Origin of the sequence: Cupriavidus sp. H18C1, from assembly GCF_049311595.1 — a bacterium.
GTDB classification, from domain to species: Bacteria; Pseudomonadota; Gammaproteobacteria; order Burkholderiales; family Burkholderiaceae; genus Cupriavidus; species Cupriavidus cauae.
On record NZ_CP186008.1, the window covers coordinates 1,382,786 to 1,440,456 of the forward strand.

Consider the following 57,671-nt stretch of genomic DNA (forward strand, 5'->3'; position numbering starts at 1 on the left):
CAGCTCGTGCACGTTGAAGACGATCGGATCGCCCGCCTGCAGATAGCCCATCTGCCGCGCCTCCAGCGCCGAGGCCGAGACCTTGGCCATCGCCGCGTTCTGGAAGCGCTGCGTCAGGAACTGCAGATAGTTGGTGCTGCCCGCGGCCTGTGCGGCGCGCGCGGCCGCCAGCGCGGCCTCCTTCAGTCCGCCGCCGGCCGGCACCAGGCCCACCCCGACCTCGACCAGGCCCACATAGGTCTCCAGCGCCGCCACGCGCCGCGCCGAATGCAGCATCAGCTCGCAGCCGCCGCCCAGCGCGATGCCGGACGCCGCCGACACCACCGGCACCGCGGCGTACTTGACGCGCATCATGCCGTCCTGGAATTTCTTCACGAACGGTTCGACGCCCTTGGCCCCGCCCATCATGAAGGCCGGCATCGCCGCCTCGAGATTCGCGCCCGCCGAGAACGGGCCGCCCGGCGCGCCCAGCTGCAGCGAGGTCGGCTGCCACACCACCAGGCCCTTGTAGGCGCTCTCGGCCAGGTCGATCGCGCGGATCAGCCCGTCGATGGTGTCCGGCCCGATCGTGTTCATCTTGCTGTTGAACGAGATCACCAGCACGTCGTCCTGGCCCTCGCAGACCCAGATCCGCACCGCGTCGTTCTGCTCGACGGTGCGGCCGGCCTTGCGCGGATCGACCGCGTCGCTGCCCTTGAGCGCCGCGCGGAAGGCCTGGCGGCGATAGACCGGCAGCGCGCTGCGGCCGACGAACGACTGCGTGGCCGGCGACCACGAGCCCTGCGCCGAATGCACGCCCTGGTTGTCCGCCACCGGGCCGGCGAAGACCCACTCGGGCAGCGGCGCCTTCGACAGCGCCTTGCCGGCCTCGATGTCTTCCTTGACCCATTGCGCGACCTGCTGCCAGCCCGCGGCCTGCCAGTCCTCGAACGGACCGGAGTTCCAGCCGAAGCCCCAGCGGATCGCCAGGTCGACGTCGGCCGCCGAGCCGGCGATCTGCTCGAGGTAGACGGCGATGTAGTGGAACACGTCGCGGAAGATCGCCCACAGGAACTGCGCCTGCGGATTGCCCGACTCGCGCAGCAGCTTGATGCGCTCGGCCGGCTCCTTCTTCAGCATGCGCGCGACGATCTCGTCGGCCTTGCCGCCGGCGTCGACGTACTGGCCGGTCTTCGCGTCCAGCACCTTGATCTGCTTGCCTTCCTTGCGGTAGAAGCCGGCGCCGGTCTTCTGGCCCAGCGCGCCGGCATCGACCAGCGACTTGAGCACCGCGGGCGTCTGGTACACCGGCGCGAAGGGATCGTCCCGCAGGTTGTCCTGCATGGTCTTGATCACGTGGGCCATGGTGTCCAGGCCCACCACGTCGGCGGTGCGGAAGGTCGCCGACTTGGCGCGGCCCAGCTTGCTGCCGGTCAGGTCGTCGACCACGTCGAACGGAATGCCGTACTTCTCGGCCTCGGCGAACACCGCCAGAATCGAGAAGATGCCGACGCGGTTGGCGATGAAGTTCGGCGTGTCCTTGGCGCGGACCACGCCCTTGCCCAGGGTCGTTGTCAGGAAGGCTTCCAGGCGGTCCAGGATGGCCGGCTGCGTCGCCGCGGTCGGGATCAGCTCGACCAGATGCATGTAGCGCGGCGGATTGAAGAAGTGCACGCCGCAGAAGCGCGCCTTCAGCTCGGCGTCGAAGCCGTCGGACAGCGCGGTGATCGACAGGCCGGAGGTGTTGGTGGCGAAGATCGCGTCGGCGCCCAGATGCGGGGCGACCTTCCGGTACAGGTCGTGCTTCCAGTCCATGCGCTCGGCGATCGCCTCGATCACCAGGTCGCATTCCTTCAGCAGCGCGAGGTCGTCCTCGTAGTTCGCGGCGCGGATCAGGCCGGCGTCGTCCTTCAGGCCGAGCGGCGCGGGCGACAGCTTCTTCAGGTTCTCGATGGCCCGCAGCACGATGCCGTTCTTCGGGCCTTCCTTGGCCGGCAGATCGAACAGCATCACCGGCACGCGGGCATTGACGAGGTGGGCCGCGATCTGCGCGCCCATGACGCCGGCACCCAGCACGGCGACTTTCTTGACGATGAAATTGGACATGCGCGCTCCTCGGAGGTGAGCGTTGAAATGATGGATGTCCTCGGTTGCCTTCCCTCCCCCGCCTGCGGGAGAGGGAAAACCGGGAGGATGGTCTCGGTGTCTCGGCGTTGCCTCAGAACAGCTCGGCGTCCAGCGCCATCAGCGTGCTCGCGCCGGCGCGCGCCATGCGGATCTGCGCGGCGGTCTCCGGCAGCAGCTTGGCGAAATAGAAGCGCGCGGTGGCCAGCTTGGCGGTGTAGAACTTGTCGCCACTGTCCTGCTTCTCCAGCGCGATCTTGGCCATGCGGGCCCAGAAGTAGGCGAACACCAGATGGCCGACCACGCGCAGGTACGGCACCGCGGCGGCGCCGACCTCGTCGGGATTGGCCATCGCCTTCATGCCGATCTCCATCGTCAGCTTCTGCACCTTGTCGCCCAGGTCCGCCAGCGGATTGACGAACTCCTGCATCGCCTCGTTGGTGCCCTCGGCCTCGACGAACTCCTGCACGATCTTGCCGAAGGCCTTCATCTTCGCGCCCATGTCCCCGAGGATCTTGCGGCCCAGCAGGTCCAGCGCCTGGATCGTGTTGGTGCCCTCGTAGATCATGTTGATGCGGGCATCGCGCACGTACTGCTCCATGCCCCATTCGGAGATATAGCCGTGGCCGCCGAACACCTGCATGCCCTCGTTGGTGGCGATGAAGGCGTTGTCGGTCAGGAAGGCCTTGATCACCGGCGTCAGCAGCGCGACCAGGTCGCCGGCCTGCTTGCGCACGGCCTCGTCCGGGTGCGACAGCTCGCGGTCGATCTGCAGCGCGGTCCAGTAGCTGAAGGCGCGGCCGCCTTCGGCGAAGGCCTTCTGCGTCAGCAGCATGCGGCGCACGTCGGGATGCACGATGATCGGATCGGCCGGCTTGTCTGGTGCCTTCGGGCCCGTCAGCGAACGCATCTGCAGCCGCTCCTTCGCGTAGGCCACCGAGTTCTGGTAGGCGACCTCGGTCAGGCCCAGGCCCTGCATGCCGACGCCAAGACGCGCGGCGTTCATCATCACGAACATCGCGTTCAGGCCCTTGTTGGGCTCGCCGACCAGCCAGCCGCGCGCGCCGTCCAGGTTCATCACGCAGGTGGCGTTGCCGTGGATGCCCATCTTGTGCTCGATCGAACCGCAGACGATGCCGTTGCGCTCGCCCGGATTGCCGTCGGCATCGGGAATGAACTTCGGCACCACGAACAGCGAGATGCCCTTGGTGCCCTGCGGCGCGTCAGGCAGGCGCGCCAGCACCAGATGGATGATGTTGGCCGACAGGTCGTGCTCGCCCGCCGAGATGAAGATCTTGGTGCCGGTCAGGCTGTACGAGCCGTCGTCCAGCGGTTCGGCTTTGGTGCGCAGGATGCCGAGGTCGGTGCCGCAGTGCGGCTCGGTCAGGCACATGGTGCCGGTCCACTCGCCGGACACCAGCTTGGGCAGGTAGCGCTGCTGCAGCTCGGGCGTGCCGTGCGCGTGCAGCGCCTCGTAGGCGCCGTGCGACAGGCCAGGGTACATCGTCCAGGCCTGGTTCGCCGAGTTCAGCATCTCGAACAGCGCGTTGTTGACCAGGATCGGCAGGCCCTGGCCGCCGAATTCGGGATCGCACGCCAGCGCCGGCCAGCCGGCCTCGACGTACTGCCGGTAGGCTTCCTTGAAGCCCGCCGGCGCGGTCACGACGCCGTCGCCGTGGTGGGTGCAGCCCTCGCGGTCACCGCTCTGGTTCAACGGGAAAATGACTTCCGAGCAAAACTTGCCGGCTTCCTCGATGACCTGGTTGATGGTGTCCGCATCGACGTCGGCGTGCGGCGGCATCGCCTTGAGCTCGGCCTCGACGCCGAGCAGTTCGTGCAGCACGAATTGCATGTCGCGCAGCGGAGCGGTGTACTGGCCCATCAAGATCTCCTTGGAGTTGGCGAAGCCGCCGCGCCGCTGGTGCTGTCAAGCACGCCATGCCCGCGGCGGCATCAGGTACGGTAGGACTGAATCAGCTTGTTGAGCGCGACCATGGCAAGCTCGGCGCTGTCGGGCAGGCGCAGGAAGCGGGCATCGTGATGCAGCCCCAGCTCGAGGCTGTACATCTCGAACAGCATCAGGCGCGGATCGCAGTCCGCGCGCAGATGGCCTTCTTCCTTGGCCTGTTCGATCGCGCGTGTCAGCGCGGCCCGCCAGATCGTGACGCTCTTGATCAGCTCGTCGCGCACCGGGCTTTCCGCGCGGTCATCGTATTCGACCGCCCCGCTGATGTAGATGCAACCGGTGGTGACTTCCTGGATCCGTTTTTCCATCCAGCGCCGCACCATCGACCACAGGCGCGGCAGACCGCGCGGCTCGTTCAGCGAGGGATAGAAGACCTCCTGCTCGAACCGGCGGTGATACTCGCGCACCACCTCCACCTGCAGGTCTTCGCGCGAACCGAAATGCGCGAACACGCCGCTCTTGCTCATTTGCATGCGTTCCGCGAGCAGACCGATGGTCAAACCTTCGAGTCCGTCGCGGGACGACAATTCCAGTGCGGCGTCGAGAATCGCCACGCGCGTCATCTCCCCCTTGCGCATCGGGGTGGGAGAAGCGTTGGCGGCGGATTCGAGACGGGCTGACTGGTGTCGCATGATTTTTCTCCGTACTTTTTGCGGCATCGGTTCGCGATGCCGCGCTTGGCCCTGGCCGGTGATGTCGATCGCCGCGGCGCGCCGGACAAGGCGGCGCCGGGTGGCGAATGCACGCAGTCTAAGCCAAAAAAGAACGGTCGTTCAGATTATTCTGGCCGCGCCTGCCGCTATCAAGTTTTTAATTAGACCTTCGTTTCTAAACCGAACTGCGCCCAACTGCGGTGCAACATCCGCCGGTCGGCGTCGGTGGCGAGGCCGATGTGCGGATGCGCGCCGCATTTTGCCGCAAGGCAGCACCGGCATGCCACGTTCAGTAGCGGCCGGCCGCGCCGGCCACCATGACGCCGAAGCGCAACAGCATGTAGGCGGTCCAGTCCAGGCAGCGGCGCAGGCGGCCGCGGCGGGCATGATCCTCCGGCACGACCGGCGCGCTGCGCAGCGCGATCGCGCGTTCGAGTTCGCGGCGCAGCTCGGCGGCGAAGGCCTCGTCGTAGACCGCCACATTGGCCTCGCGCGCCAGCAGCAGGCTGAACGGATCCATGTTGCTGGAGCCGACCGTCGCCCAGCTGTCGTCGATCACCGCGACCTTGGCGTGCAGGAAGCTCTCGGCGTACTCGTGGATCTCGACGCCGGCCTCGAGCAGCGTGGCGTACAGCGCGTGGGTCGCGTAATGCTGCAGCCTGTACTCGACCATCCCCTGCAGCAGCAGCCGCACGCGCACGCCGCGGCGGCGGCAGGCCAGCAGCGCGCGCCGCATCTTGGCGCCCGGCAGGAAGTAGGCGTTGGCGATGATGACGTCGTGCCGCGCCGCGCCCAGCGCCTGCAGATAGGCCCGCTCGATGGTGCGGCGATTGCGCAGGTTGTCGCGCAGCAACAGCGCCGCGCGCACGCCGCCGCCCTCGACCGGCGCGGACACCGGGGCCTGCGCAAGCGGAAATTCGCCCGCGAGGCCCGACAAGCCGCCCGCGATCCCGCCGCCTTGCATCTCGCCGCGCAGCGCGAGCCGCCACCACAGCCGCTCGGCGGTCAGCGCGATCTGGCCGGCCAGCGGGCCGGTGACGCGCACCGCGAAGTCGTAGCGCGGACCGAGCTGGGCCTCGTCGAAGGGGCCGTGATTGTGGTCGTCGATGATGTTGATGCCGCCGACGAAGGCGATGCGCCGGTCGATCACCGCGAGCTTGCGGTGCAGCCGGCGCAGATGCCGGCGCGCCAGGCGAAAGCCCCGCAGCGGCCGGTACACGGTCAGCCGGACGCCGCCCTGCTGCAGCCGCTCGACCAGCGGCGCCGGCATGTCGCCGGCGCCGAAGCCGTCGACCAGCAGATGGACGCGCACGCCGCGCTCGACCGCGCGCAGCAGCGCGTCGGCAACCGCCTGGCCGACCTCGTCGTCGGCATAGATATAGGTCTCCAGCGAGACCGACAGCACCGCCTGGTCGATCGCCGCGATCAGCGCCGGGAAATATTCGCCGCCGCCGCGCAGCAGCTCGACGCGGTTGCCGCCCACCGGCCGGCCGGGCCCGGTACGCAGCAGGCGGGCGTCGTGTCGCCCTTCCGCGCCCGCGGCCGCCGTGGCGGCCGGGGTGCCTTCCGCCGCATGCGCGGCGGTCCTGGAAGACCGGGTGGATTCTCTTGGGCTCTCGGACAAGGGCATGGCGGCATTATCGGTCACCTCGCGGCGGAAACGCCACCCGGTGGGCATTGGCGCCGGGTGTCGGGCCGGACCTCGAGCGAGACCTTGGGCCAGACTTCGGGCCGGACCTCCGACCGGAAGCGGGGCCGGACCTCGGGCCACACCTTGGGCCGGACCTCCGAGCGGAAGCCGGGCCGGACCTCGGGCCTGGGGGGGACGGACGCGCGCCGACTCTGCTATCGTCGCGCTTTATTCCCGACTTCATTCCCGACCTTGTTCGCGACGCTGTTGCTGACATCGTCCCACCGCCGTCCCCGCGCACTGAGCCGCCCACTGAGCCGCACTGCGCTGCGCATTGAACTGATTCGATCGTGAAGGTATTCGGTATCGCCGGCACTTCCGGCAGCGGCAAGACCACCTTGCTGGACCAGTTGATTCCCCGCTTCGTCGCGTCCGGGCTGCGCGTGGCCGGCGTCAAACACACCCATCACGGATTCGACCCGGATACCCCCGGCAAGGATTCGTGGCGGATGCGCGAGGCGGGCTGCGCCAATGTGGTGCTGGTCGGCGCGCGCCATCTGACGCTGATGCGCCGCTACGACGAGGGCGCGCCGCCGCCCGAACTGGCCGACGCGCTGGCGGTGCTGCCCCCTCGATACCGATCTGGTGCTGGTCGAGGGATACAAGCACAGCGACGTGCCCAAGCTCGAGGTCTATCGTCCCGGCCACGGCCGGGCGCCGCTGTGGCCGGACGTGCCGGGCATCGTCGGCGTCGCCACCGATGCGCCGGACGAAGTGGCCGCGCTGACCCGGCTCCCGGTGCTCGACCTGAACCGGATCGACGCCATCGAGGCCTTCGTGCGGGAACGGGCGGGGCTGTAGTAGCCGAAGCGGACGCCTTGGCGCGGCCTCGCCGCCGGGCCGGCGGCCTGGGCGGCTATCCGGCCGCGCCCGCCGTCTCGTCGCTGTGCCGCGGATTGGCCTCGGGCACCTGCGGCCGCGCCAGTTCGGCGACCAGCGGCACATGGTCGGAGCGCTGTGCCCAGTCGCGCCCGGTCAGCACGCGGGCGCGCTCGATCTCGAAGCCGCGCACGTAGATCCGGTCAAGCTGCCACCACGGCATATGGCTCGGAAAGGTATGCAGCCGCGAGCCGCGCGCATGCGAGGCCTCCAGCGCGCCCAGCGTATTGCAGATCAGCGCGTCGAGCCGATGGTTCCAGTCGTTGAAGTCGCCGGCGATCACCAGCGGGGCGTCCGCCGGCACCACGTTGCGCACCCGTTCGACCAGCGCCTCGGCCTGGCGCGCGCGGCTGCGCGCGAACAGGCCGAAATGCACGCAGATCAGATGGGCCTCGATGCCGTGGACATCCGCCACCGCATGCAGCAGCCCGCGCTGCTCGAAGCGGTGGTCGGAGATATCGAGGTTCTCCGACATCAGGATCGGATGGCGCGACAGGATCGCGTTGCCATGGTGGCCATGGTCGTAGACCGCGTTGCGGCCATAGACCGAGTGCGGATAGGCGTCGGTCGCCAGGTAGTTCAGCTGCGTGTAGTCGGAATCGAACAGGGAGGCGGCCACCAGGCGGTCGTTGCGGTCCTGCACTTCCTGCAGGAAGACGATGTCGGCGTCGACGGTCTGCAGCCCGTCGCGGACATGCTGGATGCGCGGACGGCGCGCGAAGCCGGTCAGCCCCTTGTGGATGTTGTAGGTGACCACGCGCAACTTCATCGCGGCCCTCCGGCCTGGCCGGCGCCCGCGGCCTCCACGGCGCCCACGGCGCCCACGGCCCCCGCCGCGCACGCAGTCGCCCCGGCCGCCGCCCGCCAGGCCAGCTGGCGTATCGCTTCGGCGTTGCTCGACGAGAAGCAGCGCGCGGCCGCCTGCTCCCACGGCAGCCAGACCGATTGCAGATGCTCGCGCGGCGCAAGCGTGACCGGCAGCGGCCGCTCGACGCACAGGCCGAACCAGTGCTCGACATTGCGCGTGACCCCCGGGCGCATAGCGATGGCGCCATTCGGGGTAGATCTCGTATTCGATGTGGTGGCCCCAGTCCTGCAGGCGGTGCTCGCTCGCGACGATGCCGGTTTCCTCGGCCACCTCGCGGGCGGCGGTCAATGCCAGGGGTTCGTCGGGGGGTATCGAGGCTGCCTGTGACCGATTGCCAGAAGCCGGGACGGTCGGCGCGCTCCAGCAGCAGGACCTGCAGATCGGTCGTATGGATCACGACCAGCACGGATTCGGGAATCTTGTAGGGCATGGGATCGGACGGGAACAGGCTGACAAGCTTAACGCAGTTGCCCGCCGGCGCCACCGGCGTTAGTCCGACAAGCCCGGAAGCCATGGGGATGATGTGATGGCGTGGGCACTGAGGACGCGCTGCGACCCGGCCATCCTGGACCCGGGATGTTCTCCTCTCCCCCCGGGGAGAGAGGGTTGGGGAGAGGGGTGGTTCCAATGCCCCGCGGCATGACCACCCGCCGCTGCCGCCCCCCGCCCTCGTCCGCTTGCGGGAGAGAGGAGAAAATCCGTGGTCAGGCCCGCTCTTCCCGGGCGCCCGCTTCGCGCACCCAGCTGTCGAACACCTCCGGCGAGTCGCCGTGGCCCCAGGCGGCGCGCAGCTGCTGCATCAGCGGCGCCAGCGATTCGGTGTAGCGCGCGGCGGCGGCGTGCGCCTCGGTCGCCAGCGCTTCGGCGGCCTGGTTGGCGCGCGCCTGCATCTCGGTGCGCGCCTGCGCGACTTCCCTTCTCGCGCTGGCCCAGTGCGTGGTACTTCTGGATCAGGAAGCGCTGGTAGTCGCCGCCCTCGCCATGCGGGGCCTGCGCGGCCTGCGCGTTCACCTGCTCGAAGCGCAGCACGATGCTGGCGGTCTCCTGCTCGATCTGCGCGGCCTCGGCCACCAGCGCCTGTGCCGCGTCCTGCAGCGCCAGCGCGTCGCGGCGGCGGGCCTGCAGTTGCGCGGCCATCGTCTCGAAAGTCCGCTGCGCGGCCAGATAGGCCTGCACCACCGGCTGCGGCGCGACCACCAGCAGCGGATCGGCGCCGCTGCCGCGGCGGCCGGTCAGCAGGGCGTCCTCGGGCAGGCGCAGGTTGCCGACTTCCTCCAGCCAGCGCCCGCGCGCCATCACCGCGGCAACCGTATCGAGCGCCACGCGCCGCAGCGCCTCGGCGCGCTGCATCTGCACCGCGCCGCCTTCGGCCGCCGCGCTGCCCACCTGCGCGGCGTGCGCGATATCGGGGACGCAGGCGGCCACCGTGGTCGCCACCGATTCCGACATCGCCTGCGCGGACTTGCGCACCGCCCGGCGCAGCTCGAAGCGCGCCAGCAGCATCATCACCAGCCCGGCGACCAGCCAGGTCAGGATCGTCTCCGCATGCTGCAGCAGGAATTGGCGGATCAGTTCGATATCCAGTGTCACCTTTGTTCTCCCCTTGTCAGGCGCGGCTGCCCGCGGCAGCCCGATGGATGACCTCGCGGGGTGGCCGATCGTTCCCATGGGAAACAATTGGAAACCTCGATCGCCCTCCCCAGCCTACACAAACGAAAAACGGCCGCGCTCGCGCACGGCCGTCGTCTCTCGCTACCTCGCCAGCGGCATCACGCCGAAGCCTTCGGCTCGGGCGTGCGCAGGCGGATATGCAGCTCGCGCAGCTGCTTCTCATCGACCGAGCTCGGCGCCTGCGTCAGCAGGTCCTGCGCGCGCTGCGTCTTCGGGAAGGCGATCACGTCGCGGATCGAATCGGCGCCGGCCATCATCGTGACGATGCGGTCCAGGCCGAAGGCGATGCCGCCATGCGGGGGCGCGCCGTACTGCAGCGCGTCCAGCAGGTAGCCGAACTTGACGCGAGCCTCTTCCTCGTTGATCTTCAGCGCGCGGAACACCTTGCTCTGCACGTCCTCGCGATAGATACGCACCGAGCCGCCGCCGATTTCCCAGCCGTTGAGCACCATGTCGTAGGCCTTGGCGATGCACTTGCCCGGATCGGTGGCCAGGTACTCCAGGTGCTCGTCCTTGGGGCTGGTGAACGGGTGGTGCATCGCGACCCAGCGGGCGTCTTCCTCGTCGTACTCGAACATCGGGAAGTCCACCACCCACAGCGGCTTCCACGCGTCCTCGAACAGGCCGTTGGCCTTGCCGAATTCCGAGTGGCCGATCTTCAGGCGCAGCGCGCCCATCGCGTCGTTGACGACCTTGGCCTTGTCGGCGCCGAAGAACAGGATGTCGCCATCCTGCGCGCCCGAGCGCTTCAGGATCTCGGCGATGGCCGCGTCATGCAGGTTCTTGACGATCGGCGACTGCAGGCCGTCGCGGCCCTTGGCCACTTCGTTGACCTTGATCCAGGCCAGGCCCTTGGCGCCGTAGATGGCGACGAACTGCGTATAGGCATCGATCTCGCCGCGCGAGATCTGGCCACCGCCGGGCACGCGCAGCGCGACCACGCGGCCGTTGTCGCTGTTGGCCGGGCCCGAGAACACCTTGAAGTCGACGTCCTTCATGACCTCGGTCAGCTCGGTGAACTCGAGCTTGACGCGCAGGTCCGGCTTGTCCGAGCCGAAGCGGGCCATCGCCTCGCGGAATTCCATCACCGGGAAGCGGTCGTCCAGCGCCACGCCGATGGTGTTCTTGAACACCGTGCGGATCATGTTCTCGAACAGGTCGCGGATGTCCTGCTCGGTCAGGAACGAGGTCTCGCAGTCGATCTGCGTGAATTCGGGCTGGCGGTCGGCGCGCAGGTCCTCGTCGCGGAAGCACTTGGTGATCTGGTAGTAGCGATCGAAGCCCGACACCATCAGCATCTGCTTGAACAGCTGCGGCGACTGCGGCAGCGCGAAGAAGTGGCCCGGGTTGACCCGCGACGGCACCAGGTAGTCGCGCGCGCCCTCGGGCGTGCTCTTGCCCAGCATCGGCGTCTCGATGTCGATGAAGCCCTGCTCGTCCAGGTACTTGCGCACTTCCATCGCGACCTTGTAGCGCAGGCGCAGGTTGTACTGCATCTGCGGGCGGCGCAGGTCCAGCACGCGATGCGTCAGGCGGGTGGTCTCCGACAGGTTGTCGTCGTCGAGCTGGAACGGGGGCGTGACCGACGGGTTCAGCACGGTCAGCTCATGGCACAGCACCTCGATCTTGCCCGAGGTCAGGTTGGCGTTCTCGGTGCCGGCCGGGCGCGCGCGCACCTTGCCGGTCACGCGGATGCAGAACTCGTTGCGGATGTCCTCGGCGACCTTGAACATTTCGGGGCGGTCCGGATCGCAGACGACCTGCACCAGGCCCTCGCGATCGCGCAGGTCGATGAAGATCACGCCGCCGTGGTCGCGGCGCCGTTGCACCCAGCCGGTCAGGGCCACTTCCTGGCCGGTCAGTTGTTCGGTCACGAGACCGCAGTAGTGAGTTCGCATGGAGGACATAGGAGAAATTCCCGGTAAGGCGCGGCCGCGCTCGAGCGGCCCGCGGTCAATTGGAGTGCGATGGGTCGGCGGCGGAGGCGCCGGCGGCAGCGGCGGGGGCGCGGCTCGGCGCGGCCTTGCGCGGCAACTCGGCCGGCGCGACCACACCCATCGACACGATGTACTTCAGGGCGGCATCGACGGTCATGTCGAGCTCGATGGTGTCCGCCTTGGGCATCATCAGGAAGAAGCCCGAGGTCGGATTCGGCGTGGTCGGCACGTAGACGCTGACGTACTCGCCCTGCAGGTGGTTCTGCACGTCGCCGCCAGGCCGGCCGGTCAGGAAGGCGATGGTCCACGAGCCCTCGCGCGGGTACTGCACCAGCAACGCCTTGCGGAAGGCGTTGCCGGACGAGGACAGCAGCGTGTCCGAGACCTGCTTGACGCTGGAATAGATCGGGCCCACCACCGGGATATGGTGCAGCAGCGCTTCCCACCAGCGCACCAGGCGCTGGCCGATGAAGTTGTGCGCCAGCACGCCGACCAGCAGGATGAACAGCAGCGTCAGGATCGCGCCCAGGCCGGGCACGCGCATGCCGAACAGCTGGCGGTCGAACTGCCAGGCCTCGGGCAGCAGCGCGAGGCTCTGGTCCATCGTGCCGATGATCAGGCTGAGCACCCACAGCGTGATGCCCAGCGGCACCAGCACCAGCAGGCCGGTCAGAAACCAGGTCTTCAGTGCGGAAGTCTTCTTGTTGGTTGCCACGTTCCTTCCTGGTTCAGTGGCAGGCGCAGGCGCTGCCGCAGCCGCCGGCCGCGGGCGCCGCGCTGGCGGACGCCGACGACTCGGCCGGCTTGCCCGCGCCGGCGTCGCCGGTGCTGCCCGCGCCCGAGCTGGCGCCGGTGCTGGCGCCGTTGTTGGTGTTGCCGCCGCGGAAGTCGGTCACATACCAGCCCGAACCCTTGAGCTGGAAACCGGCCGCGGTCAGCTGCTTCTTGAAGGCCCCCGCCGTATTGCAGGATGGGCAGTCGGTGAGCGGGGCATCGCTCATTTTCTGCAGCACATCGCGCCCATGGCCGCAAGGCGTCGCAACGGTAGGCATAGATCGGCATCGTGGCTCTCCGGGAGATCCGAAATGGGTCAACAAAAAATCGAAGGGAAATCAACGCGCGCGGCCGGCGCGGCGTTCCAGGCTGTCGCCCGCCACCGTCCGGCCATGCAAAGCCTTGAATTATAAACCGTTTGGGCGCCGTTGCCGCCGGAAAAGCGGCCCGGCTCGGGCCCAGACCGGCCGATTGGGGGGGATCCGACCGGATCGGCGTCGGATCGGCGTCGGATCGGCGTCGGATCGGCGCCGGCTTGGGGGCGCGTCGGCGCCGGATCCGGGCCGCGATTCGCCGCGCGGCAGCCCTTCGGGGCCGCAATCACGCGATATGCACTTCCTTGACCGGCGGGCGGTCGCCGATCCATTGCGGCAGCAGCGAGCCAACCAGCATGCCGCCCAGCGAGAACAGCAGGCCGACCATCTGCGGCGGCACCGCGGCCTCGGAGAACAGGATCTCGCAGACCAGCCACGAGCTCAGGCCCAGCAGGATCGCGGCGAGGCCGCCCTGGCGCGTGGCGCGCTTCCAGAACAGGCCGAAGGCCAGCGGCACGAACGACGACACCAGCGTGACCTTGTAGGCATTCTCGACCATGTGGAAGATCGACAGGTGCGAGTTCAGCGCGAACAGCGTGACCAGCGTCGTGAACACCAGCACGACCGCCTGCATCACCCGCAGAAAGCGCCTGTCGTCCAGATGGCGGAAGTACGGCCGCAGGATGTTCTCGGCGAAGGTCACCGACGGCGCCAGCAGCGTGGCCGACGCGCAGCTCTTGATCGCCGACAGCAGCGCGCCGAAGAACATCACCTGGGCGAACAGCGGCGCGTGGTCCAGGATCAGCGTCGGCAGGATCAGCTGCGAATCGGTATCGATATAGCGCTGCACCATCGCCGGATCGATCAGCGTGGCCGAGTACGCCAGGAACATCGGAATGAAGGCGAAGCAGAAGTACAGCACGCCGCCCAGCACCGAGGCGCGGCCGGCGATCTGCTCGGTGCGCGACGAGGTGACCCGCTGGAACACGTCCTGCTGCGGGATCGAGCCGAGCATCATCGTAAACAGCGCGGCGGCAAAGCCGATGATCTGGATCAGGTCCAGCTCCGGCAGGAATTCGAGCTTGCCCGCCGCGGCCGCGTGCGACACCACCGCCGACACGCCGCCGGCCTGGCCGCTGACCTCGTAGCCGATATACAGCATGCCGATCACGATGATGATCATCTGGATGAAGTCGGTGATCGCCACCGACCACATGCCGCCGAACAGCGTGTAGACCAGCACGCTGGCGGCGCCGATCATCATGCCGGCCTCCTGCGACAGCGCGCCGTCCGACACCGTATAGAACACCAGCCCCAGCGCCTTGATCTGCGCCGCCACCCAGCCGAGATAGGACACCACGATGCACAGCGTGGTCAGGACCTCGGCCAGGCGCCCATAACGGTTGTGGTAGTAGTCGCCGATCGTCAGCAGGTTCATCCGGTACAGCGGACGGGCGAAGAACAGGCCGACCAGGATCAGGCACAGCGACGAGCCGAACGGGTCGGACACGACGCCGGACAGCCCTTCCTTCAGGAATACCGCGGGGGATGCCGAGCACGGTCTCGGAGCCGAACCAGGTCGCGAACACGGTCGCGGTGACCACGTAGAACGGCAGGCTGCGGCCGGCCACGGCGAAATCGGTCGTGTTGCGCACGCGCAGCGCGGCCCACAGGCCGATGCCGACCGAGATTACCCAGTAGATGATGACAAACCAGATCAGCATGCTGCTGCCCTATCCCAAAGAGCCCAGGGGCCAAGAAACCGAATGGCGGACGGCGGCAAGGTGCGCGCGTCCGCAGTCCAATTCATCGGTCGGGGCCGCGTGGGTGGCGGATCGGGTGCCCTGGGAGGAGCACTGGCCTGCGGTCGTAGCCGAATCAAGACGCGGATTATAGCGATGCAAGCGACGATACAAGCCCGTTGTGCCAAAAAAATTGGCAGCCGGGCGGGGCATCGGCACGCACCGGGTCGGCGGCCGATATAGGCCAAGCCGTCGGCCAACGGCGGGTCAACGGCGGGCCACCATCGGGTCAACATCGGGCCAGCCGGCAGCCAGGCCAACCCCGGCCGACCCCGGCCAAACCCTCAACCGAACCAGTCCGCCAGCTGCGTCATCACCAGCGCGATGGTCACGGCGCCGCCCAGCAGCAGGCCGATCGCCAGCATCCGGTTGGTGCGGCGCTGCTCGACCACCAGCGCGGCCAGCAGGCGGTCCTGCTGGCTGTTGTTGACGAGCGCGCGGCGCTCCAGGAACTGGTGCGCCAGGCGCGGAAAGTCGGGCAGCATCTTGGCCCACTGCGGCGCCTCGACCTGGATGCGCTCCCACGCGCCGCGCCAGCCGACCTGCTCGTGCATCCAGCGCTCCAGGTAGGGCTTGGCGGTCTTCCACAGGTCCAGGTCCGGGTCCAGCTGGCGACCCAGCCCTTCGATGTTGAGCAGCGTCTTCTGCAGCAGCACCAGCTGCGGCTGGATCTCGACGTTGAAGCGGCGCGAGGTCTGGAACAGCCGCATCAGCACCATGCCCAGCGAGATCTCCTTCAGCGGCTTGTCGAAGTACGGCTCGCAGCAGGCGCGCACCGCGCTCTCGAGCTCCTCGACCCGGGTCTGCGGCGGCACCCAGCCCGATTCCACGTGCAGCAGCGCGACGCGGTGGTAGTCGCGGCGGAAGAAGGCGATGAAGTTCTGCGCCAGGTAGTTCTTGTCGAACTCGGACAGCGCGCCGACGATGCCGAAGTCCAGCGCGATATAGCGGCCGAAGGTCTCTGGCTGCACCGACACCAGGATGTTGCCCGGGTGCATGTCGGCGTGGAAGAAGCCGTCGCGGAACACCTGCGTGAAGAAGATCTCGACGCCCTCCTCCGCCAGCCGGTGCAGATCGACCCCGGCGGCCTTCAGCGATTCGGTGCGCGAGATCGGGATGCCGTGCATCCGCTCCATCACGAACACCTCGCTGCTGCAGAAGTCCCAGAACACTTCGGGCACGAGCAGCAGTTCGGTGTCCTGGAAGTTGCGGCGCAGCTGGCTGGCGTTGGCCGCCTCGATCATCAGGTCCAGCTCGTCGTGCAGGTACTTGTCGAACTCGGCGACCACCTCGCGCGGCTTGAGCCGCTTGCCGTCGGCCGAGACCCGCTCGATCCAGATCGCGACGTCGCGCATCAGCGCCAGGTCGCTGTCGATCACCGGCAGCATGCCGGGGCGCAGCACCTTGACCGCGACCTCGCGGCCGCGATGCGCTCCGGCCTTCAGCGTGGCGAAGTGCACCTGCGCGATCGACGCGCTGGCGACCGGCTGGTATTCGAAGGTCTCGAACAGCTGGGTCAGCGGCCGGCCCAGCGAGCGTTCGATGATGGCGACCGCGACGGCCGGATCGAACGGCGGCACCTGGTCCTGCAGCAGCGCCAGTTCATCGGCGATGTCGGCCGGCAGCAGGTCGCGCCGGGTCGACAGCACCTGGCCGAACTTGACGAAGATCGGCCCCAGCCGCGTCAGCGCCAGCCGCAGCCGCACGCCGCGCGGCACGGTATCGAGCCGGCGGCCGATGGTGATGACCCTGACCAGCAGGCGGATATGCCGGTTCTGGAAACCGGACAGCACCAGCTCGTCCAGGCCGTAATAGAAGATGACAAAGGCGATCTTGCAGAGGCGCAGGAAACGGGTCATGCAGGTCTTGTTGGTAAGCCGGCCGGATCGGGGCGCGCTGTTGCGCGTCCTTGCCGCCGGCGGGCGGGATTCTTGTCAGCGATTCCGCGGTGCCGCGGCAGCGCGGTTGGCCCGGTCAGCGATGCGCGGACGGCAGCCGGGCCGGGCCGCTGCCCGCGCCGGTACCGGCGCCAGTGCCGGCGTCCGTACGCGGGCCAGCGCCGGCGCCGCGCTCCAACCGCTCCAGCCGCTTCTCCAGTCGGGCCAGATCGTCGCGCAACACCGCTACATCGGCGCGGAAATCGTCCAGCGCGGCATGGCGGACCAGCGTCGGCTGTTCGTCCAGCAGGTATTCGGTCACGTTCTCCACCAGCGCCCGCCCGACCCGCAGCGCGCCGGCATGGGCCTGCTGCGCGCCGTCCACCAGCCGCTGCGCGACGCTGTCGCCGACGGTGCCGCCCATCACGGCACGCAAGGCCCGCGCCAGATCCTCCGCGGCATCCCAGCGCAGGCTGCGCGCCAGCGTCGATACGGTATTGGCCAGCTCGGCATCGCCCTCCAGGCGCACATGGCGCATCGCGGCGGCCTGCCCGCCGGCGGCGACGTCGGCCACCACCAGCGGCCATTGCTGCAGCGGCACGGTGATGGTCACCGCGGGCGGCGGCGCGTCGGCGGCGGCCAGCGCCACCAGGCCCTGCGCGTCGATCCGCAGGGCCATCGCGAAGGCGGCGGCATCGAAGCCGATCACGCGGCCGGCATAGGGCGTCAGCAGCTTGCGCGCCCACGGTTCCTGTTCCAGCAGATGATTGAGCGCGGCGACGATGGGGCCGGCCAGCGCGGAGGGAAGAGTGTTCATGGCGTGATGGGGCGGACCACGCCGGCCAGGCCGGCGCCAATGAAAAAGGCCCACGCGCGTTGGCGCGTGGGCCTCCATTCTAAGCCAGCGCCGGGCACATCACGCCGTGCCCGGGGGATTGGTTCAACCAGCGGTTCAACCGGTGGCTCAGCCGCGGACTCAGCCGCGGACTCAGGATTCCTGCTGGATCCCGGCCAGCACCCAGCCGCCGGCGCCGCTGGCCGGCTTGGCCAGGTTCCACACCTCGGCGAACGGCTGGGCTGCCTCGCCCTCGTTCTCGCGGATCATGCCGCTGAAGCGCACGCTCGCCACATGCTGGTTGTCGGTGGACTCGATGCCGAGCAGCGTCGCGTCCAGCGTCACCACGTCGGTGTGGTTGCCCTGCGCGCCGCGATCGCCCAGGTCCATCTTGATCTCGGCAAACATTTCCGGCGTGGTGAACTCGCGGATGTCGTCGAGATTGCCGGCATCCCAGGCGGCCTGCAGGCGCACGAAGTAGACCTTGGCGTTGCGCAGGAAGGCTTCGGTATCGAAGTCCGCCGGCACGCCCCAGGGCTGCACGCCCTGCGACTGTGCCGCCGCGGCCGGTTGCAGTGTCGCCTGGCCCGGCTGCGCCGAGGGCTGCAGCACGGGCTCGCGCATCATCGGCTCCTGGCCGCGGTCGAAGGCGCCGCGGTTCAGGTCGGTACGGCCGCCGGCCGAACCCGCCGAACCGGCGGCACCGGCGTAGGCCGGCTGCGGGCGCTTGGCGCCGCCGCGGAACTTGCGGATCAGCCAGATCGCGACCATGGCGAGCAGCGCGATCAGGATCACGTTGGACAGGAAGTTCAGCGCGGCGCCGCCCAGTCCGAAGTGCGACAGCAGCCAGCCGATACCCAGGCCGGCGGCGAGGCCGCCCAGCATGCCGCCCCAATTGCGGCGGGGCGCGGCGGCCGTCGCGGCACCGGCACCGGCGGTGGCCGGCGCGGCCTGCTGGGCCGGCTGCTGAGCCTGCTGCTGGGTCGGCGTCTGCTGCGGCGCCTGCTGGCGCTGCTGGGTCACATTGGACGACTGCTTGCCGAAGCTGCGGGAGCCGCCCATGCGCTTGGCTTCCGCATCGAACACCATCCCGAAGGCCAGCATGCCGGCCAGCGACCCCGCCAGGAATTTTCCGCGAATCGTGGACATGATTTGTTTATCCCCTTTTTATTGCGCCGCAACCGGCGCTGATTCAGTACTTACGGCCGACGTGCAAGGCGACCACGCCTGCCGTCAGGTTGAAGTATTCGACGTTCTCGAGGCCCGCTTGTTCCATCAACCGCACAAGCGAGCCCTGGTCGGGGTGCATGCGGATCGACTCTGCCAAATACCGGTAGCTGTGGGCGTCGCCGGCGACGCGCTGACCAAGCCACGGCAGCACCTTGAACGAATAGACATCGTACGCCTTTTCCAGCGGCTTCCAGACCTTGGAGAATTCCAGCACCATGACCTTGCCGCCGGGCTTGGTCACGCGCCGCATCTCGGCCAGCGCCCGGTCCTTGTGGGTCATGTTGCGCAGGCCGAAGGCCACGGTGACCAGGTCGAAATGGTTGTCCGGGAACGGGATCCGCTCGGCGTCGCACAGGCAGGTGGGAATCACGATGCCGTCGTTCAGCAGCCGGTCGCGGCCGACGCGCAGCATCGATTCGTTGATGTCGGTCAGCCAGACCTCGCCGGTCGGGCCGGCCTGGCGGGCGAAGGCCTTGGCCAGGTCGCCGGTACCGCCGGCGATGTCGAGCACCTTGTGGCCTGGCCGCACGCCGGCCTGGGCAATCGTGAACAGCTTCCACAGCCGGTGCATGCCGCCCGACATCAGGTCGTTCATCAGGTCGTACTTCGACGCGACCGAATGGAACACGCCGGCAACCTTGCCGGCCTTCTCGGTCTCGTCGACCTTCTCGAACCCGAAGTGGGTTTCGCTCATCGCTGGCTCCAGAAATCCAGGGGGGAGTCGGTGGGAACCGGCCGGCTCAGTGGTGGCCGCAGCCGTGGCCGTGCGCCGCGGCGGGCGGCATCGGCGTGTCGCGATCGGCGCCGGCGGCCTCGAGCCGCCGCAGGTAGTCCTGCCACAGCGCCTCCTGCTCGGCGCCGAGGCGGTACAGCAGATCCCAGGAATAGATGCCGCTGTCGTGGCCGTCGGAGAAGCGGATCAGGATCGCGTAGTTGCCGACCGGCTCGACCGCGGTCACGTTGACGTCGCGCTTGCCGGTCTGCAGCACTTCCTGGCCCGGGCCGTGGCCCTGCACCTCGGCGGACGGCGAATAGACCCGCAGGTATTCGAACGGCAGCCGGAAGCTGGCGCCATTGTCGAAGCCGATTTCCAGCACGCGCGATTGCGTATGGACCGTCAGCGCGGTGGGGTGCGGGGTATCTTTTTCCAGTCCTGCCATGATTGTCGGCGCCAGCCGTGTTGGCGCGAACCCGGGCCCCGGGTCGGGACTCACGCCGAGTTCACGCTTCTTGTACGACCCGATAGCTTACCGCACGCGACCCGCCTTGCCCATCTTCCAGCGCCGGACGGGGCACGCCGGCCTCGGCCTGCCGGCCATCGAGGGCCCCGGCATCGGCCTGCAAGGTCTCGCGCTCCGGCAGATAGCGCAGCCGTCGATTGTGGAACGCCGCGACCGTGCTGCGGTGCGCGATGCTGACGATCGCGGCGCCGGGCAGCGCGTCGACCATCAGCTGGTACATGGCCCGCTCGGTCTCCTCGTCCAGCGCGCTGGTCGCCTCGTCGAGGAACAGGAAATCGGGCTTGCACAGCAGCGCGCGCGCAAACGCCAGCCGCTGCTGCTCGCCGGGCGACAGCCGCAGCGCCCAGTTGTCGAACACGTCCAGCTGGTTGGCCAGCGCGCCGAGCTGGGCCTGGCGCAGCGCGTCGCGCAGCGCCTCGGCCGGATGCGCGTCGCCGGCCTGCGGATAGGCCAGCGCGTCGGCCAGCGTGCCGATCGGCAGATAGCTGCGCTGGGGCAGGAACAGCGTGCGCGACGCCGCGGGCATCGCCACCGAACCGCTGCCATATGGCCAGATCCCGGCCAGCGCGCGGAACAGCACGCTCTTGCCGCAGCCCGACGGGCCGGTCACCAGCCAGCGCTCGCCGCGCTGGATCGTCAGCGAGAATGCCGACACCAGCGGCCGCTTGACCACCGGCAGGCCCGGGCCGGACAGGACCGGAAGGGCCAGCGCCAGCGCGTCGATCTCGATGCGGTCGCGCCCGCCCGCGTGCGCGTCGCCGACGTTGACCTGGATGTCGTGCTCGCCGTCGTGCAGGCGCTCCTGCCGCTGGGCCTCGCGAATCGCCTGCTGGAAATCGATCAGGCGGTTCGACGCGGCCTTCCAGCCGACCAGCGTCGCGTAGTTGTCGACGAACCACGACAGCGCGCCCTGGACCTGGCCGAAGGCGGTCGACATCTGCATCAGGCCGCCCAGCGTCATCTTGCCGGCAAAGTAGCGCGGCGCGGCCACCAGGATCGGGAAGATGATGGCGAACTGGCCGTAGCCCGAGCTGATGAAGGTCAGCCGCCGCGTATAGAACATCAGCTGGTTCCAGTTGATGCGGACCTGTTCGAAGCGCGCGCGCAGCCCGGCCTGCTCGGTGGGCTCGCCGCGATAGAGCGCGACCGGCTCCGCGTTTTCGCGCAGCCGCACCAGCGAGAAACGGAAGTTCGCCTCGTATTGCTCCTGCTGGAAGTTCAGGCCGATCAGCGGGCGGCCGATCCAGTGCGTCAGCAGCGAGCCCACTACCGCGTAGCCGCCGGCGAACCAGACCATATAGCCGGGGATCGTCATTGTCGTGCCGCCCAGCGCGAAGCTGATCGGCCCGGACACCGCCCACAGGATGCCGACGAAGGACACCAGCGTGACCACCGAATTGAGCAGGCCGAGCGACAGCGACAGCGCGCCGTCGGTAAACAGCCGCAGGTCGTCGGCCAGCCGCTGGTCGGGGTTGTCGGTGGCGTGGGTCTGCTCGATGCGGTAATAGGCCTGCCAGGCCAGCCACTTGCCGAGGAACTGGTTGGTCATCCAGGTCCGCCAGCGCATCTGCAGCATCATCGTGTAGTACTGGCGGAAGATCGCGGCGACGATGAAGCAGGCCGCGATCATGCTGAACCGCAGCAGCAGCTCCTTGAACGAGGCGTAGTCGCGCTGCTCCAGCGCGTTGTAGAACACGCGGTTCCACTCGTTGAGCAGCACGTTGATGTAGACGATGCCCAGGTTCAGCGCGACCAGCAGCAGCAACAGCCCGAGCCCGGCCTTGCGGTCCTCGGATTTCCAGTAGGGCTTGATCAGCGCCCAGGTCGCGCGAAAGCGCAGGCGGCTCTGGATCTGCAGCTCGCGGGCCGGAACGGCCGGACCGGGCACGGTAGCGGTGGTGGGCGTGGACATGAAGTCGGCTCGGCGAAGGGAAAAGCGGGAGCGGCGGAATTGGCGGAAACGGCGTCATCCGCCTATCCAGCCGGAACAGGCATCAGACGGCGCCCGCCCCGGCCGGGTTCCGCGCCCGCGGGGCAGACATCCCTATTGAGCGCATTGGCGGCGCGTCGGGTTGACGGCCGGGTTGACGGCCGGGTTGACGGCCGGGTTGACGACCGGAGCGACCGGAGCGCGATGCGGGATCGGCGTCAGTCGGGATCGGCGTCAGTCGGCGCGCAACGCGGCCAGCGCCGCGCGCAAGGCCGGCAGCCGCGCCTGCAGCGCCTCGACGCGCCCGGCGTCGCGCTCGCGCTGCGGCGCGGCCCAGACCGCCTCTGGGAAGTGGGTGTCCCAGCGATAGCGCGGGATGATGTGCCAGTGCAGGTGCGGCACCATGTTGCCGAAGGCGGCCAGGTTGACCTTGTCGGGCGCCATCGCGTCGCGCACGGTGCGTTCGACGCGGGCCACCAGCCGCATCAGCCAGGCCTGATCCGCCTCGGACAGATCGGTCTGCTCGGCCACGTGGTCCTGCCAGACCACGCGGCAGAAGCCGGGAAAGCGCTCGTGCTCGACCAGGATCACGCGGGCACGCCGGCCCGGGTCCTGCCAGGCCAGCTCGCCGCCCTCGCCTTCGCAAAGCGGGCAGCCCGCGACGCGGGCCGCGCCCTGCTCGGCCGCGCTCATGGCCGGGTCCTCACACCAGGACCCGCTCGATGCCGCCCGCGTTGGCCGCGGCGACGTAGTCGGGCATCCAGTTCTCGCCCAGCAGATGGCGCGCCATCTCGACCACGATGTAGTCGGCCTGCACCGAGGCGTCCTCGTTGTAGCGCGACAGGCCCTGCAGGCACGACGGGCAGCTGGTCAGGATCTTGACGTCGCCGTCGAAGCCGTCGGCGCGCAGCTTGCCGGCGCCCTTGCGCATTTCCTCTTCCTTGCGGAAGCGGACCTGCGTCGACACGTCCGGACGGGTGACCGCCAGCGTGCCCGACTCCCCGCAGCAGCGCTCGTTCTTCTCGATGTTGCCGGCCTCGCCGTTGCCGCCCATCAGCTGGTTGACCAGCCGGGTCGGGTCCATCGTCTTGATCGGCGTGTGGCAGGGGTCGTGGTACATGTAGCGCGACCCGGTCACGCCCTCGAGCTTGACGCCCTTTTCCAGCAGGTATTCGTGGATATCGATGATGCGGCAGCCCGGGAAGATCTTCTCGAATTCATAGCCGGCGAGCTGGTCGTAGCAGGTGCCGCAGCTGACCACCACCGTCTTGATGTCGAGGTAGTTCAGCGTATTGGCGACCCGGTGGAACAGCACGCGGTTGTCGGTGACGATCTTCTCGGCCTTGTCGAACTGGCCGGTGCCGCGCTGCGGATAGCCGCAGCACAGATAGCCCGGCGGCAGCACGGTCTGCACGCCGACGTGCCACAGCATCGCCTGCGTGGCCAGACCCACCTGCGAGAACAGCCGCTCCGAGCCGCAGCCCGGGAAGTAGAACACCGCCTCGCTCTCGACCGAGGTGGCCTTCGGATTGCGGATGATCGGCACGATCTCGTTGTCTTCGATATCGAGCAGCGCCCGCGCTGTCTTCTTGGGCAGGTTGCCCGGCATCTTCTTGTTGACGAAGTGGATCACCTGCTCGCGCACCGGCGGCTTGCCGACCGTCGCGGGCGGATGCGCGGTCTGCTTGCGCGCCAGCGTCTTCATCAGCTCGTTGCCGGCGCGCTGGGCCTTGTAGCCCCAGTCCATCATGACCTTGCGGGTCATGTTGATGGTCTGCGGATTGGTCGCGTTCAGGAAGAACATCGCCGCCGCGGTGCCGGGGTTGAACTTCTTCTGCCCCATCTTGCGCAGCAGGTTGCGCATGTTCATCGACACGTCGCCGAAGTCGATCTTGACCGGGCACGGCGTCACGCACTTGTGGCAGACCGTGCAGTGGTCGGCCACGTCCGAGAACTCGTCCCAGTGCTTGATCGACACGCCGCGGCGGGTCTGCTCCTCGTACAGGAAGGCCTCGATCAGCAGCGAGGTGGCCAGGATCTTGTTGCGCGGGCTGTACAGCAGGTTGGCGCGCGGCACGTGCGTGGCGCACACCGGCTTGCACTTGCCGCAGCGCAGGCAGTCCTTGACGCTGTCGGCGATCGCGCCGATGTCGCTCTGCTGCATGATCAGCGACTCGTGCCCCATCAGGCCGAACGACGGCGTATAGGCATTGCGCAGGTCGGCGCCCGGCAGCAGCTTGCCCTTGTTGAAGCGGCCCTGCGGATCGACGCGCTGCTTGTACTGGCGGAAGTCGCCGATCTCTTCCTCGGTCAGGAATTCGAGCTTGGTGATGCCGATGCCGTGCTCGCCGGAAATCACGCCGTCGAGCGAGCGCGCCAGCGCCATGATGCGGGCGACCGCCTTGTGGGCGTCCTGCAGCATGTCGTAGTCGTCGGAGTTGACCGGGATGTTGGTGTGCACGTTGCCGTCGCCGGCGTGCATGTGCAGCGCGACGAAGACGCGGCCGCGCAGCACCTGCTTGTGGATCTTCTGCGCCTCGTCGAGGATCGGCTTGAACTCGCCGCCGTTGAAGATCTTGCGCAGCTCGGCGCGCAGCTCGTTCTTCCACGATACGCGGATGGTGCGGTCCTGCAGCAGGTGGAACACCGCGGCATCCGGCTGCTGCGCCAGGCGCGCCTCGAAAGCCTGGCCCAGCAGGCCCAGGCCATGACCGATCAGCGCGGCGCGCGCCTGCGTCAGCGGCGTGTCGAGGTTGTCGCGCAGGTACATCCAGCGCGCGCGCACGTCGCGCAGCAGCGTCAGCGCCTGCTGCACGCGGTCCTCCAGCAGTTCGGCGCTGGGGATTTCGTTGGCGTCGTCGCTGCGGCCCAGCGGCAGGTTGCCGCGCGCGAAGAAGCTCTCCAGCTCGTCGGCGAGCTTGAGCTTGTTCTTGATCGACAGCTCGATATTGATGCGCTCGATGCCGTCGGTGTATTCGCCCATCCGGTTCAGCGGAATCACCACGTCTTCGTTGATCTTGAAGGCGTTGGTGTGGCGGGCGATGGCGGCGGTGCGCGAACGGTCGAGCCAGAACTTCTTGCGCGCCTCGGGGCTGATCGCGACGAAGCCCTCGCCGCTCTTGCCGTTGGCCATGCGGATGACTTCCGAGGTGGCGCGCGCGACCGCGTTCTCGTCGTCGCCGACGATGTCGCCGATCAGCACCATCTTCGGGAAGGCGTTGCGCTTGCTCTTGGTGGCGTAGCCGACCGCGCGCAGATAGCGCTCGTCCAGATGCTCGAGGCCGGCGAGGATCGCGCCGCCCGGCGTCTTCGATTCGATATCGAGGAAGTCCTTGATCTCGACGATGCTCGGGATCGCGTCGCGCGCCTGGCCGAAGAACTCCAGGCAGACCGTGCGGATATGGCGCGGCATCCGATGCAGGATCCAGCGCGCGCTGGTGATGATGCCGTCGCAGCCTTCCTTCTGCACGCCCGGCAGGCCGGCCAGGAACTTGTCGGTGACGTCCTTGCCCAGCCCTTCCTTGCGGAACTTGCGGCCCTCGATCGCCAGCGTCTCGCTGCGCAGCAGCTTCTCGCCCGGGGGCGCGATTGCCGTCGAACCACTTGAGCTCGAAGGTGGCCACCGGCACGTCGTGGATCTTGCCCAGGTTGTGGTCCAGGCGCGTGACCTCGAGCCAGTTGCCCTCCGGATCCACCATGCGCCACCAGGCCAGGTTGTCCAGCGCGGTGCCCCACAGCACGGCCTTCTTGCCGCCGGCGTTCATCGCGACGTTGCCGCCGATGCACGAGGCGTCGATCGAGGTCGGGTCGACCGCGAAGACGAGGCCCGCCTTGTCGGCCGCATCGGCGACGCGGCGCGTCACCACGCCGGCGCCGGAGAAGATCGTCGCGACCTTGCCCTGCACGCCCGGCAGGTCGGTCTCCTCGACCGGACCCAGCTGTTCGAGCTTTTCCGTATTGATCACCGCCGACAGCGGCGTCAGCGGCACGGCGCCGCCGGTATAGCCGGTGCCGCCTCCGCGCGGAATGATGGTCAGGCCCAGTTCGAAGCAGCCCTTGACCAGCCCGGCGATCTCTTCCTCGCTGTCGGGGGGTCAGCACCACGAACGGATATTCGACGCGCCAGTCGGTGGCGTCGGTCACGTGCGACACGCGCGAGAGCCCGTCGAACTTGATGTTGTCTTTCTGCGTGACGCGGCCCAGCACGCGCAGCGCGCTTGCGCAGGTCGTAGGCGTCGGTGAACTCGCGCTTGAATTCCTCGATGGCCTGCCGGGCGAAGGTGACCAGCTGCTCGACCCGGTGCGAGCGGTCCTCGGCGGCCGGCTCGGCATGCTCGGCCCGATCGGCGGCGCGGCGCTTCTCGATCTCGGCGAGCCGGTGGTGCAGCGCGGAGATCAGCATCTCGCGGCGCTTCGGGTTCTCCAGCAGGTCGTCCTGCAGATACGGATTGCGGCGGACCACCCAGATGTCGCCCAGCACCTCGTAGAGCATCCGCGCCGAACGGCCGGTGCGGCGCTCGCCCCGCAGCTCGTCCAGGATCCGCCAGGCCTCCTCGCCCAGCAGGCGGATCACGATCTCGCGGTCGGAAAAGGAGGTGTAGTTATAGGGGGATCTCGCGCAGGCGCGGAGGGGCGTCCTGCGCGGCGAGCTTGGCGTCGAGCACGAGTGGGGCATTCATGGGCGGGACCGCGGCATGCGGCGCACGGGGACGGTGCGCCTGTCGTCAACTAAAGCGCGATTGTACTGCAACGCCCCGTTTTGCCGCGGCGCAGCAATTCCATACCCGCGCTGGGGCGATGGGCAAGCCGGGCCGCCGCCCGGCGGTGGCCCGGTTCTAGAACCACGCCCGCATGGTGTCGCCCACCCGCTGCCAGAAACTGTCCGGAATCCACAGCAGCGCGCTGGTCATCGCCAGATAGCGCAGCAGCTTGCCGATCGCCATGTAACCCAGGCTCGGCCAGAACGGCAGGCGCAGCCAACCGGCCAATGTGCATAAAGGATCACCAAGCATCGGCAGCCACGACAGCAGCAGCGTCTTCGGGCCGAGCCGCCGCATCCAGCGGAAGTAGCGCGCGTCCAGCGGCGGCTTGCGCGGCTTGCGCGGATGCTTGCGGTGCTCGGCATGCTCGCGCTCGTGCTCGCGGTGCTGGCGCCGCAAGTGGTAGCGCACCAGCGCCAGCTTGGCGGCATAGCCCAGCCACCAGTCGATCGCGCCCCCGAGCGTGTTGCCGGCGGTGGCCACCAGCAGCGCGGGCCAGTACATGTCCGGATTGAGCTTGATATAGCCGAATACCGCGGGCTCCGAGCCGACCGGCAGCAGCGTCGCCGACAGCAGGCTGACGAGAAAGATCGCGCTCAGTCCCACCTTGGGCAGCGCGGCGGTGTCAAACAGCCAGTCGATCAGGCCTTCCATCGATGAATGCGGTGGTTCGGTGCAGGGTTCGAAGAGGGGTACGGTGGCCGTCGGCGACAAGGTCATGCCGGACCTGCCCCGCCCACGCGGCCGGCCATTCTAGCAAGCGCCGAACGGGGCAACCCGCATGGCACACCCCAGGGATTTGTGATTTACTGTTAGAGCCTTTTCGGCCCGAACGTTCACCGGCCGATGGGCCGCGACGGATCGCCCGTCGCCCGGATTGACCGCTGCATCGTTAGCTGCATCGTTGCTGTAACACTCGCTGCACCACCATCACGAAATAGCCGCGTTCCAACAAGCGGCAGCACCGCGCCGTAGCCTGTTCCGGGCAGTCATCGCGCATTTTCGGGATACACGCGGGATGTCCGGGGCCGGCCATGTGCGTCCACCCACATGGAGACCAGCATGGCGATTCCGATCCGCCTGACCGTCAACGGCAAGACCGTCGACGCCCAGGTCGAACCCCACACCCTTCTCGTCCAATTCCTGCGTGAACAGCTGCGCCTGACCGGCACCCATGTCGGCTGCGACACCGCGCAATGCGGCGCCTGCACCGTGCATCTGGACGGGCGGGCGGTGAAGTCGTGCAACCTGCTGGCGGTGCAGGCGGACGGTAGCCAGGTGACCACCATCGAGGGGCTGGCCCCCGACGGCGAACTGCATCCGATGCAGGCCGCCTTCCGCGACTGCCACGGCCTGCAATGCGGCTTCTGCACGCCCGGCATGGTGATGAGCGCGACCGCGCTGGTGCAGGAGCACCCGAACGCGGACGCCGCGACGATCCGCGCGCATCTGGACGGCAACCTGTGCCGCTGCACCGGCTATCACAACATCGTACGCGCGGTGCAGCAGGGCCAGGCCGCGATGGCCGGCGCCGCTGCATCGGCCAACGCATCGGCCACGGCATCGGCCACGGCATCGGCCACGGCATCGGCCACGGCATCGGCCACGGCATCGGCCACGGCATCGGCCAACGCAGCGGCCACCGCAGCTGCCGAGTAAGGAGGAGCCCGCCATGAACGCACCCGAAACGCCACGGCTGGTCGGCGCCTCCGTCAAGCGCAAGGAAGACTACCGCTACCTGACCGGCATCGGCCAGTACACCGACGACATCGTGCAGCCGCAGCAGAGCTACGGCTATTTCGTCCGCTCCCCCTACGCGCATGCGCGCATCCGTTCGATCGACACGCGCGAGGCGATGGCCTCGCCCGGCGTGATCGGCGTCTTCACCGGCGAGGACATGGCGGCCGACAAGGTCGGCGGCCTGCCCTGCGGCTGGCTGATCCACAGCATCGACGGCTCGCCGATGAAGGAGCCCCCGCATCCGGTGCTGGCCCAGGGCAAGGTCCGCCATGTCGGCGACCAGGTCGCGCTGGTGGTGGCCGAGACGCTGCAACAGGCGCGCGACGCCGCCGAGAAGATCGAGGTCGATTACGAGGAGCTGCCGGCGGTGGTGCGCACCGCCGACGCGACCTCGGCCAGCGCGCTGGTGCACGACGACGTGCCGGCCAACACCTGCTACGTCTGGGGCCACGGCGACCGCGCCGCCACCGATGCGGCGTTTGCCAAGGCCGCGCACGTGACCACGCTGGAGATCGTCAACAACCGGCTGGTGCCGAACGCGATCGAGCCGCGCGCGGTCAACGCCAGCTACAACCGCATGGACGACAGCTATACGCTGTACGTCGCCAGCCAGAACCCGCACGTCGAGCGGCTGCTGATGGGCGCCTTCGTGCTGGGCCTGCCGGAATCGCGGCTGCGCGTGATCGCGCCCGACGTGGGCGGCGGCTTCGGCTCGAAGATCTTCCTGTATCCGGAGGACGTCGCGCTGACCTGGGCCTCGAAGAAGGTCAGGCGGCCGATCAAGTGGACCGCCGAGCGTTCGGAGTCCTTCCTGACCGACGCCCACGGCCGCGACCATGTCACGCGCGCCGAGCTGGCGCTCGATGCCGACGGCAAGTTCCTGGCGATGCGGGTCCACACGACCGCCAACATGGGCGCCTACCTGTCGACCTTCGCCTCCAGCGTGCCGACCATCCTGTACGCGACGCTGCTGGCCGGCCAGTACGCGACCCCGGCGATCTACGCAGAGGTCACCGCGGTGTTCACCAATACCGCGCCGGTCGACGCCTATCGCGGCGCGGGCCGGCCCGAGGCGACCTATGTGGTCGAGCGCCTGGTCGAAACCGCGGCGCGCGAGCTCGGCATCGATCCGGCCGAACTGCGCCGCCGCAATTTCATCCGCAGCTTCCCCTATGCCACGCCGGTTGGCCTGACCTACGACACCGGCGACTACGAGCCCTGCCTGCAGCGCGCGCAGGAACTGGCCGACGTGGCCGGCTTCCCGGCGCGCCGCGACGAAGCCCAGCGCCGGGGCAAGCTGCGCGGTCTCGGCTATTCCTGCTACATCGAGGCATGCGGGCTGGCGCCGTCGAATATCGCCGGGGCGCTCGGCGCCCGCGCGGGCCTGTTCGAGGTCGGCGAGATCCGCGTCCATCCGACCGGCACCGTGACCGTCTTCACCGGCTCGCACAGCCACGGGCAGGGCCACGAGACCACCTTCGCGCAGGTGGTGGCCGACCGGCTCGGCATTACGCTCGACGCGGTCGAGGTGGTGCACGGCGACACCGGCCGCGTGCCGTTCGGCATGGGGACCTACGGCTCGCGGTCGCTGGCGGTGGGCGGCTCGGCCATCGTCAAGGCGCTCGACAAGATCGAGGCCAAGGCCAAGCAGATCGCCGCGCACCTGCTCGAAGCGTCGGCCGACGACATCGAGTTCAGCAACGGCGTGTTCCGCGTGGCCGGCACCGACCGCAGCAAGACCTTCGGCGAGGTCGCGCTGTCGGCCTATGTGCCGCACAACTACCCGCTCGACCGGCTGGAGCCGGGCCTGAACGAGAACGCGTTCTACGACCCGACCAACTTCACCTATCCGTCGGGCGCCTATGTCTGCGAGGTCGAGGTCGATCCGGACACCGGCGAGGCCCAGGTGGTCAAGTTCACCGCGGTCGACGACTTCGGCAACATCATCAATCCGATGATCGTCGAGGGGCAGGTGCACGGCGGCATCGGCCAGGGGCTGGGGCAGGCGATGCTCGAGCAGTGCGTCTACGACGGTGACAGCGGCCAGCTGCTGACCGGCTCGTACATGGACTACGCGATGCCGCGCGCGGGCGATCTGCCCGACTTCACCGTCGAGACCGCGCAGGGCACGCCGTGCACGCACAACCCGCTGGGCGTCAAGGGCTGCGGCGAGGCCGGCGCGATCGGCTCGCCGCCGGCCTTCATCAACGCGCTGATCGACGCGCTGTCGCCGCTGGGCGTGCGCGACCTGCAGATGCCCGCCACCCCGCACCGGGTCTGGCAGGCGATCCACGCGGCCAGGCAGGGCGGCGGCGCGCAGGGGGCTGGCGTCGGCCAGACCGCGAACCAGGCCGCGAACCAGGCCGCGAACCAGACCACCGGCCAGACCGCCACCGCGGCCCGGACCATCTGACGCGCGAGGAGACTTCCATGTACGCATTCGAGTTCCAACGCGCGACCGATGCCCAGGCCGCGGCCGCGCTGCTGCGCAGCGACCCCGACGCGAAGATCGTGGCGGGCGGGCAGAGCCTGATCGCCGCGATGAAGCTGCGGCTGGCCGCGCCCTCGACGCTGGTCGATATCAACCGCATTCCCGGCATCCGCGACATCCGCGTCGAGGGCGACACGCTGGTGATCGGCGCCGGCGCGCGGCACGCCGATGTCGGGGCGCACCCCGAGGTCAAACGCCGGCTGCCGGCGCTGGCCGCGCTGGCCGGCGGCATCGGCGACCGCCAGGTGCGCGCGCTCGGCACGCTGGGCGGCTCGATCGCCAACAACGATCCGGCCGCCTGCTATCCGGCAGCGGTGCTCGGCCTGAACGCCACCGTGGTGACCGACCGGCGCAGCATCGCCGCCGACGATTTCTTCGTCGGCATGTACGAGACCGCGCTCGAGCCGGACGAGCTGATCACCGCGGTGCGCTTCCCCCTGTCCGCGGCAGGCGGCCTACGTCAAGTTCCGCAACCCGGCCTCGCGCTTTGCGCTGGTCGGCGTGATGGTGGCGCGTGGCGTCGGCGGCGGCGCTGCGAACGGCAGCGGCGGTGGCAACGGTGGTAGCGGTGGCAACGGTGGTAGCGGTGGCAACGGCGGCGACGTGCGCGTTGCCGTGACCGGCGCGGCCGACGCGGTGTTCCGCTGCGAGCCGCTGGAGCGGGCGCTGTCGGCCGACTTCAGCGCGGCGGCCGCCCGCGCGGTGACGATCCCGGCCGAGGGCCTGAACGACGACCTGCATGGGTCCGCCGAGTACCGGGCGCATCTGATTCCGGTGCTGGCGGCGCGCGCGGTCGAGCAGGCGCTGGGGCAGTCGTCCACGCCATCGCCCTGAAGCGGGGCGGCGGGCCGTGAAGCGGAGCGGCGGGCCGTGAAGCACAGCGGCTCGTCGTCCGTCGTCCCGCCGCAGTCTTCCCCCTGCGAACCTGATTTCGTTGATCAGCGCGCCGCCCGCCTGCCAGCCATAGCCATCGCCAGCCATCGCCCGACCTCGCCTTCATGCTGCCCGATTCGATCGACCAGACCCTGACGCTGCTCCAGCGCGAGCAATATTTCGCCGACCGCGAGACCGCGACCGTGCTGTTCCTCGCGCTGAAGATGCAGCGCCCGTTGTTCCTGGAAGGCGAACCCGGCGTCGGCAAGACCGCGCTGGCGCAGGCGATCGCCGCGGGCCTTGGCACCAGGCTGTTGCGCCTGCAGTGCTACGAAGGGCTCGACGCCGCCAGCGCGCTGTACGAATGGGACTATCCGCGCCAGATCATGGCGCTGCGGCTGGCCGAGGCGCGCGGCGAGCGGCCCGAGGCGCAATCGCTGTACCGCGACGAATACCTGCTCAAGCGCCCGCTGCTGGAGGCGCTGCTGCCCGACCCGGCCGCGCCCGACGCCCCGCGCGTGCTGCTGATCGACGAGATCGACCGCGCCGACGAACCGTTCGAGGCCTTCCTGCTCGAGGTGCTGTCCGAATACCAGGTCTCGATCCCGGAGATCGGCCGCATCGCCGCGCAACGCCCGCCGCTGATCGTGATCACGTCGAACCGCACGCGCGAGGTGCACGACGCGCTCAAGCGCCGCTGCCTCTATCGCTGGATCGGCTATCCCGAGCGCCAGCGCGAACTCGACATCGTCGCCGCCCGCGCGCCCGAGGCCGCGGCCGCCTTGCAGACACAGGCGATCGACTTCGTGCACCGGCTGCGCGGCATCGATCTGTTCAAGGCGCCCGGCATCGCCGAGGCGATCGACTGGTGCCGCGCGCTGGCCGCGCTGGGCGTGACGGAGCTCGATCCCGATTCGGTGCGCGACACGCTCGGGGTCCTGCTCAAGTACCAGGACGATCTCGCGCGCGTCGACGGGCCGACGGTAGCCGAACTGCTGGCCGGCACGCCGACGGAGCCGGCCGGGGGAGCGCTGAATGACGCCGCGCCAGCCAGCCGACGCCACTTCGCCGGTGCCTCGCCCGGCGAGGGCACCGGAGGCGCCGATCGCGCCGATCGCGCCGGCCACGCCGGACCCGCCTGAACAGCCGATCACGCCGGTCGCGCCGGCGGCGCTGCCGGTGCCGCCGCCCCGGCCCGTGCTGGCCCGCAATATCACCCATTTCGTCCGGCTGCTGCGCGCGGCCGGCCTGCCGCTGTCGCCGGCGCAGGCCGTCGACGCACTGCAGGCGCTGCGGCATGTCGACCTGGGCCGGCGCGACGAGGTGCGCGCCACGCTGGCGGCGCTGATGCTGTCCGGCCCCGATCAACGCCCGCTGTTCGACGCCGCCTTCGACCTGTTCTGGCGCGACCCCGACTGGGAGGGCAAGCTGCGCGCGCTGCTGCTGCCGCGCGTCGAGGCCGGCGCGCCGCCGCCCCGCCGCAGCAACCGTCTCGCCGATGCGCTGGCCGCGCGCGAGCCGCCCGCCGCGCAACCCGCACCGGTGCCCTCGCCGGCCGAAGAGCGCATCGGCGCGGTGCTGACCTTCTCGGCGCAGGAGCGGCTGGCGCAGCGCGACTTCGACACGCTGTCGGCCGACGAATGGCGCGCGCTGCAGCACCTGATCCGTTCGCGCCGCACGCATCTGGCCACCGAGCGCACGCGCCGGCTGCGCGCCGCGACCCACGGCACCCATGCCGACCTGCGCGCCAGCGCGCGCCTGGCGGTGCGCCAGCACGGCGAATGGATGCGCTGGAAGTACCGCCGCCACGCCGAGCGCCGCCCGCCGCTCGTGCTGCTGCTCGATATCTCGGGATCGATGAGCCAGTATTCGCGCGCGGTGCTGTACTTCTGCCATGCCTTGATGCAATCGCGCGAGCGGCTGTCGGTGTTCCTGTTCGGCACGCGGCTGACCAATATCAGCCGAGCGCTGCGCGAGCGCGATCCCGACGACGCGGTCGAGGCCATCTCGCAGCAGGTGCGCGACTGGGCCGGCGGCACGCGCATCGGCGCCGCGCTGGCGACCTTCAACCGCCAGTGGGCGCGCCGCACGCTGGGCGGCCGCGCCACCGTGCTGCTGGTCACCGACGGCCTCGATCACGAACGGATCGACCTGCTTGGCGACGAGATGGCACGGCTGCGGCGTTTCGCCCATCGCATCGTCTGGCTGAACCCGCTGCTGCGCTACGCGGGCTTCACGCCGCAGGCGCGCGGCGTGCAGGCGATCCTGCCGCATGTCGACGCGCTGCGCCCCGCCCACAATCTGGCGAGCCTGTTTGCGCTGGAGTCGCTGCTGGCGGCACCACCTTCCGCACCACATTCCGCACCGAATTCCGCACCGCATGCCGCACCGCCTGCCGCGGCCCGCAAGCGCCCCGGTCCGGCCACGGCCTGGCGAGCCGCCAACGACAAGGAGAACCCCGCACCATGGAAATGACCCAAACCCACCGGCTGCCGGTGCCGCAGCAGGTCGCCTGGGAGGCGTTGAACGACACGGCCCTGCTCCAGCATTGCATTCCGGGATGTGAGAGTATCGAGCCCGATGGCGACAACGCCTATCTGCTCAGCATGACGGCCGCGGTCGGCCCGGTGAAGGCGAAGTTCAAGGGCCGGATGGCGCTGCAGGACATCCAGGCGCCGGACAGCTATACGATCGCGTTCGACGGCCAGGGCGGCGCGGCCGGCTTCGGCAAGGGCACCGCGAAGGTGCGGCTGGACCCCGACGGCGACGAGACCGTGCTGTCGTACACGGTGCAGGCGCAGGTCGGCGGCAAGATCGCGCAGATCGGCTCGCGGCTGGTCGACGGCGCCGCGCGCAAGATGGCGGACACCTTCTTCACGCGCTTTTCGGAGGCGGTCAGCGGCGGCCAGCAGCCGGCCGACGGACAGGCGGGCGAAGGCGCGGGCGGTGAACCTTTGGCGGGCGAATCGAACCAAGCCACTGCCGCCGGCGAACCGGCTGACAATCAGGCAGGCGAACAAACCAAACGGAAGCGATCATGGACAGCGTGGATCTCGAAGTCCTGAAAAGCAGCGTGCGCTGGACCGCCGAGGGCCACCGCACGCTGCTGGTCACGGTGGTCAGGACCTGGGGCTCGTCGCCCCGCCCCGAGGGCGCGATGCTGGCGGTGCGCGACGACGGGCTGGTGGTCGGCTCGGTGTCGGGCGGCTGCATCGAGGACGACATCATCGACAGGGTGCGGCGCGAGGGCATCGCGGCCCGCGCGCCCGAGGCGATCAAGTACGGCATCAGCGCCGAGGAGGCGCACCGCTTCGGCCTGCCCTGCGGCGGCACGATCGAGCTGGTGGCCGAGCCGGTGAGCGCCGACAGCGGGCTGGCCGAGCTGCTCGACGCGGTCGAGAACGGCAGGCTGGTGACCCGCACGCTCGACATGCAGACCGGCAAGGCCACGCTGGGGCCTGCCGAGGCCACCGACGGCCTGACCTTCGACGGCCGCACGCTGGCCACGATCCACGGGCCGCGCTACCGGATGCTGGTGATCGGCGCCGGCCAGCTGTCGAAGTACCTGTGCCAGATCGCGGTCGGCCTCGGCTTCCAGGTCACCGTCTGCGATCCGCGCGAGGAATACACCGAGACCTGGGACATTCCCGGCGTCACCATGGTGCGCACCATGCCCGACGACACCGTGATCGAGATGAAGCTGGACGAGCGCTGCGCGGTGATCGCGCTGACGCACGACCCCAAGCTCGACGATCTCGCGTTGATGGAGGCGCTGCGCACGCGCGCCTTCTATGTCGGCGCGCTGGGCTCGCGCCGCAACAACCAGGCGCGGCGCGAGCGCTTGAAGGAATTCGATCTGAACGACGCGCAGCTGGCGCGGCTGCACGGGCCGGTCGGCATCTATATCGGCAGCCGCACGCCGCCCGAGATCGCGATCTCGATCCTGGCCGAGGTGGTGGCGGCGAAGAACCATGTGTCGCTGCCCGACATCCTGCAGGTCGAGGGGGGCCAAGGCCGCGCGCGAGCTGGCCGCCAACGAGGCGAGCGCATGCAGTCCGGGCCGCTGATCGATTCCGATCTGCCGGCCGGCATCCTGCTGGCCGCCGGCTACGGCCGCCGCTTCGACGCGAGCGGCACACGCAACAAGCTGCTGCAGACGCTGCCGGACGGACGCACGGTGGCCTGGCACAGCGCCCGCACGCTGGCCACCGCGCTGCCCGGCGCGATCGCCGTGGTGCGGCCGGGACAGCCGGAACTGGAGCGGGAACTGAGCGAGGGTGGCTGCAAGGTGGTGGCCGCGGCGCGCGCCGAGGCCGGCATGGGTGCCGCGCTGGCGGCGGCGGTCGCGGCCCGCGAACAGGCGGCCGGCTGGCTGGTGGCGCTGGCCGACATGCCGTGGCTGCCGGTCGAACTGGTGCGGGCGGTGGCGCTGAGCATCGTCACGCCGGAGGCCAGCGCCGAAGCGATTGCCGCGCCGTGGCGCGAAGGCCGGCGCGGCCACCCGGTGGCGTTCGGCCGCGCCTGGCGCGACGCGCTGCTGCGGCTGGACGGCGACGAGGGCGCGCGGGCGCTGCTGCAGGGCCGGGCGGTGACACGGATTCTGACCGACCACGACGGCGCGTTCCGCGATATCGATACGCCCGAGGACTTGAGCTGAGACTTGAGCTGAGGGCTGCGGGCGAGGCCCCTGCTCGATGCGTTCCCCGCCCCCTCACGGGGCGAGGGAATCAAGCCGGGGGCCTTCCATCACCCCCTGATCGCTCTCCGCCAGGCTGCGCAGGTATTCGCGGCTCCACCAGTGCACGTCCTGTGCGCGGATGTTCTCCAGCAGCTTCTGATGCCGGCTCTGCCGCTCGGCCAGCGGCATGTGCAGCGCCTGCTGGATCGCCTGCGCGGTGCCTTGGACGTCGTAGGGATTGACCAGCAGCGCTTCCTTCAGCTGCTCGGCCGCGCCGGCGAAGCGCGACAGCACCAGCACGCCGGGATCGTCCGGGTCCTGCGCGGCGATATATTCCTTGGCGACCAGGTTCATGCCGTCGCGCAGCGGCGTCACCAGCGCGACGCGCGCCGCGCGGCACAGCCCCGGCAGGCGCCGGCGCGACGTGGTGCGGTGGATATAGCGGATCGGCATCCAGTCCAGTTCGCCATACTCGCCGTTGATCGCCCCGGACATGCCCTCCAGCTGGCGGCGCAGATCGGCATAGGCGTCGACGGACTCGCGCGAGGGCGCGGCGATCTGGATCAGCGTGGCGCTCGAACGGTTCTCCGGATACTGCGCCAGCAGCGCCTGGAACGCCTTCAGCCGCTCCGGCAGCCCCTTCGAATAGTCCATCCGGTCCACGCCCAGCAGCAGCCGCCGGCGCGCGTACTGGGCCATCATCATCTCGTAGGTTTCCTGCGCCTCGTGGCCCTTGCCCAGCGAGACGAACTCGTCGACGTCGATGCCGATCGGAAACGCCTGCGCCCGCACGGTGCGATGGAAGGCGCGGTAGCGGTGGTCGCCCATCGGCTCGGCGCCGGCCTCGGACTGCGCGTAGCGCGCGAAGTGCTCGAGGTCGGCCTGGCTCTGGAAGCCGATCAGGTCGTAGGCGAACAGCGCGCGCATCAGCCATTCGTGCTGCGGAATGGTGGTCAGGATCGGCGGCGGCGGCAGCGGGATATGGAGGAAGAAACCGATGCGCTGGCCGCATCCCATCGCCCGCAGTTCCGCGGCCAGCGGAATCAGGTGATAGTCGTGGATCCAGATCATGTCGTCCGGCCGCAGCAGCGGCGCCAGCTTGCGCGCGAACAGCTGGTTGACGCGGCGGTAGACGTTCAGATGGCCGGCATCGAAATCGGCGAGATCGACGCGGTAGTGGAACACCGGCCACAGCACGCCGTTGCTGTAGCCGAGGTAGTAGGCGTCGTGGTCCTCGCGGCTCAGGTCGACCGTGGCCAGCGTCACGTCGCCGGCATGCTGCAGATGCAGTTCGCCTTCTCCGGGCGTGCCACCCTGCGCGGTCTCGACGACCCGGCCGCTCCAGCCGAACCAGAGCCCGCCGGTGGCATTCAGCGTTTCGCCGAGCGCCACCGCCAAACCGCCCGCGGCGGCATTGCGGGGGTCGGCGACGCGGTTGGATACCGCTACCAGTCTTGACATAGGCCTCCTGTGTGGCGGCGCGCCGGCGCGCGCCGCCCGTTGAATCGGGGCCGGCTCAGATCACCGCGTCCCATGGCGACGACAGGCGCATCGCGCCGTTGATCAGGCCGACCATCGAATAGGTCTGCGGGAAGTTGCCCCACATTTCGCCGGTGACCGGATGCGTGTCCTCGGACAGCAGGCCGAGCGGATTGCGCGCGGCCAGCATCGCCTCGAAGATCTCGCGTGCCTGTTCCTTGCGGCCGATGCGCGCGAGCGCATCGATCCGCCAGAAGGTGCAGATGTTGAAGGCGGTCTCGGGCTTGCCGAAATCGTCGGGCGCCTCGTAGCGCCGCATGTACGGGCCGTCGCACAGCACCTCTTCCAGCCGCTCGAGGGTGGCGACGAAGCGCGCGTCGCGCGGATCGATGAAGCCGACCTCGGCCATCAGCAGCACGCTGGCGTCGAGCTCGCGTCCGCCGAAGCTCTCGGCGAAGGCCTGGCGTTCCTCGCTCCACGATTCGCGCAGGATGCGCTCGCGCATCGCGTCCGCATGCTTGCGCCAGTAGGCCGCGCGCGCCGGCAGCTGCAGCTCGTCGCCGATCTTGGCGAGCCGGTCGCAGGCCGCCCAGCTCATCAGCGCGGACGAGGTATGCACCCGGGCACGCGTGCGCAGCTCCCACATGCCGGCGTCGGGCGTGCCGAACACGCGCACCGCCTGCTCGCCCACCTGCTCCAGCACGCGGTATTCGGCCGGGCCGCCGCGATGGAGCAGCCGGTGGTCGTGGAAGGCCTGCGCGGCGCCGAGCACCACGTTGCCGTAGACGTCGTGCTGGAAGTGTTCCTGCGCCTGGTTGCCGACCCGCACCGGGCCCATGCCGCGGTAGCCGGCGACATGGTCGAGCACGCTCTCGGGCAGCTCCCGTTCGAGGCCGATGCCGTACAGCGGCTGGATATGGCCGTCCTTGGACTGCATCACCACATTGGACATCCAGCGCAGGTAGTCCTCCATGGTGCCCACCTCGGACAGGCTGTTGAGCGCGCGGATCACGAAGAAGGCGTCGCGCAGCCAGCAGAAGCGATAGTCCCAGTTGCGGCCGCTGTGCGGCGCCTCGGGAATGCTGGTGGTCATCGCGGCGACGATCGCGCCGGTCTCCTCGTACAGCGACATCTTCAGCGTGATGGCGGCGCGGATCACCGCGTCCTGCCATTCGCGCGGCACCGCCAGCCGGCGCGTCCACAGCTTCCAGTAAGAGATGGTCTCCTGCTCGAAGTCGCGCGCGGTCTCGTCGACGCCGTGCTGCAGCGTCTCGTCGGGGCCGAGGATGAAGTTCATGCCCTGCGTGACCAGGAACGGCGTGTTGGCCATCACATAGGTCAGCGGCGCATCGGTGGTCATGCGCAGCGTCATGTCGTCGCCGATGAAGCGGACGTGGCTGCTGCCGCGCGAGATCTGCGGCACCGTGCGGCCCCAGTTGAAGCGCGGCGCGATGCAGACCCGCACACGCGGCGCGCCCTTGATCGGGCGGATGCGCCGCACCAGCGTCAAGGGGCGGAAATAGCGGCCGAGGCGGAAGAAGCGCGGCGCGAAATCGGTGATCTCGAGGCAGTTGCCGTGGCGGTCGGTCAGGCGCGTGCGCAGCACCGCGGTGTTCGGCTCGTACCATTGCCGCGATTCGGCGAAGTCCTCGATCTCGATCGAGAAATGGCCGCCGTTCTCGCTCGGGTCGAGCAGCGCGTTGAAGACCGGATCGCCGTCGAAGCGCGGCAGGCAGCACCAGACGATGCGGCCGCGCGAATCGACCAGCGCCGAGAAGGCGCAATTGCCGATCATGCCCAGCGATAGCGAAGGCGGGCAATATCGCCCGCCCTGCTGTGTGCCGTCGCTGTTGATCTCGTCGGCGCGGTTGCGCGCTACGCCGGATTCAGGCTGACTCACTAACTTCCCCCTTGTCAGGATGAGGTGGACGCGGATGGATTCGTGCCGGTGCCGGACGGCGCCGCAGCGGCGGCAGCGGCGGCAGCGGTGTCGGCATTGGCGTCGGCAGCGGTGCCGGCGCGGGTGTCGGTACCGGCGGCATGCGCGGAGGATGGCCCGCCGGCCTCGCCATCTCACGGGCGGGACCGGCAGCGCCGGCAACACCGGAAACACCGCCATCGAGCGCCTTCGCGCTCCGATGCAGCCAGGCGCGCAGGTCCGCGGGCGCCGGCACGCTGACGGTGGCGGCGCTCTGCCGCTGGCCGACCAGCACGCCGACGCCGCCCAGATGGGCGACCATCGCGAAGCCGTCCTCGTCGGTCACGTCGTCGCCGGCGAAGATCGGCATGCGGCCGGCAAACGGCGGCGAGCGCATGATCAGCTCGACCGCGCTGCCCTTGGTGACGCCGGCCGGCTTGACCTCGACCACCATCTTGCCGTGAAGCATTTCGAGTCCGCTGACGTCGCCCAGCGCCTGGGCAACCTGCTCGCGCACCAGCGTCTCGAGCTCGGGCGCGGCGCGGTAGTGCACCGCCAGCGCCATCGGCTTGCGCTCTAGCCGCAGCCCGGGATGGGCCCGCGCGAAATCCTCGAGCCGGCGGTGCAGCCGGTCCAGGTCGGGCGCGGGGACTTCGAGCCGCCGGCCCTCGGCGTCGCGCAGTTCGGCGCCGTGCACGCCCGCGGTGGGCAGCTGCAGCGGCGCCAGGAAGGCGTCAAGTTCGGCGATGGTGCGCCCCGATACGATCGCGACCGCGCCGCCCAGCTGCCGGTGCAGCGTGCGCAGCGTTCCCACCAGTCCCGCTTCGACCTGCACGAGCTCCGGGCGTGGCGCCAGGTCGGCCAGCGTGCCGTCGAAGTCGAGGAATAGCGCGTTATCGGGATCGATCAGCGGAAGGGATGACATCGCCGCACACCGTATCACGTTAGCTTGACGAGCGTCCACCGGACGGCGTCCTACAAGGCGGATGGGTCACCGGTGCACGCACGCCGCCGGCCGGGACGCCCCGGGAGCACCGCGGCGGTGCGGCACGCCAAGGGGCCTGCACCAAGGCGCGGCACCGGGCGCCATGCGGACCCGGCGCCGCCCGATCCTTTATCATTAGCGGTTTCCCGAACGCCAAGGCCGATGCCGGGGCGGCGCAAGCATCGCGCGCCGCGACCCCGAGCCGCCCTGCGCCCCGCCCCTCGGCGCCGGCCCTCCGCCTTCTTCCGTCCATCCAATCCGGCCCCCGCGCCGGTCGTCGACATGACCCGCAAGACAGCCAGCAAACCCGACTACCTGAAGAAGATCCTGACCGCCAAGGTGTACGACGTGGCGCAGGAGACCGAGCTGACCTACGCCCGCGAACTGTCGGCGCGAATTGGCAACGGGGTCTGGTTCAAGCGCGAGGACACCCAGCCGGTGTTCTCGTTCAAGCTGCGCGGCGCCTACAACAAGATGGCCTCGCTGAGCGCCGACGAACTCAAGCGCGGCGTGATCGCCGCCTCGGCCGGCAACCACGCGCAGGGCGTCGCGCTGGCCGCGGCGCGGATGGAGTGCAAGGCCATCATCGCGATGCCGGTGACCACGCCGCAGGTCAAGATCGATGCGGTGCGCAAGCACGGCGGCAAGTGGGTGCAGGTGGTACTGCACGGCGAGTCGTACAGCGACGCCTACCAGCACGCCGCCGAACTGCAGCGCAAGCACAAGCTGACCTTCATCCATCCGTTCGACGATCCCGAGGTGATCGCCGGCCAGGGCACCGTCGCGATGGAAATCCTGCGCCAGCACCCGGGCCCGCTGCACGCGGTCTTCGTCGCCATCGGCGGCGGCGGCCTGATCGCCGGCGTGGCCTCGTACATCAAGGCCGTGCGGCCCGAGATCAAGGTGATCGGCGTGCAGACGGTCGACTCCGACGCGATGAAGCGCTCGATCGAGGCCGGCAAGCGCGTCGAGTTGAAGGACGTGGGCCTGTTCTCGGACGGCACCGCGGTCAAGCTGGCCGGCAAGGAGACCTTCCGCATCGCGCGCGAATTGGTCGACGAGATCGTGCTGGTCGACACCGACGCGCTGTGCGCCGGCGTCAAGGACGTGTTCCAGGACACCCGCAGCATCCTCGAGCCCTCGGGCGCGCTGGCCGTCGCCGGCCTGAAGGCCTATGCCGAGCGCGAGAAGCTCAAGGGCAAGAACCTGGTGGCGATCGCCTCGGGCGCCAACATGAACTTCGACCGCCTGCGCTTCGTGGCCGAGCGGGCCGAGGTCGGCGAGGCGCGCGAGGCGGTGTTCGCGGTGACCATCCCCGAGGAGCGCGGCAGCTTCCGCCGCTTCTGCGAGCAGCTGGGCACGCGCAACGTGACCGAGTTCAACTACCGGATCGCCGACAACCAGCTCGCCCACATCTTCGTCGGCGTGCAGATCGGCAGCCGCGCCGAGAGCGACAAGATCGCCGCGAGCTTCCGCCGCCATGGCTTTGCGGCGCTGGACCTGTCCAACGACGAACTGGCCAAGCAGCACATCCGCTATATGGTCGGCGGGCACTCGGCGCTGGCGCAGGACGAGCTGCTGTACCGCTTCGAATTCCCTGAGCGTCCGGGCGCGCTGATGAAGTTCCTGTCGAGCATGAGCCCGAACTGGAACATCAGCCTGTTCCACTACCGCAACCAGGGCGCCGACACGTCCAACATCCTGGTCGGCATCCAGGTGCCGAAGAACGAGAAGCGCGAATTCCGGGCCTTCCTTGCCACGCTCGGTTACTTACACTGGGAAGAAACCGACAATCCGGTCTACAAGCTGTTCCTGGCGTGACGGGGGCTGCCGTCCGCCGCCGGATCGCTCGGTTGCCGAACCGCCAGATCGCCGAAAACGCTTGATCGACGGATCGTCGAACCGCCGAACCGCCGAACCGCCGAACCGCCGAACCGCCGAACCGCTGAACCGCTGAACCGCTGAACCGCTGAACCGCTGAACCGCTGAATAGCTGAATAGCGGAACCCCGACAGGAGTCCTCATGACCGTGCCCGAACATTCGCCGCTGGGCAAAGTCTCGGCCTACAAGACCGAGTACGACGCCAGCCTGCTGTTTCCGATCCCGCGCGCGCCCAAGCGCGCCGAGATCGGCCTGCCCGACGGCCGCGCGGTGCCGTTCTTCGGCGTGGACATCTGGAATGCCTACGAGCTGTCCTGGCTCAATCCGAAGGGCAAGCCCCAGGTCGCGCTGGCCAGCTTCATCATCCCGGCCGACACGCCGAACATCATCGAATCGAAGTCGTTCAAGCTGTACCTGAACAGCTTCAACCAGACCCGGCTGGAATCGCCGGAGGCGCTGCAGCAGCTGCTGCGCAACGACCTGTCCGAAGCCACCGGCGGCGCGGTGCAGGTGCGCCTGACCGCCGAGACCGACTTCGCCCGCCAGCAGATGGGCGAGCTCGACGGCCTGCTGCTGGACCGGCTCGATATCGAGACCGACATCTACGAGCCGGCGCCGCAACTGCTGCGCGCCGACCAGGAAGAGACGCCGGTCGAGGAGACGCTGGTCTCGCATCTGCTCAAGTCGAACTGCCTGGTCACCGGCCAGCCCGACTGGGGCAGCGTGCAGATCCGCTATGTCGGCGCGCCGATCGACCAGGAAGGGCTGCTGAAGTACCTGATCTCGTTCCGCAACCACAACGAGTTCCACGAGCAGTGCGTCGAGCGCATCTTCATGGACGTGCTGCGCCAGTGCAAGCCGGTCAAGCTGGCGGTCTACGCGCGCTATACCCGCCGCGGCGGCCTCGACATCAATCCGTTCCGCACCAACTTCAACACGCCGTGGCCGGATAACCGGCGCAACGCGCGGCAGTAAGACCCCTCTCCGAAGACAAGGCCGGGCCGGCGTCGGCGCGACAGCGCTGCGCCGGCCTTCTTTGTAACAGGCCTTGAATTAATTAATGTGCCAATTAATATCCAGCACACAAGATCGCTTCCGCCATGACCGCTCGCCGTTCCCGCTCTTCCACCGCTTACCCTGCCGCCCTGCCCGCTTCGCCGCAGGAGCCGCCGCCGCTGCGCCGGCCCGGCCGTCCCGGGCGTAGCGGCCCGGCGGGCAAGGGCCTGAGCAGCGCGCCGCCGCGCGGCCCGGGCCGTACGCTTGCCGCCGAGGACCAGCGCGAGCGCCTGCTGGACGCCGCCGTGACGCTGTTTGCCGAGCACGGCATCGCGGCGACCCAGGTCAAGGCCATCGCCGCCCGTGCCGGCGTGACGCCGGCGCTGGTCCACTACTACTTCGGCGACCGCGGCCGTCTGCTCGATGCGGTGGCCGAGGAACGGCTGGGGCCGCTGGTGGACCGGGTCTTTGCGCCGGCCGGGCCGGGTGATGCCGCTGCTGGCGCCGGAAGTGGTGCCGGGGCCGTAGCTGGTGCTGGTGCTGGTGCTGGTGCTGGTGCTGGTGCTGGTGCTGGTGCTGGTGCTGGTGCTGGTGCTGGTGCCGGTGCCGGTGCCGGTGCGGGTGCGGGTGCGGGTGCGGGTGCTGGTGCCGGGGCCGGGACCGAGGCCGAGGCCGGGGCCGGGGCCGGCGCAAGAGCAGCAACCGAAATCGATGCTTCCGACCCGGTCGCCGACCCCGCCGCGCTGCTGGCCGGCATCGCCGAGCGGCTGATCCGCGCGGCGGTGGCCACGCCATGGTTTCCGGCCCTGTGGGTGCGCGAGATCGTCACCGGCGAGGGCCAGCTGCGCGAACGCGTGATGCAGCGCTTCGGGCTGCAGCGGCTGGGCGTCGTGGTCGCCGCGCTGAGCGAGGCGCGCGAGCGCGGCCAGATCGACGCCGCGCTGGCCCCGCCGCTGCTGATGGTCTCGGTGATCGGCCTGGCGCTGCTGCCGCTGGCCACCGGCCATATCTGGCGGCGCCTCGCCGGGGGCCGATGCGGTCGATGTCGACGCCATGGTCGCGCATGCGCGCGCGCTGCTGACGCATGGCATCCGTCCCGCGGAACGCCCCTCTACCCACCCCTCTACCCACCCCCTCTACCCACGCCCCTACCCCCGCCTCCGCCCAGGCCTCTACCCAGGCCTCTGCCCACGCCGCTGGTCTGCCCGAGGCACGGCCCACGGATCGCCGCAAGGGCCGCGCCCCCGATCGCCGCTGACACCACCGAATCGCCCCGCCGCCATGCCCGCCGCCGATATTCCGCAGACCGATTGCCATCCACCCGCATCGCCTCCGGCAGATCGACGGCGCGCATGGTTACGGGTTGAAGCGCCGGCGGCGCTGGCTCGGGCCTGGACGCTGGCCCCGGCGGCGGCCGGCGCGCTGGCGGCGCTGGCTCGGGCCTGGGCGCTGGCCCCGGCGGCGGCCGGCACGCTGGCGGCGCTGGCTCGGGCCTGGGCGCTGGCCCCGGCAGGGGCCGGCACGCTGGCGGCGGCGCTGGTCCTGTCCGGCTGCGGCGACGCGCCCCCGCCCGCTGGCAAGGCTATGTCGAAGGCGAGTTCGTCCATCTCGCCTCGCCCTTCGCCGGACGGCTGGAGCGCCTGAGCGTCGAGCGCGGCCAGCAGGTCGCCGCCGGCGCGCCGCTGTTCGCGCTGGAGACCGAGGAAGAATCGACCGCCCGCGCACAGGCGGTCGCGCAGCTCGAAGCCGCGCAGGCCGAGCTCGCCGATCTGCAGACGGGCCGGCGCCCCCCGGAAATCGACGCCGTCCGCGCGCAACTGGCGCAGGCCGAGGCCGCCGCGCAGCGCAGCGCCGCCGCGCTGGCGCGCGACGAGGCCCAGTTGCGCATCGGCGCGATCCCGCAGGCCCAGCTCGAACAGAGCCGCGCCACCGCCCAGGCCGACGCCGCGCGGGTGCGCGAGCTGCGCAGCGATCTGGCGGTGGCCCGACTGCCCGGACGCGAAGCGCGCCGCGCCGCGCAACAGGCCCAGGTCGAGGCCGCGCGTGCCGCGCTGGCGCAGGCCGACTGGCGGCTGTCGCGCAAGGCCATCGCCGCGCCCGCGGGCAGCCTGGTCTACGACACGCTCTACCGGCAGGGCGAATGGGTGCCGGCCGGCAGTCCCGTGGTGCGGCTGCTGCCGCCGGGCAACGTCAAGGTGCGCTTCTTCGTGCCCGAAGCGGCGGTCGGCACGCTGCGGGCCGGGCAAACCGTACGGCTGACCTGCGACGGCTGCGGCGCCGCGATCCCCGCCACGATCCGCTACGTCTCCAGCCAGGCCGAATACACGCCGCCGGTGATCTACAGCAACGAGACGCGGCGCAAGCTGGTCTTCCTGGTCGAGGCCCGTCCGGCGCCGGCCGACGCGGCGCGGCTGCATCCGGGCCAGCCGGTGGAGGTCGAGCCGGCTGCGGCGGCAACGAACGAAACGGCCCCAACGGCCCCCGCAAGTGGAGGGCGGCCATGAACGACAGCGCGCCAGCCGACACTCCGACGATCGAGCGCGATGCCCCCGAACTGGCGATCGACGTGCACGACCTGGGCAAGCGCTTCGGCGACAAGCAGGTGGTCGACGGCCTGACGCTGCAGGTGCGCCGCGGCGAGATCTTCGGCTTCCTCGGCCCCAACGGCAGCGGCAAGACCACGTCGATCCGCATGATGTGCGGGCTGCTGACGCCCGACGCGGGCCACGGCACCTGCCTGGGCTTCGACATCCTGCGCGACAGCGCGCAGATCAAGCGCCGCGTCGGCTATATGACGCAGAAGTTCTCGTACTGGGAAGACCTGTCGATCCGCGAGAACCTCGACTTCGTCGCGCGCGTCTACGGCGTGCCCGATCGCAAGGCGGCGGTCGAGCGCGCGCTCGACGGACTGGGCTTGGCCAGCCGCGCGCGCCAGCTGGCCGGCGCACTGTCGGGCGGCTGGAAGCAGCGGCTGGCGCTGGCCGCCTGCCTGCTGCACGAACCGGAGCTGCTGCTGCTCGACGAGCCCACCGCCGGCGTCGATCCGAAGGCGCGGCGCGATTTCTGGGAGCAACTGCATCGGCTCGCCGCGTACGGCATCTCGGTGCTGGTCAGCACGCACTACATGGATGAGGCCGAGCGCTGCCACAAGCTCGCCTACATCGCCTACGGCAAGTTGCTGGCGCAGGGCACCGCCGAGCAGGTGGTGGCGGCACAGGGCCTGTCGACCTGGTCGGTCGAGGGCGGCGACCTGAACGCGCTGTCGCGCCGGCTCGCCGACGAAGCGGCGGTCGAGCAGACCGTGGTGTTCGGCAACGCGCTGCATGTGACCGGCCGCGACGCCGCCGCGCTGGAAGCCACGCTGCGGCGGCTGGCCGGCGAGGGCCGGCACCGGATCGCGCCGGTGGACACCAGCCTGGAGGACGTGTTCATCCACATGATGAACCGGGCGGACGACAACATGCGGGCCGACAACGACCGGCGCGCCGATCAGCGGGCCGCCGGGCATGCAGGGGGGGCCGGATCGTGAGGGGCGATGCGAGTGGCCACGCGAGAGGCGAAATGAAAGGCGATGCGCGCGCCGGCGAAGCGCCCCTCGGCTTCTCGCTGCGGCGCTGGTGGAGCATCGTGCTGAAGGAATTCCTGCAGCTGCGCCGCGACCGCGTGACGTTCGGCATGATCGTCGGGCTGCCGGTGCTGCAGCTGCTGCTGTTCGGCTTCGCCATCAATACCGATCCGCGCCAGTTGCCCACCGGCGTGATCGCCGCCGACCACAGCGAATTCACGCGCTCGCTGGTGGCCAGCATGCAGGCTTCGCGCTATTTCCGCGTGGTCGGCACGCTGCCGGACGAGGCGGCGGGACGCGAGGCGCTGATGCGCGGGGAGCTGCAGTTCGTCGTCACCATCCCGCCCGATTTCACGCGCCGGCTGCTGCGCGGCGAACGGCCCGCGGTGCTGGTCGAGGCCGACGCCACCGATCCGTCGGCGACCGGCGCCGCGCTGGCCGCGCTGGCGCAGATGCCGGTCGCGGTCGCCGACAAGGACCTGAAGGGCCCGCTGGCGCCGCTCGCCGGCGGCAAGCCGGCCTTCGACGTGCAGGTGCACCGGCTCTACAACCCCGAGGGCCTGACCCAGTACAACATCGTGCCGGGCCTGATGGGCGTGATCCTGTCGATGACGATGGTGATGATGACCGGGCTGGCGATGACGCGCGAACGCGAGCGCGGCACGATGGAGAACCTGCTCGCCACCCCGGTGCGCCCGCTCGAGGTGATGAGCGGCAAGATCGTGCCCTATGTCTTCATCGGGCTGATCCAGAGCACCATCATCCTGCTGGCGGCGCGCTGGGTCTTCGGCGTGCCCTTCGTCGGCTCGGTGGTCGCGGTCTATCTGGCCGCGCTGCTGTTCATCGCCGCCAACCTGACGGTCGGCATCACGCTGTCGTCGCTGGCGCAGAACCAGCTGCAGGCGATGCAGCTGACCTTCTTCTACTTCCTGCCGGGCATCCTGCTGTCGGGCTTCATGTTCCCGTTCCAGGGCATGCCGCAGTGGGCGCAGGCGATCGGCAACCTGCTGCCGATGACGTATTTCCACCGGATGATCCGCGGCATCCTGCTCAAGGGCAGCGGCTGGGCGGAGCTCTGGCCCAATGTCTGGCCGCTGCTGCTGTTCACCGCGGTGGTGATGGCGATCGCGGTGCGCTTCTATCGCCGGACGCTGGACTGAGGGCCGGTGAGATTGTGATGGCCGATGCGACTGTGCCTCCGATGCGGCTGTGACCCCAATGCTGCTGTGACAGCCGATGCGAATGCGACCACCGACGGGACTGTGACGACCGACCGACGCGTTCGCCGAACCTCGATCCCTGCAAGGAGATTGCGATGACCCTGTCCGCGTTCCGATGCAAGCGGATGGCGCCGCTGGCCGCTGCCGCCGCGTTGCTGGCCGGCTGCGCGGCCGGCCCGGACTTCGTCGCACCGCCCGCGCCGGACGGCGCGCGCCACGGCGCAGCGCCCTCGCCTTCGACGACGGCCTCCGCGCCGGTGCCGCACGGCCACGCGCAGCGACTGGTCGATGGCGCGGACGTGCCGGCGCAGTGGTGGTCGCTGTTCGGCAGCCCCGCGCTCGATGGCGCCATCCGCACCGCGCTCGCCAACAGCCCGACGCTGGCGCAGGCGCAAGCCAGCCTCGAGCGCGCGCAGCACGACTACGCGGCGGCGGCCGGCATCGCGCAGTGGCCCGCCATCGACGCGCGCCTCGACGCCGCGCGCCAGCAGGTCAATATCGAGTCGATGGGCATCACCGCGTTCCCCAGTCCCCCGCCCTTCACGCTGTACGGCGCCTCGGTGCGGGTCTCTTACGTGCTGGACCTGTTCGGCGCGCAGCGGCGCGAACTGGAAGGCTTGCGCGCGGCGGTGGATTTCCAGCGCTTCGAGCTGGAGGCCGCGCGGCTGTCGCTCGCCGCCAATGTCGCCACCGCCGCCATCCGCGAGGCCAGCCTGCGCGCGCAGATCGAGGACACCGAGGCGCTGATCGACGCACAGCGGCGGCAGCTGGCGATCGTCGAGCAAGGGGTCGCGCTGGGCGGGACCGCGAGGGTCGAAGCGGAGCGCCAACGCGGCGAACTGGCGCAGACCGAGGCACTGCTGCCTGGCCTGACGCGGCAGTTGGCGGCGACGCGCCATCAGCTCGCGATTTATCTGGGATTGCCGCCGGCAGCGGCGGCCGAGCCGGCGAGCGAACTGGCGGGCGACCCGGCGAGCGGACCGGCGGCCGAACCTGGGGCGGACAGCGAGGCGGGACAGGCGGCTTCCAACGCGCCGGCCACCGCCGTGCCGATATTCCGCCTTGCCGAACTGCGGCTGCCCGACACCTTGCCGGTCAGCCTGCCCTCGACGCTGGCGCGCCGGCGTCCCGATATCCGCGCGGCCGAGGCGCTGCTGCACCGGGCCAGCGCCGATATCGGCGTCGCCACCGCCAACCTGTATCCGAGCCTGACGCTGTCGGCGAGCGCGGGCACGCAGTCGCGCAGCGGCGGCGACCTCTTCGATCACCTCAATGTATGGAATATCGCCGCGGGACTGGTGCAGCCGGTGTTTCGGGGGCGGCGCGCTGCGGGCGCGGCAACGCGCGGCGGAGGCGGCCTATCGCCAGGCGCTGGCGGCGCACCGGCAGGCGGTGCTGCAGGGGCTGCGGGAGGTCGCCGATGCGCTGCAGGCGGTGCACAGCGATGCCGCCACGCTGCGCGCGCGGGCCGAAGCGGCCCAGCGCGCCGCCGCCACGCTGGCCATCGTCACCGAGCAATACCGGCTCGGCGGCGTCAGCCAGCTGGCGCTGATCGACGCGCAACGCCAGCATCGCGAAACCATGTTGGCGCTGACGCGCGCCAGTGCCGATCGCCTGGCCGATTCGGCGGCCCTGCTGCAGGCCCTCGGCGGCGGCTGGTGGCAAACCGAGGCCGAAGCCGAAGCCGATGCCCCGCCGCAGGACCGGGCCGCCGGCCCCGCGACCACGGCCTTGCGCTGAAGCGTCGGCCCTGCGTTCAAGCTCGGCACCCCTCAGACCGGTGCGTTCGACGCCGGGGCCAGCAGCGCGGCGACTTCGCGCTGTCCCGCGGCCTGCGCCAGCGTCAGCGCGGTGTGCCCCTTCGCATTGCGAAGCTGCGCTTGGGCGCCGGCATCGAGCAGCAGCCTGACCACGGCGACGTCGCCGGACCGTGCGGCGAACATCAGCGGCGTCATGCCCTGCTGGTCCGCCGCATCGACACCGACACCGGCACCGGCCTGCAGCAGCAAGGCCACCGTGCGCGCCCGCACCGCCGGGGATCGCCCCAGCTCGTCGCTCGCCGCCGCCAGCAGCAACGGCGTGCGCAGCGCCGCATTGCGCTGCTGCAGGCTATCGCCGGCGCCATGCATCAGCAGCATCGCCACCACCTCCGGGTGCAGCGCCGCTGCCGCGTAGCCGAGCGGCGTCCAGCCTTCGGCCTGGCACGCCCGCGGATCGGCGCCCGCGGCCAGCAGCGTCGCGGCCACGTCCGCATGGCCGTAGACCGCGGCGCGCATCAGCGGCGTGCGGCGCGCGGCGTCGTGCCCGTCGACCGCGGCGCCATGTTGGAGCAGCAGCGCCACCGCCTCGCGCCGTCCGGAAGGTGGCGGCGCGCGCCAGCGGCGTCTCGCCGTCGGGAAAGGAAGCCAGGTCGATCAGCCAGGTGCCGTGCGGCTGCGCGGCCGCGATCAGTTCGCGCATCGCCGCCAGGTGGCCGCGCCCGGCGGCGATGGCCAGCGCCCCGTGTCCGCGCGGCGACAGCGGCAGCGACAACGATTCGGCGCGCGCCAGCCACGGCGCCAGTTGCGCCACGTCGCCGCTGCCGGCGGCGTGGGCCAGCTCGTCGGTGCCACTGCGTGCGAGCCAGCCGAGATAGTCCGAGACCAGTTCGCCGACGGTGGCCGACAGCGCCGCGTCGTCCGCCAGCGTGTCGGCCGCCAGCGCCACCGGCGGCTGATGGTCGCCATTGCGGGCCGACAGCGCCAGCTTCGCGGCATGGGTGCCCTGGTACTCCAGCTGGCGCAGCAGCGCGCGTACCAGCTGCGGCGCGGGCGGCCGGACCAGGAAGGCCAGATGCAGCGCGGTATCGCCGTTGGCATTGGTCAGCGCCGGATCGGCGCCGTGCCGCAGCAGCGGTTCGACGGTCTTCAGATCGCCACCGGCGAGCATCGCCAGGTGCAGCGCGGTATTGCCATCGCGGTCCGGCACCCGCAGCAGCGCGGGCTGGCTGGCGGCGAGCGTGTCGATCGCCGCGGCGTCGCCGCGCATGATGGCGGCATGCAGGGCGGCAACCGCCGCCCCTTCCACGGTGGATACGCCGCCGGCCGCACCGGCAGGTTTGGCGTCGACGAAACTCCTGGTTGTTAGCACCATGCGTGTTCTCCTGGCGTTTGGGGATGGGCGCCGCGGAAGGCGGCGGCGCCGGTTGCCAGCCGAGCGCCGGGATGGCGGGCTGGCGGCGTAAGGACGGCGGTGGACTTGCTGGTGGGAGCAGGCGGCTGCCTGTGGAATCGGGTAGCTGCCGGCGCCGCCGGTGGCGGCTTGTCGTTGCCAGCGGCGGCCGGGGGACTGCGGAGACTGCCGGCGGCGATTCCGGCAGCCGGAGCGGTATGCCGCTCGACCGGACGCGCCCACCGCCGGCGCCGCCATGCTATGGGTGCCGGCTGGCGGAATCTATTGAAAACACCCGGAATCTGTGCAAAGGAGCGCGCCGGCAGAATCGGCGGCAGTCGGTGCGGCGTCCCGCGTCAGGCGGCCATCGGCGGGCCGCCAGGCGGCGTCCGGGTGGCATTCGGACGCGTCCGCGGGACTTTTGCTAAAGTTTACGCCCGACTTTCCACCGCCCCCGGCCTTGGGCGCGGTGCGGCCATCGAAAGGATTCCCCCATGTCTTCCGGCGTCATCCGCATCCGCGGCGCGCGTCAGCACAATCTCAAGCAAGTCGATCTGGACCTGCGCACCGGCGAAATGACGGTGGTCACGGGTCCGTCCGGCTCCGGCAAATCCAGCCTGGTCTTCGACACCCTCTATGCCGAAGGGCAGCGGCGCTATGTCGAGACCTTCAGCGCCTACGCCCGCCAGTTCCTCGATCGCATGGACCGCCCGCAAGTCGAGCGCGTCGAGGGCGTGCCGCCGGCGATCGCGATCGACCAGACCAATCCGGTGCGCAGCTCGCGCTCGACGGTCGGCACCATGACCGAGCTGAACGACCACCTGAAGCTGCTGTTCGCGCGCGCGGCCCAGCTGTTCGACCGCGAGACCGCGCTGCCGGTGCGCCACGACACCCCCGAGACCATCTACGCCGAGCTGCTCGAACGCACCCGCGACGGCGATCCGCGCCTGGCGGTGACCTTCCCCGTCGAGCTGCCGGAGTCCGCGACCGAGGACGAGATCGCGCAATGGCTGTCGGTCAGCGGCTACACCCGCGTGCAGGCGCAGCGGGTGGTGAACTCGCCGACCGGCCCGCGCAAGATGCTCGACGTGGTGGCCGACCGCTTCCGCCTGCAGCGCGCCGACAAGGCCCGCGTGGTCGAGGCGATCGAGTCCTCGCTGAAACGCGGCGCCGGCCGGGTCGATATCTACGTGCTGCCCGAGGGCGACGCCGCGGAAGCCGCCGACGCCGAAGCGACCATCTGGCGCTTCTCCACCGGCCTGCACTGTCCTGAAAGCGACCTGCGCTATGCAGACCCGCAGCCGGCGCTGTTCTCGTTCAACTCGGCCTACGGCGCCTGCGAGGCCTGCCGCGGCTTCGGCCGCGTGATCGGCGTCGACCTCGGCCTGGTCATTCCCGACGGGCGCAAGACGCTGCGCGAGGGCGCGATCAAGCCGATGCAGACGCCGGCATGGAAGGAGTGCCAGGACGACCTGATGCGCTACGCCGCGCGCGCCGGCATTCCGCGCGACACGCCGTGGGCCGAACTGGACGCAGGCGCAGCGCGACTGGGTCATCGACGGCGATCCCGCCTGGAACGGCAAGTGGAACAGCCAGTGGTACGGCGTGCGCCGCTTCTTCGACTACCTGGAGTCGAAGGCCTACAAGATGCATATCCGCGTGCTGCTGTCGAAGTACCGCAGCTACACGCTGTGCGAGACCTGCGGCGGCGCGCGGCTGAAGACCGAGGCGATGCTGTGGCGCCTGGGCTCGCGCGAGAACGCCGATGCGGTGCTCGATCCCGCCCGCCGCGTGATGCCGCGCGGCGTGGCCTGGCGGCGGGAACAGCTCGAGGCCCTGCCCGGCCTGACCGTGCACGACCTGATGCTGCTGCCGATCGAGCGCATCCGCCGCTTCTTCGACACGCTGACGCTGCCCAGCGCGCTTCTCGACGACGCGCTGAAGCTGCTGCTGACCGAGGTCCGCACGCGCCTGAAGTACCTGTGCGACGTCGGCATCGGCTACCTGACGCTGGACCGCCAGAGCCGCACGCTGTCCGGCGGCGAGGTGCAGCGGATCAACCTGACCACGGCGCTCGGCACCTCGCTGGTCAATACGCTGTTCGTGCTGGACGAGCCCAGCATCGGCCTGCATCCGCGCGACCTGAACCGGATCGTCGAGGCGATGCGGCGGCTGCGCGATGCCGGCAACACGCTGGTCGTGGTCGAACACGATCCGTCGGTGATGCTGGCCGCCGACCGCCTGATCGACATGGGCCCGGGCCCGGGCGAGCGCGGCGGCGAGATCGTCTACGACGGCACGCCGGCCGAGATCCGCCACGCCGGCACGCTGACCGGCCAGTACCTGAGCGGCCAGCGCCGCGTCGCCGATGCATCGGACTGGGTGCGCCGGCCGGTCGACGACACCACGCCGCGGCTGGTGCTCGAAGGCGCCAGCGAGCACAACCTGCAGGACGTCACCGTGTCGATCCCGCTGCAGCGCCTGGTCTGCGTGACCGGCGTGTCGGGCTCCGGCAAGTCGACGCTGATCCAGGACGTGCTGCACCCCGCGCTGGCCCGCCATTTCGGCCGCGCCACCGAAAGCCCCGGCGCGCATCGCGCACTGGTCGGCGCCGAGCAGATCGGCGATGCGGTGTTCGTCGACCAGTCGCCGATCGGCAAGACCGCGCGCTCCAATCCGGCCAGCTATGTCGGCGCCTTCGACGAGATCCGCAAGCTGTTCGCCAAGGCCCCGCTGGCCAGGCAGCGCGGCTATACCGCCGGCACCTTCAGCTTCAACTCGGGCGACGGACGCTGCCCGACCTGCGGCGGCTCGGGCTTCGAGCACGTCGAGATGCAGTTCCTGTCGGACGTCTATCTGCGCTGCCCGGACTGCGACGGCACGCGCTATCGCCCCGAAATCCTCGAGGTCAGGATCGAGCGCGGCGGCCGCGCGCTGGGCATCGCCGACGTGCTGGAGCTGACCGTCAGCGAGGCGGTGGCCCTGTTCGCCGCCGACGCCGAGGTGCTGCGCGTGCTGCAGCCGATCGTCGACGTCGGCCTCGAATACGTGAAGCTGGGCCAGCCGGTGCCGACGCTGTCGGGCGGCGAGGCGCAGCGCCTGAAGCTGGCCGGCTTCCTGGCCGAGACCGCGCAGGCCGCGCGCAAGCGGGTCGCGCCGGACGCCAGCGAAGGGCGGCTCTTCATGTTCGACGAACCGACCACCGGCCTGCACTTCGACGACATCGCCAAGCTGATGCGCGCCTTCGGCAAGCTGCTGGATGGCGGCCATTCGCTGATCGTGATCGAGCACAACCTCGACGTGATCCGCGCCGCCGACTGGCTGATCGATCTCGGCCCGGAAGGCGGCGACGCCGGCGGACAGCTGGTCTGCGCGGGCACGCCGGACGACGTCAAGCGGTGCGCGGCTTCGCATACCGGCGCGGCGCTGCTGCAGTACGAGAACCAGATCGGACGCAGCGACGCGCAGGCCGAGCACGACGCGCTGCGGCTGCAGTCGGCGCACGGCTCGCCGGCGGCCCGCCGCGCGCGGCGCGCGCTGGCCGAGGTCCAGGGCGAGAACGTGGTGCGCATCGTCAACGCGCACGAGCACAACCTGAAGTCGCTGAACGTCGATATCCCGCACAACAAGTTCAACGTGGTGACCGGCGTGTCGGGCTCGGGCAAGTCGACGCTGGCCTTCGACATCCTGTTCCACGAGGGCCAGCGGCGCTATCTCGAATCGCTGAACGCGTACGCGCGCTCGATCGTGCAGCCGGCAGGAAGGCCCGAGGTCGACGCGGTATTCGGCATTCCGCCGACCGTGGCGATCGAGCAGCGCCTGTCGCGCGGCGGCCGCAAGAGCACGGTGGCGACCACCTCCGAGGTCTGGCACTTCCTGCGGCTGCTGTACGTCAAGCTCGGCCTGCAGCACTGCGTGCACGATGGCACGCCGGTCAGCGCGCAGAGCCCCGAATCGATCGTCGCGCAACTGCTGCGCGAATACCGCGGCCAGCACGTCGGCCTGCTGGCGCCGCTGGTGGTGAACCGCAAGGGCGTCTATACCGATCTCGCCAAATGGGCCAAGGCGCGCGGCCATACGCATCTGCGCGTCGACGGCGCCTTCCTGCCGGTCGATCCGTGGCCGCGCCTGGACCGCTTCCGCGAACACACGATCGAGCTGCCGGTCGGCGACGTGGTGGTCTCGCCCGACAACGAGGCGGCGCTGCGCGCGCTGCTGGAGCAGGCGCTCGAGCACGGCAAGGGCGTGATGCATCTGCTGGCGCCGCTGGACGGCCTGCGCGAAGCGTTCGGCAACGGCCACAACGGCGACGGCGTCGGCCAGACCAAGGTCTTCTCGACCAAGCGCGCCTGTCCGCAATGCGGCACCAGCTACCCCGAGCTGGACCCGCGCATGTTCTCGTACAACAGCAAGCATGGCTGGTGCGAGAGCTGCGTCGGCACGGGCCTCGCGCTGACGGGCGAGCAGCGGGCCGCCTATGACGACAGCGTGATCGGCGGCGACGAACGCGGCCGCGAGCAGACGCTGCCGTCCGAGGAGATCGAGCCCGAAGGCGTCGGCCATGCGGCCTGCCCCTCATGCCACGGCACGCGGCTGAACGCGGCCGCGCGCGCGGTCAGCTTCGCCGGCCGCTCGATCGTCGACATCGCGCAGTGGACCGTGTCGCAGACCCGCGCGTGGATCGAGCAGCTGACGCTGGGCGGCCGCGATGCCGAGATCGCGCGCGACGTGGTCAGCGAGATCCGCAGCCGGCTCGAATTCCTCGAGGAGGTCGGCCTGGGCTACCTGAGCCTGGACCGCGCGGCGCCAAGCCTGTCGGGCGGCGAGGCGCAGCGGATCCGGCTGGCGGCGCAGCTCGGCAGCAATCTGCAGGGCGTCTGCTATGTGCTAGACGAGCCGACCATCGGCCTGCATCCGCGCGACAACCGCATCCTGCTCGACGCGCTGCGCAAGCTGGGCGACAAGGGCAACACGCTGGTGGTGGTCGAGCACGACGAGGACACCATCCGCCGCGCCGACCACATCATCGACATCGGTCCCGGCGCCGGCAAGCGCGGGGGCCATGTGGTCGCGCAGGGTGGCGTCGCCGATCTGGCGGCGCAGCCGTCGTCGCTGACCGGGCAGTTCCTGGCCCGCCCGATCGTCCATCCGCTGCAGGCCCGCCGGCCCGTGTCGGCGGCGGCCGCGCGAGGCAAGGCGGGTGCCGCCGACACGGCCGTGCCCGAGCGCTGGCTGACCGTGCACGGCGCCACGCTGCACAACCTGCGCAACGTCACCGCCAGCCTGCCGCTGTCGCGGCTGGTGGCGATCACCGGCGTCAGCGGCTCGGGCAAGTCCACGCTGGCGCGCGATGTGCTGATGACCAACCTGCTCGATGCGGTCGGCCGCTCGGTGCTGTCGTCGCCGGCCACGCGCCGCGCGCGCAAGTCGGCGCAGGCAAGCGAAACCGCGGCGGGCACCGCGGGCGCCAGCAAGGGCGTGAGGAAGCTCGACGTCCAGCATGTCTGGCAGGGCTGCGAGTCGGTGACCGGCTGGGAGGCGATCGACCGCGTGCTCGAGGTCGACCAGACCCCGATCGGCAAGACGCCGCGCTCGTGCCCGGCCACCTACATCGGCGTCTGGGACGCGATCCGCCGGCTGTTCGCCGATACGCTCGAGGCGCGCGCGCGGGGCTATACCGCGTCGCGCTTCTCGTTCAACACCGGCGATGGCCGCTGCCCGGCCTGCGAGGGCCAGGGCGTGCGCACCATCGGCATGAGCTTCCTGCCGGACGTCAAGGTACTGTGCGACGTCTGCCACGGCCAGCGCTTCAACGCGGAGACGCTGGCGGTGTCCTGGCGCGGCCGCAACATCGGCGAGGTGCTGACGATGGAGATCGACGAGGCGGTGGAGTTCTTCGCCGCGCAGTCGAACATCGCGCATCCGCTGCAGTTGCTCAAGGACGTGGGCCTCGGCTACCTGACGCTGGGCCAACCGTCGCCGACGCTGTCGGGCGGCGAAGCGCAGCGGATCAAGCTGGTCACCGAACTGGCCAAGGTGCGCGACGACGTCACGCGCCGCGGCCAGAAGCCGCCGCATACGCTGTACGTGCTGGACGAGCCGACCGTGGGCCTGCATATGGCGGACGTCGCCAGGCTGATCCGCGTGCTGCACCGGCTGGTCGA

Annotated in this window: 29 protein-coding genes and 15 pseudogenes (2 of these 44 running past the window's edge); 17 read left to right on the forward strand and 27 right to left on the reverse strand. The window is 69.9% G+C overall.

Annotation, left to right across the window (positions count from 1 at the left end; all coding sequences use genetic code 11):
• The 4 genes from OJJOAM_RS06560 to clsB all read right to left on the reverse strand — a co-directional run.
• A protein-coding gene (locus OJJOAM_RS06560; RefSeq protein WP_422649265.1) for a 3-hydroxyacyl-CoA dehydrogenase/enoyl-CoA hydratase family protein crosses the window boundary here: on the reverse strand, positions 1 to 2,085 show its 5' portion. It extends 342 nt beyond the left edge of the window; 2,085 of the gene's 2,427 nt are visible here — the first part of the coding sequence; its start codon is at positions 2,083 to 2,085; the stop codon falls past the left edge of the window.
• A gap of 112 nt (positions 2,086 to 2,197) precedes the next feature.
• Complete coding sequence (locus OJJOAM_RS06565; RefSeq protein WP_422649266.1) at positions 2,198 to 3,985, reverse strand: acyl-CoA dehydrogenase C-terminal domain-containing protein; 1,788 nt, start codon at positions 3,983 to 3,985, stop codon at positions 2,198 to 2,200.
• Between the two features lie 71 nt (positions 3,986 to 4,056).
• Entirely contained in the window at positions 4,057 to 4,647 is a 591-nt protein-coding gene (locus OJJOAM_RS06570) for a TetR/AcrR family transcriptional regulator (RefSeq protein ID WP_006578334.1), read from the reverse strand.
• Positions 4,648 to 5,011: 364 nt separating this feature from the next.
• The gene (gene clsB, locus OJJOAM_RS06575) at positions 5,012 to 6,352 is read right to left on the reverse strand and encodes a cardiolipin synthase ClsB (RefSeq protein WP_422649267.1); all 1,341 of its coding nucleotides are present in this window, start codon (positions 6,350 to 6,352) and stop codon (positions 5,012 to 5,014) included.
• A gap of 350 nt (positions 6,353 to 6,702) precedes the next feature.
• Here clsB and mobB point away from each other — a divergent pair.
• A pseudogene (mobB, locus tag OJJOAM_RS06580) lies at positions 6,703 to 7,213 on the forward strand (molybdopterin-guanine dinucleotide biosynthesis protein B).
• Positions 7,214 to 7,268: 55 nt separating this feature from the next.
• On the opposite strand, the gene OJJOAM_RS06585 reads toward mobB, so the two are convergent.
• From OJJOAM_RS06585 to OJJOAM_RS06670, 18 genes and pseudogenes are all read right to left on the reverse strand, one after another.
• Positions 7,269 to 8,060, reverse strand: a complete 792-nt coding sequence (locus OJJOAM_RS06585) for an endonuclease/exonuclease/phosphatase family protein (protein WP_422649268.1) — start codon at positions 8,058 to 8,060, stop codon at positions 7,269 to 7,271.
• Positions 8,057 to 8,589 (reverse strand): annotated as a pseudogene (gene nudB, locus OJJOAM_RS06590) (dihydroneopterin triphosphate diphosphatase). Before nudB ends, OJJOAM_RS06585 begins: the two are co-directional and overlap by 4 nt.
• Before the next feature lie 274 nt (positions 8,590 to 8,863).
• Positions 8,864 to 9,749, reverse strand: a pseudogene (locus tag OJJOAM_RS06595) (hypothetical protein).
• Positions 9,750 to 9,928: 179 nt separating this feature from the next.
• Positions 9,929 to 11,737, reverse strand: a complete 1,809-nt coding sequence (gene aspS, locus OJJOAM_RS06600; RefSeq protein ID WP_149317645.1) for an aspartate--tRNA ligase — start codon at positions 11,735 to 11,737, stop codon at positions 9,929 to 9,931.
• A gap of 46 nt (positions 11,738 to 11,783) precedes the next feature.
• Positions 11,784 to 12,482 (reverse strand): DUF502 domain-containing protein, encoded by a 699-nt coding sequence (locus OJJOAM_RS06605; protein WP_422649269.1) that lies wholly within the window; start codon positions 12,480 to 12,482, stop codon positions 11,784 to 11,786.
• Positions 12,483 to 12,495: 13 nt separating this feature from the next.
• Positions 12,496 to 12,829: pseudogene (locus OJJOAM_RS06610) on the reverse strand (FmdB family zinc ribbon protein).
• A gap of 312 nt (positions 12,830 to 13,141) precedes the next feature.
• Positions 13,142 to 14,579 (reverse strand): annotated as a pseudogene (locus tag OJJOAM_RS06615) (sodium:solute symporter family protein).
• 362 nt (positions 14,580 to 14,941) lie between these two features.
• The gene (gene ubiB, locus OJJOAM_RS06620; protein ID WP_422649270.1) at positions 14,942 to 16,516 is read right to left on the reverse strand and encodes a ubiquinone biosynthesis regulatory protein kinase UbiB; all 1,575 of its coding nucleotides are present in this window, start codon (positions 16,514 to 16,516) and stop codon (positions 14,942 to 14,944) included.
• Positions 16,517 to 16,631: 115 nt separating this feature from the next.
• Positions 16,632 to 17,351, reverse strand: coding sequence for a ubiquinone biosynthesis accessory factor UbiJ (locus OJJOAM_RS06625; RefSeq protein ID WP_422649271.1), 720 nt, complete (start codon positions 17,349 to 17,351; stop codon positions 16,632 to 16,634).
• Positions 17,352 to 17,522: 171 nt separating this feature from the next.
• On the reverse strand, positions 17,523 to 18,518 hold the full coding sequence (locus OJJOAM_RS06630) for a Tim44 domain-containing protein (protein ID WP_422649272.1): 996 nt from the start codon (positions 18,516 to 18,518) through the stop codon (positions 17,523 to 17,525).
• Between the two features lie 43 nt (positions 18,519 to 18,561).
• A complete protein-coding gene (ubiE, locus tag OJJOAM_RS06635; RefSeq protein WP_422649273.1) occupies positions 18,562 to 19,293 on the reverse strand; it encodes a bifunctional demethylmenaquinone methyltransferase/2-methoxy-6-polyprenyl-1,4-benzoquinol methylase UbiE in 732 nt (243 codons plus the stop codon).
• 46 nt (positions 19,294 to 19,339) lie between these two features.
• The gene (locus OJJOAM_RS06640) at positions 19,340 to 19,759 is read right to left on the reverse strand and encodes a gamma-butyrobetaine hydroxylase-like domain-containing protein (RefSeq protein WP_149320275.1); all 420 of its coding nucleotides are present in this window, start codon (positions 19,757 to 19,759) and stop codon (positions 19,340 to 19,342) included.
• 61 nt (positions 19,760 to 19,820) lie between these two features.
• On the reverse strand, positions 19,821 to 21,752 hold the full coding sequence (locus OJJOAM_RS06645; RefSeq protein WP_422649274.1) for an ABC transporter ATP-binding protein/permease: 1,932 nt from the start codon (positions 21,750 to 21,752) through the stop codon (positions 19,821 to 19,823).
• A 252-nt stretch (positions 21,753 to 22,004) separates the two neighbouring features.
• Positions 22,005 to 22,463 (reverse strand): HIT family protein, encoded by a 459-nt coding sequence (locus OJJOAM_RS06650; protein ID WP_422649275.1) that lies wholly within the window; start codon positions 22,461 to 22,463, stop codon positions 22,005 to 22,007.
• Between the two features lie 10 nt (positions 22,464 to 22,473).
• Positions 22,474 to 25,182, reverse strand: a complete 2,709-nt coding sequence (locus OJJOAM_RS06655) for a DUF3400 domain-containing protein (protein WP_422649521.1) — start codon at positions 25,180 to 25,182, stop codon at positions 22,474 to 22,476.
• A gap of 313 nt (positions 25,183 to 25,495) precedes the next feature.
• A pseudogene (locus OJJOAM_RS06660) lies at positions 25,496 to 25,843 on the reverse strand (FAD-binding protein); the annotation flags it as partial.
• Entirely contained in the window at positions 25,804 to 26,343 is a 540-nt protein-coding gene (locus tag OJJOAM_RS06665) for a DUF3683 domain-containing protein (RefSeq protein ID WP_422649276.1), read from the reverse strand. The pseudogene OJJOAM_RS06660 and the gene OJJOAM_RS06665, both read right to left, overlap by 40 nt.
• 262 nt (positions 26,344 to 26,605) lie before the next feature.
• A complete protein-coding gene (locus OJJOAM_RS06670; protein ID WP_422649277.1) occupies positions 26,606 to 27,184 on the reverse strand; it encodes a YqaA family protein in 579 nt (192 codons plus the stop codon).
• A 408-nt stretch (positions 27,185 to 27,592) separates the two neighbouring features.
• On the opposite strand from OJJOAM_RS06670, the gene OJJOAM_RS06675 reads away from it, so the two are divergent.
• The 8 genes and pseudogenes from OJJOAM_RS06675 to OJJOAM_RS06710 form a co-directional block, all read left to right on the forward strand.
• Entirely contained in the window at positions 27,593 to 28,189 is a 597-nt protein-coding gene (locus OJJOAM_RS06675) for a (2Fe-2S)-binding protein (protein ID WP_422649278.1), read from the forward strand.
• Positions 28,190 to 28,202: 13 nt separating this feature from the next.
• A pseudogene (locus OJJOAM_RS06680) lies at positions 28,203 to 30,572 on the forward strand (xanthine dehydrogenase family protein molybdopterin-binding subunit); the annotation flags it as partial.
• A gap of 128 nt (positions 30,573 to 30,700) precedes the next feature.
• A pseudogene (locus OJJOAM_RS06685) lies at positions 30,701 to 31,595 on the forward strand (FAD binding domain-containing protein).
• A gap of 164 nt (positions 31,596 to 31,759) precedes the next feature.
• A pseudogene (locus OJJOAM_RS06690) lies at positions 31,760 to 32,638 on the forward strand (AAA family ATPase); the annotation flags it as partial.
• 145 nt (positions 32,639 to 32,783) lie between these two features.
• The gene (locus OJJOAM_RS06695; RefSeq protein ID WP_422649522.1) at positions 32,784 to 34,109 is read left to right on the forward strand and encodes a vWA domain-containing protein; all 1,326 of its coding nucleotides are present in this window, start codon (positions 32,784 to 32,786) and stop codon (positions 34,107 to 34,109) included.
• A complete protein-coding gene (locus OJJOAM_RS06700; RefSeq protein ID WP_422649279.1) occupies positions 34,100 to 34,699 on the forward strand; it encodes a CoxG family protein in 600 nt (199 codons plus the stop codon). Before OJJOAM_RS06695 ends, OJJOAM_RS06700 begins: the two co-directional genes overlap by 10 nt.
• Positions 34,672 to 35,701: pseudogene (locus tag OJJOAM_RS06705) on the forward strand (XdhC family protein). The gene OJJOAM_RS06700 and the pseudogene OJJOAM_RS06705 overlap by 28 nt, the downstream one beginning before the upstream one ends.
• Positions 35,702 to 35,781: 80 nt before the next feature.
• A pseudogene (locus OJJOAM_RS06710) lies at positions 35,782 to 36,291 on the forward strand (nucleotidyltransferase family protein); the annotation flags it as partial.
• A gap of 54 nt (positions 36,292 to 36,345) precedes the next feature.
• Here OJJOAM_RS06710 and otsA read toward each other — a convergent pair.
• The 3 genes from otsA to otsB form a co-directional block, all read right to left on the reverse strand.
• Complete coding sequence (gene otsA, locus OJJOAM_RS06715; RefSeq protein ID WP_422649280.1) at positions 36,346 to 37,773, reverse strand: alpha,alpha-trehalose-phosphate synthase (UDP-forming); 1,428 nt, start codon at positions 37,771 to 37,773, stop codon at positions 36,346 to 36,348.
• Positions 37,774 to 37,828: 55 nt separating this feature from the next.
• Complete coding sequence (locus tag OJJOAM_RS06720) at positions 37,829 to 39,586, reverse strand: glycoside hydrolase family 15 protein (protein ID WP_422649523.1); 1,758 nt, start codon at positions 39,584 to 39,586, stop codon at positions 37,829 to 37,831.
• A 91-nt stretch (positions 39,587 to 39,677) separates the two neighbouring features.
• On the reverse strand, positions 39,678 to 40,634 hold the full coding sequence (gene otsB, locus OJJOAM_RS06725; RefSeq protein ID WP_422649281.1) for a trehalose-phosphatase: 957 nt from the start codon (positions 40,632 to 40,634) through the stop codon (positions 39,678 to 39,680).
• A 342-nt stretch (positions 40,635 to 40,976) separates the two neighbouring features.
• Here otsB and ilvA point away from each other — a divergent pair, with 342 nt between their 5' ends.
• From ilvA to OJJOAM_RS06760, 7 genes and pseudogenes are all read left to right on the forward strand, one after another.
• A complete protein-coding gene (gene ilvA / locus OJJOAM_RS06730) occupies positions 40,977 to 42,515 on the forward strand; it encodes a threonine ammonia-lyase, biosynthetic (RefSeq protein ID WP_265633228.1) in 1,539 nt (512 codons plus the stop codon).
• Positions 42,516 to 42,717: 202 nt separating this feature from the next.
• A complete protein-coding gene (gene queF / locus OJJOAM_RS06735) occupies positions 42,718 to 43,551 on the forward strand; it encodes an NADPH-dependent 7-cyano-7-deazaguanine reductase QueF (protein ID WP_422649282.1) in 834 nt (277 codons plus the stop codon).
• Between the two features lie 125 nt (positions 43,552 to 43,676).
• A complete protein-coding gene (locus OJJOAM_RS06740; protein WP_422649283.1) occupies positions 43,677 to 44,939 on the forward strand; it encodes a TetR/AcrR family transcriptional regulator in 1,263 nt (420 codons plus the stop codon).
• A gap of 115 nt (positions 44,940 to 45,054) precedes the next feature.
• Positions 45,055 to 46,076, forward strand: a pseudogene (locus OJJOAM_RS06745) (HlyD family secretion protein).
• Positions 46,073 to 47,101, forward strand: a complete 1,029-nt coding sequence (locus OJJOAM_RS06750; protein ID WP_422649284.1) for an ABC transporter ATP-binding protein — start codon at positions 46,073 to 46,075, stop codon at positions 47,099 to 47,101. Before OJJOAM_RS06745 ends, OJJOAM_RS06750 begins: the two are co-directional and overlap by 4 nt.
• Positions 47,102 to 47,133: 32 nt before the next feature.
• Complete coding sequence (locus tag OJJOAM_RS06755; RefSeq protein ID WP_422649285.1) at positions 47,134 to 48,297, forward strand: ABC transporter permease; 1,164 nt, start codon at positions 47,134 to 47,136, stop codon at positions 48,295 to 48,297.
• Between the two features lie 155 nt (positions 48,298 to 48,452).
• Positions 48,453 to 50,097: pseudogene (locus OJJOAM_RS06760) on the forward strand (TolC family protein).
• A 32-nt stretch (positions 50,098 to 50,129) separates the two neighbouring features.
• Here OJJOAM_RS06760 and OJJOAM_RS06765 read toward each other — a convergent pair.
• Both OJJOAM_RS06765 and OJJOAM_RS06770 read right to left on the reverse strand, forming a co-directional pair.
• Positions 50,130 to 50,699 carry an ankyrin repeat domain-containing protein gene (locus OJJOAM_RS06765; RefSeq protein ID WP_422649286.1) on the reverse strand — a complete coding sequence of 190 codons (570 nt, stop codon included), beginning with the start codon at positions 50,697 to 50,699 and terminating at the stop codon, positions 50,130 to 50,132.
• 559 nt (positions 50,700 to 51,258) lie between these two features.
• Positions 51,259 to 51,765 (reverse strand): annotated as a pseudogene (locus OJJOAM_RS06770) (hypothetical protein); the annotation flags it as partial.
• 236 nt (positions 51,766 to 52,001) lie between these two features.
• On the opposite strand from OJJOAM_RS06770, the pseudogene uvrA reads away from it, so the two are divergent.
• A pseudogene (gene uvrA / locus OJJOAM_RS06775) lies at positions 52,002 to 57,671 on the forward strand (excinuclease ABC subunit UvrA); it runs 247 nt beyond the window's last position.

Coding starts and splice junctions, on each gene's coding strand:
- OJJOAM_RS06700 (WP_422649279.1), top strand. CDS start 34,100: ATGGAAATGACCCAAACCCACCGGCTGCCGGTGCCGCAGCAGGTCGCC.
- OJJOAM_RS06675 (WP_422649278.1), top strand. CDS start 27,593: ATGGCGATTCCGATCCGCCTGACCGTCAACGGCAAGACCGTCGACGCC.
- OJJOAM_RS06650 (WP_422649275.1), bottom strand. CDS start 22,463: ATGAGCGCGGCCGAGCAGGGCGCGGCCCGCGTCGCGGGCTGCCCGCTT.
- clsB (WP_422649267.1), bottom strand. CDS start 6,352: ATGCCCTTGTCCGAGAGCCCAAGAGAATCCACCCGGTCTTCCAGGACC.
- OJJOAM_RS06645 (WP_422649274.1), bottom strand. CDS start 21,752: ATGTCCACGCCCACCACCGCTACCGTGCCCGGTCCGGCCGTTCCGGCC.
- OJJOAM_RS06640 (WP_149320275.1), bottom strand. CDS start 19,759: ATGGCAGGACTGGAAAAAGATACCCCGCACCCCACCGCGCTGACGGTC.
- OJJOAM_RS06655 (WP_422649521.1), bottom strand. CDS start 25,182: ATGCCGCGCCATATCCGCACGGTCTGCCTGGAGTTCTTCGGCCAGGCG.
- otsA (WP_422649280.1), bottom strand. CDS start 37,773: ATGTCAAGACTGGTAGCGGTATCCAACCGCGTCGCCGACCCCCGCAAT.
- OJJOAM_RS06630 (WP_422649272.1), bottom strand. CDS start 18,518: ATGTCCACGATTCGCGGAAAATTCCTGGCGGGGTCGCTGGCCGGCATG.
- OJJOAM_RS06625 (WP_422649271.1), bottom strand. CDS start 17,351: ATGAACACTCTTCCCTCCGCGCTGGCCGGCCCCATCGTCGCCGCGCTC.
- otsB (WP_422649281.1), bottom strand. CDS start 40,634: ATGTCATCCCTTCCGCTGATCGATCCCGATAACGCGCTATTCCTCGAC.
- OJJOAM_RS06570 (WP_006578334.1), bottom strand. CDS start 4,647: ATGCGCAAGGGGGAGATGACGCGCGTGGCGATTCTCGACGCCGCACTG.
- ilvA (WP_265633228.1), top strand. CDS start 40,977: ATGACCCGCAAGACAGCCAGCAAACCCGACTACCTGAAGAAGATCCTG.
- OJJOAM_RS06565 (WP_422649266.1), bottom strand. CDS start 3,985: ATGGGCCAGTACACCGCTCCGCTGCGCGACATGCAATTCGTGCTGCAC.
- ubiB (WP_422649270.1), bottom strand. CDS start 16,516: ATGACCCGTTTCCTGCGCCTCTGCAAGATCGCCTTTGTCATCTTCTAT.
- OJJOAM_RS06585 (WP_422649268.1), bottom strand. CDS start 8,060: ATGAAGTTGCGCGTGGTCACCTACAACATCCACAAGGGGCTGACCGGC.
- OJJOAM_RS06670 (WP_422649277.1), bottom strand. CDS start 27,184: ATGGAAGGCCTGATCGACTGGCTGTTTGACACCGCCGCGCTGCCCAAG.
- queF (WP_422649282.1), top strand. CDS start 42,718: ATGACCGTGCCCGAACATTCGCCGCTGGGCAAAGTCTCGGCCTACAAG.
- aspS (WP_149317645.1), bottom strand. CDS start 11,737: ATGTCCTCCATGCGAACTCACTACTGCGGTCTCGTGACCGAACAACTG.
- OJJOAM_RS06750 (WP_422649284.1), top strand. CDS start 46,073: ATGAACGACAGCGCGCCAGCCGACACTCCGACGATCGAGCGCGATGCC.
- OJJOAM_RS06720 (WP_422649523.1), bottom strand. CDS start 39,586: ATGATCGGCAATTGCGCCTTCTCGGCGCTGGTCGATTCGCGCGGCCGC.
- OJJOAM_RS06755 (WP_422649285.1), top strand. CDS start 47,134: ATGAAAGGCGATGCGCGCGCCGGCGAAGCGCCCCTCGGCTTCTCGCTG.
- ubiE (WP_422649273.1), bottom strand. CDS start 19,293: ATGAGCGAAACCCACTTCGGGTTCGAGAAGGTCGACGAGACCGAGAAG.
- OJJOAM_RS06740 (WP_422649283.1), top strand. CDS start 43,677: ATGACCGCTCGCCGTTCCCGCTCTTCCACCGCTTACCCTGCCGCCCTG.